This window comes from Klebsiella sp. K47 (genome assembly GCF_051858335.1).
In the GTDB taxonomy this organism is placed as follows: Bacteria; Pseudomonadota; Gammaproteobacteria; order Enterobacterales; family Enterobacteriaceae; genus Klebsiella; species Klebsiella pneumoniae.
Genome location: NZ_JBPYUI010000008.1, coordinates 153,377 through 211,047, shown reverse-complemented (window position 1 = coordinate 211,047; position 57,671 = coordinate 153,377). Strand labels below are relative to the sequence as shown.

Sequence of the window (57,671 nt, the reverse complement as noted above, 5' to 3'; positions counted from 1 at the left end):
CCGGCATCGCCGCCTATGACGTGGTGTGGTCGGATATCAATAATGAAGAGGGCTTCCTGGCGGAAGCGAATCTGGCCAAAAACCTCGGCTTTAACGGCAAATCGTTGGTTAACCCACGACAAATTGAACTCCTGCATCAGGTCTATGCCCCGACGCGCAAAGAGGTCGATCACGCGCTGGAAGTGATTGCCGCGGCGGAAGAAGCCGAAACGCGAGGTCTGGGTGTGGTATCGCTGAACGGCAAGATGATCGATGGACCGATTATCGACCATGCTCGCAAAGTGGTGGCGCTCTCGGCTTCCGGTATTCGTGATTAAGGGGAATAAGATGAAAGAGACAGTAGCAATGCTTAATCAGCAGTACGTGATGCCGAATGGACTGACACCTTATGCCGGCGTAACGGCGAAAAGTCCCTGGCTGGCGAGTGAGAGCGAAAAGCGCCAGCGCAAAATCTGCGATTCGCTGGAAACGGCAATCCGTCGCTCCGGCCTGCAAAACGGCATGACCATCTCGTTTCACCACGCGTTTCGCGGCGGTGACAAAGTCGTCAATATGGTAGTGGCGAAGCTGGCGGAAATGGGTTTTCGCGATCTCACCCTGGCGTCCAGTTCGCTGATCGACGCCCACTGGCCGCTGATCGAGCATATTAAAAATGGCGTGATCCGCCAGATCTACACCTCCGGCCTGCGCGGCAAGTTGGGCGAGGAGATCTCCGCCGGTTTAATGGAAAACCCGGTGCAGATCCACTCCCACGGCGGTCGCGTACAGCTGATTCAAAGCGGCGAGCTGTCGATTGATGTCGCGTTTCTCGGCGTTCCTTGCTGCGATGAGTTTGGCAACGCCAACGGCTTTAGCGGTAAATCACGCTGCGGTTCTCTGGGCTACGCGCGCGTCGATGCCGAGCACGCTAAATGCGTGGTGCTGCTGACCGAAGAGTGGGTGGATTATCCTAACTATCCGGCCAGTATTGCCCAGGATCAAGTGGATCTGATAGTCCAGGTAGATGAAGTCGGCGATCCGCAAAAAATTACCGCGGGTGCCATCCGTCTGACCAGCAACCCGCGCGAGCTGCTGATCGCCCGCCAGGCGGCGAAAGTCGTTGAGCACTCCGGTTACTTTAAAGAGGGTTTCTCGCTGCAGACCGGTACCGGCGGCGCCTCGCTGGCAGTAACTCGCTTCCTTGAAGATAAAATGCGCCGTAACGGCATTACCGCCAGCTTCGGCCTCGGCGGTATCACCGGGACGATGGTCGATTTGCACGAAAAAGGGTTGATCAAAACGCTGCTCGATACCCAGTCCTTCGATGGCGACGCGGCGCGTTCGCTGGCGCAGAACCCGAACCATGTCGAGATCTCCACCAATCAGTATGCCAGCCCGGGCTCCAAAGGCGCCTCCTGCGAGCGCTGAAACGTGGTGATGCTCAGCGCGCTGGAAATTGATATCGACTTTAACGTTAACGTGATGACCGGTTCTAACGGTGTGCTGCGCGGGGCGTCCGGTGGCCATAGCGATACCGCCGCCGGTGCGGATTTGACCATTATTACCGCGCCGTTAGTTCGCGGCCGTATTCCCTGCGTCGTGGAAAAGGTGCTGACCCGCGTCACGCCGGGGGCCAGCGTGGATGTGCTGGTCACTGACCACGGCATTGCGGTCAACCCGGCACGTCAGGACCTGATCGACAATTTGCGCAGCGCAGGCATTCCGCTGATGACCATTGAGGAACTGCAGCAGCGTGCTGAGCTGTTGACTGGCAAGCCGCAGCCGATCGAATTCACCGATCGGGTGGTGGCGGTGGTGCGCTATCGCGACGGTTCGGTCATCGATGTGATTCGTCAGGTGAAAAACAGCGACTAAACGCAGAGGGGAAAGGCCATGAGCGACGTGTTAATTAATCCTGCGCGTGTGCGGCGCGTGAAGCCACTGAGTGCCGAAGAGGTGGTCAGCGCGGTAGAGCGCGCGCTGTTGACCGAAGTTCGCCTGACCCCAAAGCCCGGGTTGGTGGATATTCGTAACGCTGGCGCGCACTGGGATATGGATCTGGCCTCGTTTGAGGCCAGCACCGCGGTGGTGGCTCCGTGGATGGAGAAATTTTTCATCATGGGCCACGATACTGCGGCGGTCGCGCCGGAGCAGGTATTGATGATGCTGCGCCCGGTAGGGATGGCCTGTGAGAACGATATGCTGGAGGCCACCGGCGGGGTGAATACCCATCGCGGGGCGATCTTCGCTTTTGGCCTGCTCAGCGCGGCGGCGGGCAGGCTGGTGTCGAAAGGTGAGCCGATAGAGCAGCACCGGCTTTGCGACCAGGTGGCGCGCTTCTGTCGCGGCATGGTTATGCAGGAGTTGTCTTCTGCTGGCGGGGAACGGCTCAGTAAAGGCGAGGCTCATTTTCTGCGCTATGGTCTCTCCGGGGCCCGCGGCGAGGCGGAGAGCGGTTTCCTGACGGTGCGTACCCAGGCCATGCCAGTCTTTACCCGCATGATGGAAGAGACCGGCGACAGTAATCTGGCGCTACTGCAAACCCTGCTGCATCTGATGGCGTGGAATGATGACACCAACCTGGTCTCGCGCGGCGGGCTTGCCGGGCTGAACTTTGTCCAGCAGGAGGCGCAGCGACTGCTGTGGCAGGGCGGCGTGCTGGCGGACGGCGGGCTGGAGGCGCTGCGACAGTTTGACGATGAGCTGATTGCCCGCCATCTCAGCCCCGGCGGCAGCGCCGATCTGCTGGCGGTGACCTGGTTTTTATCCGCGTTTCCCGCCGGCGCGCTTTTCCCGCTGTAACCCACTGCAATACCGCCTTCGCCCGCACTGTACGGGCGAAGGCGCCATCATTAGCCTTCCCGGTTGTCATCAGGTAAACACGGAATCGCGGCACAATCGTATAGTTTTTACTGATATCGTCCGCCGTTTGTCATAAATTTCTAATTATCGGCGTTTTTGAGTAGCGGCCCGCTGACGGGCTGGTTACTCTGAAAACAATTTACGTAATGTTAACAAAAGAGAATAGCTATGCATGATGCACAAATCCGCGTGGCCATCGCCGGCGCGGGCGGCCGGATGGGACGCCAGTTAATTCAGGCTGCATTGCAGATGGAAGGCGTGGCGCTGGGCGCGGCGCTGGAGCGCGAAGGGTCAAGCCTGGTGGGCAGCGACGCCGGCGAGCTGGCGGGCGCCGGCAAAGCGGGCGTCGCGGTGCAGAGCAGCCTGGCGGCGGTAAAAGATGATTTCGACGTGTTGATCGATTTTACCCGCCCGGAAGGCACGCTGAACCATCTGGCGTTTTGCCGCGAGCACGGCAAAGGGATGGTCATCGGCACCACCGGTTTTGACGACGCTGGCAAACAGGCGATTCGCGATGCCGCGCAGGACATTGCCATTGTCTTCGCCGCTAACTTTAGCGTTGGCGTCAACGTCCTGTTGAAGCTGCTGGAGAAGGCGGCAAAGGTGATGGGCGACTATACCGACATCGAAATTATCGAAGCGCACCACCGGCATAAAGTGGATGCGCCGTCAGGCACCGCGCTGGCGATGGGCGAAGCGATCGCCGGGGCATTGAACAAAGATCTCAAGGACTGCGCGGTCTACAGTCGTGAAGGCTACACTGGCGAACGCGTCCCGGGCACCATCGGCTTCGCGACCGTTCGCGCGGGGGATATCGTCGGGGAGCATACGGCAATGTTTGCTGACATCGGTGAGCGTATTGAAATCACCCATAAAGCGTCCAGCCGCATGACCTTTGCAAATGGCGCTGTTCGTTCAGCATTATGGCTGAAAGGCAAGAAAAATGGCCTGTTTGATATGCGTGATGTGCTGGATCTGAATAGTTTATAACGATTATTACCCATCGTGATGTGGTTATTGCTATCAATAAGTTATTGATGCAGAGGGCAATATTTTGTTGCCCTTTTTTATTTTTGCGAATTATGGCGTATGTTTTAAGTGTAATGCGTAAAAAATACAGTATTAGCGTGTTTTTTAGTGAATGAAATGTAAATTTTGACCATCTGGTCCACTTTTTTGTCGATCATCCCTCTGTTTTACACTCTTCCACATCCGCAAGCGTTTTCTCAGCCAGGTTTGTTGATCTTTTTGGCGTAAAAATCACGTGTTACGCACCAGTGGCGTAAAATGACATTAAAAATCTCCGCTTTAAGTTGACTTTTATCCGACATCTCTCCAGAATGCCGCCGTTTGCCAAAAATCTGCGGGCAACAGATTTGCATTGATTCAGATCGCGTTTATGAATTAATATGCAAATAAAGTGAGTGGATATTCTCTGGAGGATGTTTTGATTAAGTCAGCGCTATTGGTTCTGGAAGACGGAACCCAGTTTCACGGTCGGGCCATCGGGGCAACCGGCACGGCGGTTGGGGAAGTCGTTTTCAATACTTCAATGACCGGTTATCAAGAAATCCTCACTGATCCTTCCTATTCCCGCCAAATCGTCACTCTTACTTATCCTCATATTGGTAATGTCGGCACCAACGCCGCCGATGAAGAATCTTCTCAGGTACATGCGCAGGGTCTGGTTATTCGCGACCTGCCGCTGATTGCCAGCAACTTCCGCAGTACTGAAGACCTCTCTTCTTATCTGAAGCGCCATAACATCGTGGCGATTGCCGATATCGATACCCGCAAGCTGACGCGTCTGCTGCGTGAGAAAGGGGCGCAAAACGGCTGCATCATCGCGGGCGACAGCCCGGATGCCCAGCTGGCGCTGGAAAAAGCGAAAGCGTTCCCGGGCCTGAACGGCATGGACTTGGCGAAGGAAGTGACCACCGCAGAAACCTATAGCTGGACGCAAGGCAGCTGGACCCTGGCGGGCGACCTGCCGGAAGCGAAAGCGGAAAGCGAGCTGCCGTTCCACGTTGTGGCATATGACTTCGGCGCGAAACGCAACATCCTGCGCATGCTGGTTGACCGCGGCTGCCGCCTGACGGTGGTGCCGGCGAAGACCTCCGCCGCGGACGTGCTGGCGCTCAATCCGGACGGTATCTTCCTCTCCAACGGCCCTGGCGACCCGGCGCCGTGCGATTACGCTATCGAGGCGATTGAAAAATTCCTTGAGACCGATATTCCGGTATTCGGCATCTGCCTTGGCCATCAGCTACTGGCGCTGGCGAGCGGTGCCAAGACCATTAAGATGAAGTTCGGCCACCACGGCGGCAACCACCCGGTGAAAGATATTGATAACAACGTGGTGATGATCACTGCCCAGAACCACGGTTTCGCCGTAGATGAGGCGACGCTGCCGGCCAACCTGCGCGTGACCCATAAGTCGCTGTTCGACGGCACCCTGCAGGGGATCCATCGTACCGACAAACCGGCGTTCAGCTTCCAGGGGCACCCTGAAGCGAGCCCGGGGCCGCACGATGCCGCGCCGCTGTTCGACCACTTTATCGAGTTAATTGAGCTCTACCGTCAGTCCGCGAAATAATCAGAACCTGTTTATGTTCTGCTGTGCTCGGGAATACGGCGTTAAAAATTTGTTCAAAATGCTCATTTACGTTTTGTAAACTGCGCTTTCTCACAAATTTTTTCCTTGTCTACCCATCGCTCGCGACGACCATAAACAGGTTCTTCGGAGAAGAAAGCAATGCCAAAACGTACAGACATAAAAAGTATCCTGATTCTGGGCGCGGGCCCGATTGTTATCGGTCAGGCGTGTGAGTTTGACTACTCCGGCGCCCAGGCGTGTAAAGCGCTGCGCGAAGAGGGCTACCGCGTTATCCTGGTGAACTCTAACCCGGCGACCATCATGACCGACCCGGAAATGGCCGATGCCACCTACATCGAGCCGATTCACTGGGAAGTGGTGCGTAAAATCATCGAAAAAGAGCGCCCGGATGCGGTGCTGCCGACCATGGGCGGCCAGACGGCGCTGAACTGCGCGCTCGAGCTGGAGCGTCAGGGGGTACTGGCTGAATTCGGCGTGACCATGATTGGTGCCACCGCCGATGCGATTGATAAAGCCGAAGACCGTCGCCGTTTCGATATCGCAATGAAAAAAATCGGCCTCGACACCGCGCGCTCTGGTATCGCCCACACGATGGAAGAGGCGCTGGCGGTTGCCGCCGACGTTGGTTTCCCGTGCATCATCCGTCCGTCCTTCACCATGGGCGGCACCGGCGGCGGTATCGCCTATAACCGCGAAGAGTTCGAAGAAATTTGCGAACGCGGCCTGGATCTCTCTCCGACCAACGAACTGCTGATCGATGAATCGCTGATCGGCTGGAAAGAGTACGAGATGGAAGTGGTGCGCGATAAGAACGATAACTGCATCATCGTCTGCTCCATCGAAAACTTCGACGCCATGGGGATCCACACCGGTGACTCCATCACCGTTGCCCCGGCGCAGACCCTGACCGACAAAGAGTACCAGATCATGCGTAACGCCTCGATGGCGGTGCTGCGTGAAATCGGCGTCGAAACCGGCGGCTCTAACGTGCAGTTCGCGGTTAACCCGAAAAACGGTCGCCTGATCGTTATCGAAATGAACCCGCGCGTCTCCCGCTCCTCGGCGCTGGCCTCTAAGGCCACCGGCTTCCCGATTGCTAAAGTGGCAGCCAAGCTGGCGGTAGGTTATACCCTTGACGAGCTGATGAACGACATCACCGGCGGCCGCACCCCGGCTTCCTTTGAACCGTCCATCGACTACGTGGTCACTAAAATCCCACGCTTTAACTTTGAAAAATTCGCCGGCGCCAACGACCGTCTGACCACCCAGATGAAGTCTGTCGGCGAAGTGATGGCGATTGGCCGTACCCAGCAGGAATCCTTGCAGAAAGCGCTGCGCGGTCTGGAAGTGGGCGCTACCGGCTTCGACCCGAAAGTGAGCCTCGACGATCCGGAAGCGCTGACCAAAATCCGCCGCGAGCTGAAAGATGCCGGCGCTGAGCGTATCTGGTATATCGCTGACGCGTTCCGCGCGGGCCTCTCGGTTGACGGCGTCTTCAACCTGACCAACATCGACCGCTGGTTCCTGGTACAGATTGAAGAGCTGGTCCGTCTGGAAGAGAAAGTGGCGGAAGTGGGCATCAACGGCCTCGACGCTGACTTCCTGCGCACCCTGAAGCGTAAAGGCTTTGCCGATGCGCGTCTGGCGAAGCTGGCGGGCGTGCGGGAAGCGGAAATCCGCAAGCTGCGCGACCAGTATGACCTGCACCCGGTCTACAAGCGCGTGGACACCTGCGCTGCGGAATTTGCTACCGATACCGCCTACATGTACTCCACTTATGAAGAAGAGTGTGAGTCCAACCCGTCCGTTGACCGCGATAAAATTATGGTCCTCGGCGGCGGCCCGAACCGTATCGGGCAGGGTATCGAATTCGACTACTGCTGCGTACACGCCTCGCTGGCGCTGCGCGAGGACGGTTACGAGACCATCATGGTCAACTGTAACCCGGAAACCGTCTCTACCGACTACGACACCTCCGACCGTCTGTATTTTGAGCCGGTGACCCTGGAAGACGTGCTGGAAATCGTGCGCATCGAGAAGCCAAAAGGCGTTATCGTCCAGTACGGCGGCCAGACCCCGCTGAAGCTGGCTCGTGCCCTGGAAGCTGCCGGCGTGCCGGTTATCGGTACCAGTCCGGACGCTATCGACCGGGCGGAAGACCGTGAGCGCTTCCAGCACGCGGTTGACCGTCTGAAGCTGAAGCAGCCGGCGAACGCCACCGTCACCGCCATTGAGCAGGCGGTAGAGAAAGCGAAAGAGATTGGCTACCCGCTGGTGGTGCGTCCGTCTTATGTGCTCGGCGGCCGGGCGATGGAGATCGTCTATGACGAGCAGGATCTGCGCCGCTACTTCCAGACCGCGGTCAGCGTCTCCAACGACGCGCCGGTGCTGCTGGATCGCTTCCTCGACGATGCGATTGAAGTGGATGTCGATGCCATCTGCGATGGCGAAATGGTGCTGATTGGCGGCATCATGGAGCATATCGAGCAGGCAGGCGTCCACTCCGGCGACTCCGCCTGTTCCCTGCCGGCCTACACCCTGAGCAAAGAGATTCAGGATGTGATGCGCGAGCAGGTGCAGAAGCTGGCCTTCGAGCTGCAGGTTCGCGGCCTGATGAACGTCCAGTTCGCGGTGAAAGATAACGAAGTTTATCTGATTGAGGTCAACCCGCGTGCGGCGCGTACCGTACCGTTCGTCTCCAAAGCCACCGGCGTACCGCTGGCGAAAGTGGCGGCGCGCGTGATGGCCGGTAAGACACTGGCGCAGCAGGGCGTGACCAAAGAGATCATCCCGCCGTACTACTCGGTGAAAGAGGTGGTCCTGCCGTTCAATAAATTCCCGGGCGTTGACCCGCTGTTAGGGCCAGAAATGCGCTCCACCGGGGAAGTGATGGGCGTCGGCCGCACCTTTGCCGAAGCGTTCGCCAAAGCGCAGCTGGGCAGCAACTCGACCATGAAGAAACAGGGTCGCGCGCTGCTCTCCGTCCGCGAAGGCGATAAAGAGCGCGTGGTTGACCTGGCGGCGAAGCTGCTGAAGTTTGGCTTCGAACTGGATGCGACTCACGGTACGGCGATTGTGCTGGGTGAAGCGGGCATTAACCCGCGTCTGGTGAACAAGGTGCATGAAGGTCGTCCGCACATTCAGGACCGCATCAAGAATGGCGAATATACCTACATCATCAACACCACCGCAGGTCGCCAGGCGATTGAAGACTCCAAGCTGATTCGCCGCAGCGCGCTGCAGTACAAAGTGCATTACGACACCACCCTGAACGGCGGCTTTGCCACCGCGATGGCGCTGAACGCTGACGCCACCGAGAAGGTGATTTCGGTTCAGGAAATGCACGCGCAAATCACTAAATAAGCTTCCCGGCCTGGCCGGATAGCAACAATCCTGGGCTGACGACATCGTCAGCCTATTTTTTTTGGCCGCAGCCATCTTCAGAGAGTTCTGCTTTTAACCCCCTGTCGGGTCAGGCTAACTATAGTTAGCACCATAACGATACCTATTGATGAAAAGACAGGAGGATACAATGCGGAACAATATTCTGGTGGCATCCGCACTGGCAGCGACGGCAATCATGTTCGTGGCCGGCTGCTCATCGAATCAGTCAATCAAAACCACCGACGGCAAGACCATTGTCACCAGCGGCAAACCGCAGGTGGATGATGACACCGGCCTTGTCTCATACAAAAATGCCGAAACCGGCCGCGTGGAGCAGATTAACCGCGACCAGGTGAAGTCCATGGACGAGCTGGATAACTAAGGCCTGACGTTTACCCTCAGGGCGCGCGTTGCGTAAGCCATCGCGACATAAATCACAGTTATCATTGTAAGCGGTTCGCTTAACTGTCTACACTCTTGCTGATTACGACAAGAGCAAACGCAGGCCAATCAATGATTCTGATAATTTATGCGCATCCTTATCCGCAGCATTCTCATGCGAATAAGCGAATGCTTGAACAGGCAGGGACGCTTGAAGGCGTAGAGATACGCTCCCTCTATCAACTCTATCCCGACTTTAATATCGATGTCGCCGCCGAGCAGGCGGCGCTGGCCCGTGCCGATCTGGTTATCTGGCAGCACCCTATGCAATGGTATAGCGTACCGCCGCTGCTCAAGCTGTGGATGGACAAGGTGCTGTCGCACGGTTGGGCCTATGGCCATAACGGTATTGCGCTGCGCGGTAAATCGCTGATGTGGGCGGTCACTACCGGCGGCGGTGAAAGCCACTTTGATATCGGTTCGTTTCCCGGTTTCCCGGTGCTGGCGCAGCCTCTGCAGGCAACCGCGCTTTACTGCGGGATGAAATGGTTGCCGCCGTTCGCTATGCACTGCACCTTTATCTGCGATGATGAAACGCTGCAGGCGCAGGCCCGCCGCTATCGTCAACGCTTAATCGACTGGCAGGAGGCACACCAGAATGGATAGCCATACGCTGATACAGGCGTTGATTTACCTCGGCGCCGCGGCGCTGATTGTGCCCATCGCCGTCCGTCTGGGGCTTGGGTCAGTGCTGGGCTATCTCATCGCCGGCTGTATTATCGGCCCGTGGGCGCTGCGGCTGGTGACCGATGCCGAGGCGATTCTGCACTTTGCCGAGATTGGCGTGGTGCTGATGCTGTTCGTCATTGGTCTGGAGCTCGATCCGCAGCGCTTATGGAAGCTGCGCGCCTCGGTGTTTGGCGGCGGCGCACTGCAGATGGTGGCCTGCGGGGTGTTGATCGGCCTGTTCTGCATGCTGCTGGGCCTGCGCTGGCAGGTGGCCGAGCTGATTGGTATGACTCTGGCGCTTTCCTCAACCGCGATCGCTATGCAGGCGATGAATGAGCGCAATCTGACGGTGTCGCAGATGGGGCGCAGCGCCTTCGCAGTGCTGCTGTTCCAGGATATCGCCGCGATCCCGCTGGTGGCGATGATCCCGCTGCTGGCGGCCAGCGGCGGCGCCACTTCGCTGATGGCTTTTGCCCTCTCCGCGCTGAAAGTGGCCGCAGCGCTGGCGCTGGTGGTGGTCCTTGGGCGCTATCTGACCCGCCCGCTGCTGCGCTTTGTCGCCCGTTCCGGCCTGCGCGAAGTGTTCAGCGCCGTGGCCCTGTTCCTGGTCTTCGGCTTTGGCTTATTGCTGGAAGAGGTGGGGCTGTCGATGGCGATGGGGGCGTTTCTCGCCGGGGTGCTGCTGGCCAGCTCCGAATATCGTCATGCGCTGGAGAGTGATATTGAGCCGTTTAAAGGACTGCTGTTGGGGCTGTTCTTTATCGGCGTCGGCATGTCGATTGATTTCGGCACCCTGGTCACCCATCCGCTGCGTATTGTGATTTTGCTGGTCGGTTTCCTGGCGATAAAAATGCTGATGCTGTGGCTTATCGCCAGGCCGCTTGGCGTACCGCGCGCCCAGCGCCGCTGGTTTGCGGTGCTGCTGGGGCAGGGGAGTGAGTTCGCGTTTGTGGTGTTTGGCGCCGCGCGGATGGCGGATGTACTGGACGGCGAATGGGCAAAAGCGTTGACCCTGGCGGTGGCCCTGTCAATGGCGGCAACCCCCATTCTGCTGGTGCTGCTGACCCGTCTGGAGAAATCGTCCAGCGGCCAGGCGCGTGATGCTGACGAGATTGATGAAGAGCAGCCGCGGGTGATTGTCGCCGGCTTTGGCCGCTTCGGGCAGATAGCCGGCCGTTTGCTGCTCTCGAGCGGGGTGAAGATGGTGATCCTCGATCACGATCCGGACCATGTCGATACCCTGCGCAAATTTGATATGAAGGTTTTCTACGGCGATGCCACCCGGGTCGATCTGCTGGAGTCGGCCGGCGCCGAAAAGGCGGAAGTGCTGATCAATGCCATTGACGATCCGCACGTCAGCCTGGAGCTGGTGGCGAGGGTAAAAGAGCATTTTCCGCATCTGCAGATCATCTCCCGCGCCCGCGATGTCGATCATTACATTCAGCTGCGCCAGGCTGGCGTCGAGGCCCCGGAGCGTGAAACCTTCGAGGCGGCGCTGAAGTCCGGCCGAATGACGCTGGAGGCGCTGGGGCTCGGCGCCTATGAAGCGCGCGAGCGGGCCGATCTGTTCCGTCGATTCAACCTGCAGATGGTCGAAGAGATGGTGGCGATGGCGGAAAACGATGCCGCGTCGCGGGTGGCGGTCTTCAAGCGGACCAGCGATATGCTGACCGGCATCATCAACGAAGATCGTCATCATCTGTCGCTGGTGCAGCGTCATGGCTGGCAGGGTACGGAAGAGGGCAGGCACACCGGGGATATCGCCGATGAGCCGGAAAATAAGCCCTCAGCCTGAGGCTGACCAGTAACATTTTGTTTTCGTTTGGATCCTCTTCTGGCGGCCCACGGTGTGAACGTGGGCTTGCCAGCAAATCAGAAAATTTTCTTATTCTTTACCCTCCGGCCAGTCGACGAAGTTGTACGCTTTCCGTATAGTGGCGACAATTTTTTGCACTCGGGAATGAATGAATGATCAGTCTGATTGCGGCGTTAGCGGTAGATCGCGTCATTGGTATGGAAAACGCCATGCCATGGAACCTGCCTGCCGATCTCGCCTGGTTCAAACGCAACACGTTAAATAAGCCGGTGGTGATGGGGCGTCTGACCTGGGAATCCATTGGGCGCCCATTGCCGGGGCGTAAAAATATCGTGATCAGCAGCAAACCCGGCAGCGACGATCGCGTGCAGTGGGTCTCCTCCGTAGAAGAAGCAATTGCCGCCTGCGGCGATGTGGAAGAGATTATGGTGATCGGCGGCGGCCGGGTGTATGAGCAGTTCCTGCCGAAAGCGCAGAAGCTCTACTTGACCCATATTGATGCGGAAGTGGAAGGCGATACCCATTTCCCGGATTACGATCCGGACGAATGGGAGTCGGTGTTCAGCGAGTTTCATGACGCCGACGCGCAGAACTCCCATAGCTACTGCTTTGAGATCCTCGAACGCCGTTAAGCGGGCAGGATAGCGATAAAAAAACCCCGGTCGAGTCTGGCGTGACCGGGGTTTTCTTTTGCATGAATTGCGCGACGATGGCGCACTCAGTATCTCGTCATGTTCCCCGTCGCAGGCTTCGTCTTTCGGGAGCGCTGTCCGGGCGACAAATCGCAAGGCAATGTAGCCCGGATAAGGCGCAACGCGCCGCTATCCGGGAAGAGTCAGGACGCGACGGCTTCGCCTTCGTCGAGGCTTTTCTGCCGGTTTGACGGCTGGGTGAAGTACTGCTTATCTTCCCAGCGCAGGCAGGTGAGTTCCCCGCCCCAGCAGCAGCCGGTATCCAGGGCGTAAATCCCCTCCGGCGTGCCGCGTCCCTCCAGCGAAGCCCAGTGGCCAAAGGCAATGCTGTAGGCATTGCTGACCGGGCCGGGAATGGCAAACCACGGCTTCAGCGGCGCCGGGGCGTCCTCGGGCGCTTCCTTCGAATACATATCCAGCTGGCCGTTCGGGAAACAGTAGCGCATGCGGGTAAAGGCGTTAGAGATAAAGCGCAGGCGCGCCAGGCCGCTCAGCTCGTTGCTCCAGTGGTTCGGCATGTCGCCGTACATGGCATCGAGGAAGAAAGGATAGGAGTCGCTGGAGAGCACTGCTTCAACATCGCGCGCGCACTGCTGGGCGGTCTCCAGATCCCACTGCGGCGTAATTCCGGCATGGGCCATCACCAGCTTTTTCTCTTCATCCACCTGCAGCAGCGGCTGGCGACGCAGCCAGTTGAGCAGCTCATCGGCATCCGGCGCTTCCAGCAGTGATTTCAGACGATCCTTCGGCTTGTTGCGGCTGATACCGGCAAAGACCGCCAGCAGGTGTAAGTCATGGTTGCCCAGCACCAGTCGTACGCTGTCGCCCAGAGATTTGACATAGCGCAGGACCTCCAGCGATCCCGGGCCTCGGGCCACCAGATCGCCGGTCAGCCACAGCGTATCTCTCCGCGGATCGAATTCAACCTGCGCTAATAATGCGATCAGTTCATCGTAGCAACCGTGAACGTCGCCAATAAGGTATGTTGACATTGTTTTAATGAATGAGCGTTGGAACTGCGAGACGGAAAACAGGGATCTCAATACGGAACGGCGCGCCGTCGATATCGATCATCTCATAATGACCCTGCATGGTTCCCAGCGGCGTTTCAATCACTGCGCCGCTGGTATATTGATATTCACCGCCGGCGGGAATATGCGGTTGCTCGCCGACCACCCCTTCACCCTGAACTTCAGTCTCACGACCGTGGCCGTTAGTGATGAGCCAGTAGCGGCCAAGCAGCTGAACCTGACTCCGCCCCAGGTTGCGAATGGTGACGGTGTAAGCGAAGACGTAGCGCTCTTCTTCCGGGGAAGACTGCGATTCGATATAGACGCTCTGTACCTGGACACACACCCGGGGCGAATGAATCATGGTTAGCTCTCCTTCGTTGGCAGATTGTCAGACAGCCAGTTGGCCATCAGGCAGTACTGCGCCACGGAAATATTTTCGGCGCGCATGGCCGGGTCGATGCCCAGCTCGGTCAGCACTTCCACGCTGAACAGATTGCCGAGACTGTTTCGGATAGTCTTGCGGCGCTGGTTGAACGCTTCGGTGGTGATGCGGCTCAGCACCCGGATCTCTTTGACCGGATACGGCATGGTGCTGTGCGGCACCAGGCGTACCACCGCGGAGTCGACCTTAGGCGGCGGGGTAAACGCGCTCGGCGGCACTTCGAGTACCGGGATCACCTGGCAATAATATTGCGCCATCACGCTTAACCGACCATACGCCTTACTGTTCGGTCCGGCAACCAGACGATTCACTACTTCCTTCTGCAGCATAAAGTGCATATCGGCAATGGCATCAGTATAGCTGAACAGATGGAACATCAGCGGGGTCGAGATATTGTACGGCAGGTTGCCGAAGACGCGCAGCGGCTGGCCCATTTTCTCCGCCAGTTCGCCAAAGTTCATGGTCATCGCATCCTGCTGATAGATGGTCAGCTTTGGACCGAGGAACGGATGCGTCTGCAGGCGAGCCGCCAGATCGCGGTCCAGTTCGATGACGGTCAGCTGGTCAAGGCGTTCGCCGACCGGCTCGGTCAGGGCCGCCAGGCCGGGGCCGATTTCAACCATCGCCTGGCCTTTCTGCGGGTTAATCGCCGAGACGATGCTGTCGATCACAAACTGATCGTTGAGGAAGTTCTGCCCGAAGCGTTTACGGGCTAAATGGCCCTGATGGACTCGATTATTCATTGGGTATTAACAATCATTTTGATGGCGAGATTAAGCGCCGTGATAAAACTGCCGACGTCCGCTTTTCCCTGGCCCGCTAATTCCAGTGCGGTGCCGTGGTCGACGGAGGTACGAATAAAAGGTAAACCGAGCGTAATGTTCACGCCGCGGCCAAAGCCCTGGTATTTTAGCACGGGCAGGCCCTGATCGTGGTACATCGCGAGAACCGCATCGGCATGATCAAGATATTTCGGCTGAAAGAGGGTGTCTGCCGGCAGCGGACCGCTGAGGTTCATCCCCTTTGCGCGCATCTCTTCCAGCACCGGAATGATGGTGTCTATCTCTTCTGTTCCCATATGGCCGCCTTCGCCAGCGTGCGGGTTAAGCCCGCAAACCAGCACATGCGGCTGGGCAATGCCAAATTTCGTGCGCAGGTCGTGATCGAGAATGGTGATGATCTCGCGCAGTAGCTCGGGGGTAATCGCTTCGCTGATGGCTTTCAACGGCAGATGGGTGGTGACCAGCGCCACCCGCAGCTCCTCGGTCGCCAACATCATCACCACTTTGCTGGCCTTCGCGCGCTCTTCAAAGAACTCGGTATGACCGGTAAAGGCGATACCGGCGTCGTTGATGTTGCCTTTATGCACCGGGCCGGTCACTAACGCCGCAAACTCGCCGCTAAGGCAGCCGTCGCAGGCGCGCGCCAGCGTCTCCACTACGTAGGCGCCGTTTTGCACATTCAGCACGCCGGGCTCCGCCGGGACGTTTAGCGGCACGTTCAGCAGCGTCAGGGTACCGGCGCGCTGAGGAACAGGAGGTTGCGCGGGATCGTAAGGGAGGAGAGATAAAGGAAGACCGAGCCGCTTGGCTCGGTCAGTTAACAGGGCGCCATCGGCGCAAATCACCAGCTCAGCTGGCCAGTCGCGCTGGGCAAGCTGCACGACCAGGTCAGGGCCAATCCCGGCGGGTTCGCCGGGAGTGATAACAACTTTACGGGTTTCAGGCATCGATATTAGTTGCTCAGAATTTTAACATACGCACTGGCGCGCTGTTCCTGCATCCAGGTTGCCGCTTCTTCAGAGAATTTGCGGTTCATCAGCATGCGGTAAGCACGATCTTTCTGCGCGGCGTCGGTTCTGTCGACCTGACGGCTATCCAGCAGTTCGATCAGGTGCCAGCCAAAGGAAGAGTGCACCGGTCCGCTGGTCTGCCCTTTGTTCAGACGCATCAGCGCATCGCGGAACGCCGGGTCAAAAATGTCCGGCGTGGCCCAGCCTAAATCACCGCCCTGGTTTGCCGAGCCCGGATCTTCCGAATAGGTTTTCGCCGCTTGAGCAAACGTGATTTTCCCGCTCTTAATCTCGGCTGCGATCTGTTCCAGCTTAGCCTGAGCCTGGGCGTCGTTCATGATCGGCGACGGTTTCAGCAGAATATGACGGGCGTGAACCTCGGTAACGGAGATATTCTGGGTACCACCGCGCAGGTCGTTGACTTTCAGAATGTGGAAACCAACGCCGGAACGAATCGGACCGACGATATCCCCTTTCTTCGCCGTGCTTAACGCCTGAGCGAAAATGCCCGGCAGCTCCTGGATACGGCCCCAGCCCATCTGGCCACCCTTCAGCGCCTGTTGGTCAGCGGAGTAGGTGATCGCCAGTTTGCCGAAGTTGGCGCCGTTGCGCGCCTGCTCAACGATGGAGTTTGCTTGCTCCTGGGCCGCGGCGACTTCATCAGAGGTCGGGTTCTCCGGCAGCGGGATCAGGATGTGGCTCAGGTTGAGCTCGGTGCTGGCGTCGTTCTGGTCGCCGATCTGTTTCGCCAGCGCTTCCACTTCCTGCGGCAGCACGGTGATGCGACGACGCACTTCATTGTTACGCACTTCCGAAATCAGCATCTCTTTACGGATCTGGTTACGGTAGGTGTTGTAGTTGATGCCTTCATAGGCCAGACGGCTGCGCATCTGATCCAAGGTCATATTATTTTGTTTGGCGATGTTGGCGATAGCCTGATCGAGCTGGTCGTCAGAGATCTTCACGCCCATCTTCTGCCCCATCTGTAACACGATCTGGTCCATGATCAGTCTTTCGAGGATTTGATGGCGCAGGGTGGCGTCATCCGGCAGCTGTTGGCCAGCCTGACCAGCATTGAGCTTAACCGATTGCATCAAACCATCGACGTCGCTTTCCAGCACGACGCCATTATTGACGACGGCCGCTACTTTATCGACCACCTGGGGGGCAGCGAAACTGGTATTCGCGATCATGGCGATACCGAGAAGCAGCGTTTTCCAGTTCTTCATACTTTTTCCATTTCGATTAACCGCAAATGCGGATGATGTTGTAAACCAGCCGCATCACAGGGAGCTCTGGTACGGTAAAATGTTCGAGCGCAGCATCTGCTGGGTGCCGAGGCCGTAGTTAGAGCTCAGACCGCGCAATTCGATATTGATTCCGAAGGTGTTATCGTATTTGCTCTCGCCGCCGTTGTCGTTGCTGTTCCAGCCGTTGACTTTACGTTCGTAGCCAAGACGGATAGCGTAGCAGCAGGAGTTATACTGCACACCCAACATCTGGTTTGCTGCTTTCCGGGTATTAGTATCGTAGTAGTAGGCCCCGACCACGGACCAGCGATCGACAATCGGCCAACTGGCGGTCATCCCCACCTGCGAAATACCCTGTTTATATTGTGCCGCGGTGGAATATGACGGCAGCGTGGCCTGAATATATTCCGGGCTGGCGTAACGATAGTTAAGCTGGACTAAGCGGTTCTCATCGCGACGGTATTCAATGGTGCCGTTACCAGTGGCAACGTTATCCAGACGCGTATCGTACTGGATCCCCCCGCGCAGACCCCATTCATCGGCAATGCGCCAGTAGGTATCGCCGGCCCAGACCAGTGAACCCGTGGTATCGTTGTTCTCCCAGTTGATGTTGTCATCACCGGTGCGTGACTCGGTGAAATAGTAGATTTGACCAACGGAAATATTAAAACGTTCCACCGCGGCGGCATCGTACACGCGCGAGGTGAGGCCGGTGGTGACCTGATTAGCCGACGCGATGCGGTCCAGACCGCTATAGGTACGGTCGCGGAACAGACCGGTGTAATCCGACTGCAACAGCGTGGAGTCGTAGTTGCCGATTTCACTCTGATCGCGGTACGGCACGTACAGATACTGCACGCGCGGTTCCAGCGTTTGGGTGAATCCCTCCTGCAGGTCGCGTTCAAAGACCATTTTGCCGTCGACTTTAAACTGCGGCATTACGCGGCTGACGGACTCTTTATAGTCAGTGCCGTTGGCGGCATTGTACTTATCGAGGTTGCTCTGCTGGTAGTGAGTCGCCAGCAGCTTGGCTTCGGTATTCAGACTGCCCCAACCGTTGGACAGCGGCAGGTTGATCGTCGGTTCGAAGTGAACGCGGGTCGCTTCCGGCATGTTGTTATTCGAGTTAACAAAATGGGCAACCTGTCCATAGAGATGGGTATCGAACGGACCGACATCATTCTGGTAGTAGTTGACGTCGAGCTGCGGCTCAGCCGAATAGGAGTTGCTCGATTCGCGGTCAAAGACCTGGAATTGTTTGGTCGATACCGTGGCGTCAAAGTTCTGGTTGACGTAACCGGCGCTGAATTTCTGCGTCGCATAGCCGTCGGTACTGGAACCATATTTCGAGCTGAAGTCGTTGAAGTAGTCAGGATCGCTGACCTTGGTGTAGTCAGCGTTCAGACGCCATACCTGATCGATAACCCCTGAGTGGTTCCAGTAGAACAGCCAGCGGCGGCTGTTGCTGTCGCTCGAGTGGTCGTCTTCGTAGACTTTATCCGACGGCAGGTAGTCGAATTCAGTTAAGCCGCTGCCGAGCTGGGTCAGATAGCGGAACTCGTTTTCCCACATCACGCCGCCGCGTTTGTTCATATAGTGCGGAGTAATAGTGGCATCGAAGTTTGGCGCGATGTTCCAGTAGTACGGCAGGGAGAATTCCACGCCGTTTTTGGTGCTGTATTTCGCGTTCGGGATCAGGAAGCCTGAACGACGCTTATCGCCCACCGGCAGCTGCAGGTAGGGGCTATAGAAAATCGGCACAGAGCCAAGCTTGAAGCGGGCGTTCCAGATCTCGGCAACCTGCTCTTCGCGATCGTGGATAACTTCGCTGCCGACGACGCTCCAGGTGTCGGAGCCCGGCAGACAGGAGGTAAAGCTGCCGTTTTCGAGAATGGTATAGCGGTTTTCACCGCGCTGTTTCATCAGGTCGGCGGTGCCGCGTCCCTGGCGTCCGACCATTTGATAATCGCCCTGCCAGACGTTGGTATCTTTGGTATTCAGATTCGACCAGGCTTTTGGCCCTTTGAGGATCACCTGGTTATCGTCGTAATGCACGTTGCCCAGCGCGTCCACCGTGCGCACCGGCTGCGCCTGGCCCGCGGCCTGCTGCTGGTGCAGCTGAACTTCGTCGGCGCGGAGGCGACTATTCCCCTGGTTAATATCGACGTTGCCGGTAAAGACGGCGTTGTCCGGGTAGTTGCCCTTCGCATGATCGGCGTTAATCGTCACCGGCAGATCGCCAGGACGACCTTCCACGAGCGGACGATCATAGCTTGGCACGCCAAGCATACATTGCGTTGCGAGATCGGCAGCGAGGCCTTGTTGGCTATACAAGGCGCTGGCAATCATCGTAGCCAGGAGGCTGGGAATACGTTTTTTCATACGTTGTATTTATTGTTCCATCATCTTGTGACAGCGGCTTGCAAACGGTCAGAGCCTAACTTACTCAACATTATCACGCTAGTGTTAATCCTGCCCGTTTCGAGCCCGAGCGTTAGGCACCCTGTTGAATGACGAGTATGATAAAGCAAATTATAGGCTATGTCCCACAATTGACCGAGGCGCGAGTGCCGGGTAACGTGCGGTCATATTCGAGCTTAACGGCGATAAACAGTTGGGGAGTCTATGCAGTATTTGGGTAAAGTGATTGGCGTGGCAGTGGCTTTGCTGATGGGTGGTGGGTTCTGGGGCGTGGTGCTTGGCTTTCTGGTCGGCCATATGTTTGACCGGGCGCGCAGCCGCCGGTTAAATCTCTTCGCCAATCAGCAGGAGCGTCAGTCGCTCTTCTTTTCCACCACCTTCGAAGTGATGGGGCACCTGACCAAATCCAAGGGCCGCGTTACCGAAGCGGATATTCATGTCGCCAATGTGCTAATGGATCGCATGAACCTGCATGGCGCCTCGCGCACCGCGGCGCAGCAGGCGTTTCGCGACGGTAAGGCCGACAACTATCCCCTGCGCGAGAAAATGCGTCAGCTGCGCAGCGTCTGCTTTGGCCGTTTCGATCTGATTCGGATGTTTCTGGAAATTCAGCTGCAGGCGGCGTTCGCTGATGGCGAACTGCATCCTAACGAACGGGAAGTGCTGTTCGTCATTGCCGACGAGCTCGGCATCTCCCGCGCCCAGTTCGATCAATTCCTGCGGATGATGCAGGGCGGCGCCCAGTTTGGCGGCGGTTCGCAGCAGCGCTCTTATGGCCAGCATGGCGGCAACGCCGGCTGGCAGCAGGCGCAGCGTGGGCCGACCCTCGAAGATGCCTGCAATGTGCTGGGAGTAAAACCGACCGACGACGCGGCGACGGTGAAGCGCGCCTATCGCAAGCTGATGAACGAACATCATCCGGACAAGCTGGTAGCGAAAGGTCTGCCGCCGGAGATGATGGAGATGGCCAAACAGAAGGCCCAGGAGATCCAGAAGGCCTGGGAGCTGATCAAAGAGCAGCGCGGCTTCTGACGTTTCCAGCCCCTCCCGTCCGGCGAGGGGTTTTAACTTTTGACCTTAGCGCGGCGATACAGCCGCCGCGGATGGCCAATTTTTCCGTACAGCATCTCCACTTCCAGAAAACCGGTCTCAACGCCGTGCTCCAGATAGCGACGGGCGGTGGTTTTGCTGAGCCCGGCGGCGCTGACCACTTCATCAACGGAAAAACAGTGCGCTTCCCGGCCGCTAAACAGTCCCTGCACCAGCGCCAGCGTTTTCTCTTCAATCCCCTTGCTGCCGCTATCCACGCGATAGTTCTTCGCCTGCAGTTGATAGAGGGAATCGACGTTTTGCTGATCGACGATTTTCCACTCCCGTTGCTGATCGTAGAACTGGATAAAGCGCTCCAGCGACTGGCTCAGCCGCTTCCATGATACCGGCTTAAGGATATAGTCGAAGGCGCCGTTGCGGATGGCCTGGCTGCAGGTTTCCATATCGCTGGCGGCGGTGATAAAGATCACCGAGCATTGGCTGGTCGCCAGCGCCGGGTCGGTCATCAGCGTGACGCCTTTGCCGTCCGGTAAATAGTTATCCAGCAGCACCAGCTGCGGCGGCGTGGCGTGAAGCAGCTGCCGCGCCTGGGCGAGGGAGGCCGCCATGCCTGCCAGCCGCAGTCGCGGGTGTTTTTGCACAAGCTCGGCGTGCAGGCGCGCCAGTTCGCTCTCATCTTCAATGATTAGCACATCGACCAGGTCATGATGCATCGTGGGCCTCCGGTTGCGGACAGGCGTGCGCGTCGGCCGGGATAAATAGGGTGAAGATCGTTCCCCGCGGCGCGTTATCGGCGACTTCGATGGTGCCGCCCGCCTGAGTGACATAATGTTCAATAAGATACAGACCAATGCCGTGATCGCCACGGGTTTTGGTGGTGACGCCGCGTTCAAAAATGCGCTCGCGGATATCGGGGCGGATGCCGACGCCGCGGTCGGCCACTTCGATAATCAACTCCCGGGCGTTGAGCTGGATCAGGACTTCAACCGGCTCATGCGGCAGCTCGGCACGCTGCGTGGCTTCGATGGCGTTATCCAGCAGGTTGCCGATGATGGAGATCAGCTCGGATTCCATTAGCGACGGCAGGGGGCGGTCGATGCGGCAGGCCGGGTCGAAGCTCAGCGCCACGCCTTTTTCGCGGGCGCGGGTGGCTTTGCCGAGCAGCAGACCGCATAGCGTCGGCGAGTGGAAGTGCGAGGAGATAAAATCCAGTAGCTCCTGAGCATGTTCCGACTGGGCCTGAATATAGCGGATCGCTTCGTCATAATGGCCCATATGCAGCAGGCCGGAGAGGGTAGTCATCCGGTTGAGCTGCTCGTGGCGCATGATGCGCAGATTGTCGACATAGCGCTTCACCTGGCTCAGCTGGGCGGTGAGGGCATTGATTTCATTGCGGTCACGGAATGTGATCACCCAGCCCTGCAGGGTATTCTCCAGCATAATGCGCACCCGACTGGCGAGCACGGTCAACTGGTTGAAGCGGCATAGCTCATCGTGGGTATCGCGTTCGAGCATGTCGCCGCTGGCGAAAAAGGGCTGCGGCGAAATGACGCTGTCGATCGACTGACCGCGCAGCTGGCGGGCGGGCTGGCTGAGCCCCAGCAGGCTGCGGGCGGCATGGTTTATCACCTCAATACGCCGCTGGCGATCGATGACGATCACCCCCTCAAAGATCGACTCCATCATCGCCTTTTGCTGGCGAACCAGCAGGCCAATTTCCCGCGGCTCGAGCGAAAAAATCTGCTTCTTGATACTGCGGGTAAAGTACCAGGAGAAGATAAACAGGGCGATGAGCAGCAGGACGGCGGCGATAAAAATATTGATCACTTTAGTCAGAGTAATGCTGTCGAGATAGCTGGTGAGGTAGCCGACGGAGACAATACCGATCACTCGCCCTGCGTCATCAACGATGGGCGTTTTGCTGCGCAGCGAGACCCCGAGGCCGCCTTTGCGAATGGTGGTGATGGATTTCCCTTCCAGTACCGCCTGGTTGTCGCCGCCGACCAGTCGGGTGCCAACCCACTCCGGATGGACGGAATGAAACAGATGAACTCCCTGACGGTCGCCGATGACGATAAAGCTGGCGTCGCTATGGGCGGCGATTTGCTGCATAAACGCCTGAATCGCCTGTGGGTCGTGCCGGCTGACCTGTTGACGTAAATTCGGCATCAGGGCTATCTCTTCGGCCTGTATTTTGGCCCGGGCGCTCATCTCCTGATAAAGCTGGCGGCTGGCGTCAAAATAATAATAAATGCCCAGCGCGATAAAAAGGACCGAGAAAAAAGCGACCAGAGAAATAAACAGCTTATATTGAAAAGATAATTTCATAGGCCCCGGACGACGTATTAACCATAGCGGCACTCTATCATTTTTCTGTCACGTGACGTAAATGTTAAGGGAAAGTTGTGATCAGCGGCGCAGGCGCGGGCTGCCGCCAGCGGTCGCGGCGGAAATAGGCGGCCGGCGGGAAATAAAAACCATAAAAACCACAGTCATAAATCAGAGATATATCACTCCCGGGCAGTTCAGCGAATAAAAACCATAAAAACCATAGTGACCATTAAAACTTCTTTTTTAATCTGGGAAGCTTCACATTAACGACGCCGCTGTCCCTTTACGCTGAAAATGAATAATAACGACAGGGCTGAATTTATGAGCACCACAGACAATGCATTCTCTGCAACCCTTGAACCGATCGATACGCCGAAAACCACGCTCAAGCAGCGCTGGTGGCATATTATGGATAACTGGAAGGTGGGGATCGTCCCGCTGCCGCTGTTTCTGCTGGCCGGAGGACTGATTGCCCTCGACTGCCTTGGCGGCAAACTGCCGAGCGATATCGTGGTGATGGTGGCCACCCTGGCTTTCTTTGGCTTCGCCTGCGGCGAGTTTGGTAAACGCCTCCCGGTGCTGGGGAAACTCGGTGCGGCGGCGATCTGCGCCACCTTTATTCCTTCCGCGCTGGTCCACTATGGTCTGCTGCCTGACGTGGTTATTGAATCCACGACCAAATTCTATAAATCCACTAACATCCTCTATCTCTATATCTGCTGCATCATTGTCGGCAGCATCATGAGTATGAATCGCACCACGCTGATTCAGGGCTTTCTGAAGATCTTCTTCCCGATGCTGTGCGGCGAAGTGGTCGGCATGCTGGTGGGCATCGGCGTCGGCACGCTGCTGGGTATGGAGCCGTTCCAGGTGTTCTTCTTTATCGTGCTGCCGATTATGGCCGGCGGCGTGGGAGAGGGGGCGATCCCGCTGTCAATGGGTTATGCCGCGCTGATGCATATGGAGCAGGGCGTGGCCCTGGGCCGGGTATTGCCGATGGTGATGCTTGGCAGCCTGACGGCGATCGTCATCTCCGGCTGCCTCAACCAGCTCGGCAAGCGCTTCCCGCATCTGACCGGCGAAGGGCAACTGATGCCGAACCGCAGCCATGAAACCCGCAGCCTCAGCGAGAGCGAAGGCGTGAGCGGTAAGACCGACGTTGGGACCCTCGCCTCCGGCGCGTTGCTGGCGGTACTGCTGTATATGATGGGGATGCTCGGCCACAAACTGATTGGTCTGCCGGCGCCGGTAGGCATGCTGTTCCTCGCGGTACTGTTAAAGCTGGCTAACGTGGTGTCTCCGCGTCTGCAGGAGGGGTCGCAGATGGTGTATAAATTCTTCCGCACCGCAGTCACCTACCCGATCCTCTTTGCCGTCGGCGTGGCGATCACTCCGTGGCAGGAACTGGTAAACGCCTTCACTTTAACCAACCTGCTGGTGATCGTCAGTACCGTCTCCGCGCTGGTGGCGACCGGTTTCCTGGTTGGTAAAAAGATAGGGATGCACCCGATCGATGTGGCGATTGTTTCCTGTTGCCAGAGCGGGCAGGGTGGCACCGGCGATGTGGCGATCCTGACCGCCGGCAACCGCATGAGCCTGATGCCGTTCGCGCAGATCGCTACCCGCATCGGCGGGGCGATAAATGTCTCGCTGGGGTTGCTGTTCCTCAGCCACTATCTGGCGTGATATAACGCTACGCTCAGCGATAAATCTGCTATTTTCCGCTACAGAACGCCGAAAATATCTGCGTTCTGTATCCTAAATGCTCCGCATTTAGCGTTACAATCAGCGCGCGATCGGCTATCGCAACCATCATCATGACAGTCCAGGCGCTGTCGTATTTATCATATGTAGGAGAGGAATTAATGTCAGTGGATACTCCCGCCCAGGCGGGCGTCAGCATCGACGCATTGCTGGCGGCGAAAGAGCAGCGTGCAGCCCGCCAGGCCGACTGGTTGGCCCATTATCAGCAGCCTGTTATTTCCCTGACCCTGGTGACCCCGGGGGCGGTGAAGGACAGCATTCGCTATCGCAATATGATGGGCGTTGCCCTCCAGGCCTGCGATCAGCTGCTGTGGAAGCACCGCTGGCAAACGCTGGATCGTCAGGTGCTATGGCTGCCGACCGGGCCAGAAGCGCTGTGGTGCGTAGCGCATCCGGCCAGCGAAATCAAAGCGATGTGCAGTACGCTGGAGCAGAGCCATCCGCTGGGACGCCTGTGGGATATCGATGTAATCTGTCCGCAGAACGGGCTGGTGGGACGCCAGTCGCTGGGCGAATCGCAGCGCCGCTGCCTGCTGTGCGATGAGCCGGCGCACGCCTGCGCGCGCAGCCGTCGTCACGACACCGATCTCGTCGTCGCCCGCGTTGAGCAGATGATTGACGCGTGGTTCGCCCGCGATTAATCGGGATTGTTTTCTGTATCCTCACTAATCCGAGTTGCACGCAGCCAACCCGCATGCAACTCGAAGTATGAGCGTTAAAAGTCGATCGGCGCGCGAAAGGTCATCGCGTTGCCGTAGGCAGGATGGGTGATGGTGAGCGTCTCGGCGTGCAGCAGCAGGCGCGGGGCCATCGCCAGCGCCTCCGGCGTGGCATAGAAGCGGTCGCCAAGGATCGGATGCCCCAGCGCCAGCATATGCACGCGCAGCTGGTGCGACCGCCCGGTAATCGGCTTCAGGCGCACGCGGGCGGTGTTATCCTCTGCGTACTCCAGCACCTCATATTCGGTTTGCGCCGCTTTGCCGGTTTCATAGCACACCTTCTGCATTGGCCGGTTCGGCCAGTCGCAAATCAGCGGTAAATCCACGAGGCCTTCCGCCGGCTGCGGATGGCCCCAGACGCGGGCGACGTACTGCTTCTTCGGCTCGCGCTCGCGGAACTGACGCTTCAGTTCACGCTCGGCGGCTTTATTCAGCGCCACCACAATCACGCCGCTGGTGGCCATATCCAGGCGATGCACCGATTCGGCCTGCGGGAAGTCGCGCTGAATGCGCGTCATCACGCTGTCTTTATGCTCCTCAAGACGACCGGGGACGGACAACAAGCCGCTCGGCTTGTTGACCACCATGATGTGCTCATCCTGATACAGGATCACCAGCCAGGGATCCTGCGGCGGATTGTAGTTTTCCATCGCCATGTTCGCGTTCCGTTACTGGTGAGTGACGACGATCAGACGCAGCGCGTCCAGACGCCATCCGGCCTGCGCCAGCGCATCCATCACCTGCTGACGGTTGCTTTCGATCGCCGCCAGTTCGTCGTCACGGATGTTCGGGTTCACCGCCTTCAGCGCTTCCAGACGCGACAGCTCCGCCGTCAGCTTTTCATCGGCTTCGTTACGCGCCGCGTCGATCAGCCCCTGCGCCGCTTTGGCGATCTGCGCTTCACCCTGCTGCAGAATCGCGTGAACGTCCTGCTGCACCGCATTGACCAGCTTGCTACCGGTATGGCGGTTGATCGCGCTCAGCTGGCGGTTGAAGCTTTCGAACTCCACCTGCGCGGCGAGGTTGTTGCCGTTTTTATCCAGCAGCATGCGAACCGGGGTCGCCGGCAGGAAGCGGTTGAGCTGCAGCTGCTTCGGCGCCTGCGCTTCGACGACATAGATCAGCTCCAGCAGCAGGGTGCCGACCGGCAGCGCCTTGTTCTTCAGCAGCGAAATGGTGCTGCTGCCGGTATCGCCGGAAAGGATCAGGTCCAGACCGTTGCGTATCAGCGGGTGTTCCCAGGTAATAAATTGCGCATCTTCACGCGACAGCGCCACGTCACGTTCGAAGGTGATGGTGCAACCGTCTTCCGGCAGGCCCGGGAAATCCGGCACCAGCATATGGTCGGAAGGGGTGAGGACGATCAGGTTTTCACCGCGGTCGTCCTGGTTGATGCCGACGATATCGAACAGGTTCATCGAGAAAGCGATCAGGCTGGTGTCGTCATCCTGCTCTTCGATGCTCTCCGCCAGGGCCTGGGCTTTCTCGCCGCCGTTGGAGTGGATCTCCAGCAGACGGTCGCGGCCCTGCTCCAGCTGCGCCTTCAGGGCATCATGCTGTTGGCGGCAGGATTTGATCAGATCGTCAAAGCCGTCGGTGGATTCCGGCGCCGCAAGATAGTTGATCAGTTCATCGTGCACGCTGTCGTAGACGGTGCGACCGGTCGGGCAGGTATGTTCGAAGGCGTCGAGCCCTTCGTGATACCAGCGCACCAGCACCGACTGCGCGGTTTTTTCCAGGTACGGAACGTGGATCTGGATATCGTGCGCCTGGCCGATACGGTCGAGACGACCGATACGCTGCTCCAGCAGATCCGGGTTAAACGGCAGGTCGAACATCACCAGGTTGCTGGCGAACTGGAAGTTGCGTCCTTCGGAGCCGATCTCGGAGCACAGCAGCACCTGGGCGCCGGTGTCTTCTTCAGCAAACCACGCCGCGGCGCGGTCGCGTTCGATAATCGACATCCCTTCATGGAACACCGCGGCGCGGATGCCTTCGCGCTCGCGCAGCACCTGTTCCAGCTGCAGGGCGGTGGCGGCCTTAGCGCAGATTACCAGCACCTTCTGCGAGCGATGGCTGGTCAGGTAACCCATCAGCCACTCGACGCGCGGGTCGAAGTTCCACCAGGTACCGGTATCACCTTCAAATTCCTGATAGATCTGCTCCGGATAGAGCATGTCGCGCGCGCGCTCTTCCGCGGTTTTGCGCGCGCCCATAATGCCGGACACTTTGATGGCCGTCTGGTACTGGGTCGGCAGCGGCAGACGAATGGTGTGCAGCTCGCGTTTCGGGAAACCTTTGACGCCGTTACGGGTATTACGGAACAGCACGCGGCTGGTGCCGTGGCGGTCCATCAGCATCGAGATCAGCTCCTGGCGCGCGGCCTGGGCATCTTCGCGATCGCTGTTGGCGGCCTGCAGCAGCGGCTCGATATCCTGCTCGCCGATCAGATCGCCCAGGGTATTGAGTTCGCTATCGCTCAGCTTGTTGCCCGCCAGCAGCAGCGCGACGGCGTCGGCCACCGGACGGTAGTTCTGCTGTTCTTCGACAAACTGTTCAAAATCGTGGAAGCGGTTCGGATCCAACAGACGCAGGCGCGCAAAATGGCTCTCCATTCCCAGCTGTTCCGGCGTCGCGGTCAGCAGCAGGATACCCGGCACGCGCTCAGCCAGCTGTTCAATAGCCTGATATTCACGGCTCGGCGCCTCTTCGCTCCACACCAGGTGGTGCGCTTCGTCGACCACCATCAGGTCCCACTCGGCGTCGCACAGGTGCTCCAGGCGCTGCTTGCTGCGACGCACGAAGTCTAAAGAGCAGATCACCAGCTGTTCGGTTTCGAACGGATTGTAGGCATCGTGCTGCGCTTCGGCGTAGCGCTCGTCATCGAACAGCGAGAAACGCAGGTTGAAACGGCGCAGCATCTCCACCAGCCACTGGTGCTGGAGGGTTTCCGGGACCACGATCAGCACGCGCTCTGCGGCGCCGGAGAGCAGCTGCTGGTGCAGGATCATCCCGGCTTCAATGGTTTTACCTAAGCCCACTTCATCGGCCAGCAGGACGCGCGGCGCGTGACGACGGCCCACATCGTGGGCAATATGCAGCTGGTGCGGGATCAGGCTGGTGCGCTGGCCGCGCAGGCCGCTCCACGGCATGCGGTACTGTTCGCTCTGGAACTTGCGCGCGCGGTAGCGCAGGGCAAAGCGATCCATACGGTCGATTTGGCCGGCGAACAGGCGGTCCTGCGGTTTGCTGAATACCAGTTTGCTGTCGAGCAGCACTTCACGCAGGGTGACGTTCGCTTCCTGGGTGTCCAGGCGGGTGCCAGTGTAGGACAGCAGCCCGTTCTCTTCATTCACTTTGTCAACGTGGAGCTGCCAGCCTTCATGGCTGGTGATGGTGTCGCCCGGGTTAAACATTACGCGGGTGATCGGGGAATCGTTGCGAGAGTACAGACGGTTTTCGCCGATGGCGGGGAAAAGGAGAGTGACCATGCGCGCATCCAGCGCTACCACCGTCCCTAATCCTAATTCGCTCTCTGTGTCGCTAATCCAGCGTTGACCAAGTGTAAAAGGCATATATGTTCGGCTCTTTAGTTCTTTAATTGCAGGCAATAGTTGATCATCTCCATGAACAATCGGAGATGCGTCAAAATTGGGGCCAGGAATGGAAAGGGCGCTATATTACTGGATGGCAGAACGTTCGTCACGTTCTCCTCACGCTTCATTTTTAGGCTTTCGTGCCCGTGGAATGGGTGACAAAAAATCAAAATAGCCCCAACTGTCCTGTCACTATTGTAGCAAAGTCATCGTTGACGAAGGGCAGGATCCCTTCCGCCACCGGCTGCAACTGCTTTGTTAAATAGTGATCGTAATCGAGCGGCGACTGCTGGTAATCCACCGGCTCCGGGCCGCTGGTGGTCCAGACGTATTTGATGGTGCCGCGCTGCTGATACTGCTGCGCCCGCCCAAGCTTCAGGTTGTGTTCATCGGCAAGCCGGGCGGCGCGCACGTGCGGCGGTACGTTGCGCTGATACTCCGCCAGCGGCCGGCGCAGGCGTTTGCGATAAACCAGCTGTTCGTCGAGCTCGCCGTTCATCAGCCTGGCGATAGTCTCCCGCACATAATCCTGATACGGCTGGTTGCGGAAGATGCGCAGGTATAACTCTTGTTGAAACTGCTGGGCCAGCGGCGTCCAGTCGGTACGCACCGTTTCCAGCCCCTTAAACACCATGCGCTGGGCATCGCCCTCCTGAATCATCCCGGCATAGCGCTTCTTGCTGCCGGTATCGGCGCCGCGGATCGTCGGCATTAAAAAGCGGCAGAAGTGGGTTTCATACTCCAGCTCCAGGGCGCTGGTAAGCTGGCTTTTGCTAAGCTCCTGCGCCCACCAGGCGTTGACATCGCTGACCAGCTCGCGGCCGATCTTCGCCGCCTGGGCTTCGCTGTGCGGGCGCTTAAGCCAGACGAAGGTGGAGTCGGTATCGCCGTAGATAACGTCATAGCCTTTGGCTTCAATTAACGCTTTAGTCTGGCGCATGATCGCATGGCCGCGCATGGTGATCGACGAGGCGAGACGCGGGTCGAAGAAGCGGCAGGCGCTGGTCCCCAGCACGCCGTAAAAGGCGTTCATAATGATCTTCAGCGCCTGGGAGAGCGGCTTATTGTGCTGGCGTTTGGCTTCATCCCGGCCGTGCCAGATCTGGCTGACAATCCCCGGCAGGCAGTGCTTATCTCGCGAGAAGCGGGCGCCGAGGAAGCCCTCGATACTGTGCTGATCATCGGGTTGCGCCAGCCCTTCAACCAGGCCGACCGGATCGATTAGAAAGGTACGAATAATCGACGGATACAGGCTTTTATAGTCCAGCACCAGCACCGAGTCATACAGGCCGGGGCGGGAGTCCATCACGTAGCCGCCGGGGCTCGCCTGCGGCGGTACGTCGCCGAGATTCGGCGCCACGTAGCCCAGGCGGTGCATGCGCGGGAAATAGAGATGGCTGAAGGCGGCGACCGAGCCGCCGTGGCGGTCGGCGGGCAGACCGTTGACCGTCGCTCGTTCGAGCAAAAACGGCATGATCTCCGTTTTGTGGAAGATCCGCGTCACCAGCTCGCAATCCTGCAGGTTATAGATGGCCAGCGCCGGTTTGTCTTCATGAAACCGGCGATCGATCTCATCCATCCGATCCCATGGGTTGTCGATGGCTTTGCCTTCTCCCAGCAGCTCGCGGGCCACCGCCTCCAGCGAAAAGGAGGAGAAATTCCAGAACGCCGATTTTAGCGCGTCGATGCCGTCGATAATCAGCCGCCCGTTGGCCTGGGCGAAAAAGACGCCGTTCTTAAAGCCGTGCTCACGCCACTCCAGCTCGCTGTTGCCGCGGCCGAGTCGCAGCGGGATACGATAGCGTTCGGCGTGCTTTTGCAGAACGCGCAGATCGAACTGCACTACGTTCCAGCCGATCAGCACGTCGGGGTCGTGTTCGGCAAACCAGGCGTTGAGCTTTTCCAGCAGCAGGGGACGGCTGGCGATGAAGACCAGCTCGAAGTCGACGTCTGGCGGCGTTTCCGGTTCGGGGCCCAGCATGTAGACCACCCGCTGGCCGCAGCCTTCCAGACCGATGCAGTACAGCTCGCCGTGGCGGCTGGTTTCGATATCCAGCGACACCCATTTCAGCGGCGGACGATAGTCAGGGTTCGGCTTCATGCGCGCGTTGACCAGCTGCGAGCCGCGCGTTTCGCCTTCCACCCACACCGGGGCGGTGATAAAGCGCTCCATCAGATAGCGCTCCGGCGGGCGGATATCGCCTTCGTAAACGGTGACGCCGCTGTCGCGGAGCATCTTCTCCAGACGCATCAACTGGCGATGGGCGCGGCAGTAGAGTCCAACAATCGGCTGACGGTGGAAATCTTTCAGGGCCAGCGGGGCGAAGCGGAGCCCTTTCTCCCCCTGCAGCAGCCGTTCAGCCTGCGCCCGCTGCGCTTCGGGAATAAAGGCGACGGACTCCTGCGGCGGGAGGGTGACCTGCAGCGGACCGTCGTCGGTGGCCAGCCAGAAGGAGAGCTCGGTGCCCTGCGGAGTGTCCCGCCAGTGACGGGTGAGTAAAAATCCTGCTCGTGGCTGGGTCACGGGTATTCTCGCCGATAAAAAACCAGGCCTGATTATAGCCTGGTTTCATGAGGGGCGCTGGGGTTTTATACAGGTGTTCGGCGCTAATGTTGCCCCGGATTGCGGCTTGCGCCTTATCCAGGCTACCAGATGGCGCAGAGCCCTGGCCCTGCTAAGCGCAGCGCGAGCAGGGTGATTATTGGCCGTAGTAGGCTTTGGCCCCATGCTTACGCAGATAGTGCTTATCCAGCAGGGTCTGCTGCATAGCCGGCAGCTGCGGCGCCAGCTGGCGGCAGAAAATCCCCATATAGGCGATCTCTTCCAGCACGATGGCGTTATGCACCGCGTCTTCGGCGTTCTTGCCCCAGGCGAACGGGCCGTGGGAATGGACCAGCACGCCGGGCATCTGCGCCGGGTCGATTCCCTGCTGGCGGAAGGTTTCGACAATCACGTTGCCGGTTTCCCACTCATAGTCGCCGTTGATCTCCGCATCAGTCATTAACCGGGTGCAGGGCACCGGGCCATAAAAGTAGTCGGCATGGGTAGTGCCGGTCGCGGGAATAGATTGCCCGGCCTGCGCCCAGATGGTGGCGTGGCGCGAATGGGTATGCACAATGCCGCCCAGCGTCGGGAAAGCCTGATACAGCAGGCGATGGGTCGGGGTATCCGACGAGGGCTTTTTATTACCCTCTACCACTTCGCCGCTCTCCAGACTGACCACCACCATATCGTCGGCGGTCATCACGCGGTAATCCACACCGGAGGGTTTGATCACGAACACCCCTTTCTCGCGGTCGACGGCGCTGACGTTGCCCCAGGTTAAGGTCACCAGATTATGCTTTGGCAGGGCCAGGTTAGCTTCCAGCACCTGGCGTTTAAGATCTTCTAACATAGTGTGCTCCGAATAGCAGGCGAGTCGGGTATCCCTCACCCCGACCCTCTCCCGGCGGGAGAGGGAGAAAGGCGGCATGGCGCCCGGTCGGTCCCCTCTCCCCAACGGGGAGAGGGGAAGGGTGAGGGGACGGCCTCTTAGCGTTTTGAACCGTAATACACTTCATTCCAGCGCAGCGCGTCCTTGAAGGACGGCAGACGGGTATCGTTGTCGATGACGGTCAGCTCGATATCATGCAGCTCGGCGAACTGGCGCATATCGTCGAGGTTCAGCGCATGGCTGAAGACGGTATGGTGCGCGCCGCCGGCGATGATCCAGGCTTCCGACGCGGTACGCAGATCCGGCTGCGCTTTCCACAGGGCGTTGGCCACCGGCAGCTTCGGCAGATCGTGCGGCGTTGGGACGGTTTCGATGGTATTGACCAGCAGACGGAAGCGGTCTCCCAGGTCGATCAGGCTGGCGACGATCGCCGGGCCGGTTTGAGTATTGAAGATCAGGCGCGCTGGATCCGCTTTGCCGCCGATGCCCAGCGGCTGAACGTCGAGGATCGGTTTCTCGGCGGTGGCGATCGTCGGGCACACTTCCAGCATGTGCGAGCCGAGCACCAGATCGTTACCATTGTCGAAGTGGTAGGTGTAATCCTCCATAAAGGAGGTGCCGCCCTGCAGACCAGTTGACATCACCTTCATGATGCGAAGCAGAGCGGCGGTTTTCCAGTCGCCCTCGCCGGCAAAGCCGTAGCCCTGCTGCATCAGGCGCTGTACGGCGAGACCCGGGAGCTGTTTCAGGCCGTGGAGATCTTCAAAGGTGGTGGTAAAGGCGTGGAAACCGCCCTGTTCGAGGAAGCGTTTCATCCCCAGCTCAATGCGCGCGGCGTCCAGCACGTTCTGGCGCTTGTCGCCGTGAACCTGCGCTGCCGGGGTCAGACGGTAGCTGCTCTCATATTCATCGACCAGGGCGCTGATATCGCCGTCGCTGATGCTGTTCACCACCTGCACCAGATCGCCGACCGCCCAGGTGTTCACCGAGAAGCCAAACTTAATCTGCGCGGCGACTTTATCGCCGTCGGTCACCGCCACTTCGCGCATGTTATCGCCGAAACGGCACACTTTCAGATGACGGGTATCCTGTTTGGAGACCGCCTGACGCATCCAGCCGCCGATACGCTGGTGGGCCTCTTTATCCTGCCAGTGGCCGGTGACCACGCTGTGCTGTTGGCGCATACGGGCGCCGATGAAGCCGAACTCGCGGCCGCCGTGCGCGGTCTGGTTCAGGTTCATAAAGTCCATATCGATGCTGTCCCACGGCAGCGCGGCGTTGTACTGAGTATGGAACTGCAGCAGCGGTTTGTTGAGGATGGTCAGGCCATTGATCCACATTTTTGCCGGCGAGAAGGTATGCAGCCAGACCACTAACCCGGCGCATTTGTCATCGTAGTTGGCGTCGCGGCAGATATGGGTGATCTCGTCCGGGGTGGTGCCCAGCGGCTTAAGGACCAGTTTGCACGGCAGTTTGGCTTCCGCATTCAGGCTGTTCACCACATGTTCGGCATGCTTCGTCACCTGGCGCAGGGCTTCCGGGCCGTACAGATGTTGGCTGCCAATAACGAACCATACTTCATAGTTATCAAAAATCGTCATTTTCGTATCCTTAATGGGTGAGCGCTGCCTGAGATTGCGGGGCTTTTTCCGCCTTTGCAGCCGAAGGGAGATAGTGTTGTTCCGCGCTGACCGACCATTGCTGGTAGCGCTGATAGAGTTGTTCGAAACGCTGTGCCTGCGCCGGACGCGGCTGCAGGGTAGTTTCCACCTGGCTTGCCATCCGCTGTTGGGCGGCAGGAATATCGTCATAGACGCCGGCGGCGACGGCGGCGAAGATAGCCGCCCCCAGCGCGCAGCACTGATCGGAGGCGACAATCTGCAGCGGACGGTTCAGCACGTCGCAGCAGGCCTGCATGATGACCTGGTTTTTCCGCGCGATACCGCCAAGCGCCATGACGTTGTTAACCGGGATCCCCTGCTCGGTGAAGCACTCCATAATGGCGCGAGCGCCGAAGGCGGTGGCGGCGATCAGACCGCCGAACAGCGCCGGCGCGTCGGTGGCCAGGTTAAGGTCGGTGATCACCCCTTTCAGGCGCTGGTTGGCATTCGGCGTGCGGCGGCCGTTGAACCAGTCGAGCACCACCGGCAGATGCTCCAGCGATGGATTGTTGGCCCAGGCTTCGGTGAGCGCCGGCAGTAACTGTTTTTGGCTGGCTTTGATTTGCTCGCGCAACGCCGGCTGCTGCTGAGCCAGCTGCTCCAGCGGCCAGCCGAGAATGCGGCCAAACCAGGCGTAAATATCGCCGAAGGCGGACTGGCCTGCCTCCATGCCGATAAAGTGCGGAACCACGCTGCCGTCGACCTGGCCGCAGATGCCTTTGACCGTGCGCTCGCCGACGCTCTCTTTATCGGCGATCAGAATGTCGCAGGTGGAGGTGCCGATGACTTTCACCAGCGCGTTAGGCTGCGCGCCGGCGCCAACGGCGCCCATGTGGCAGTCGAAGGCGCCGCCAGAGATGGCCACACTCTGCGACAGACCCAGGCGCTGGGCCCACTCTGCGCTCAGCGTGCCGACCGGCACATCGGCCGTCCAGGTATCGGTGAACAGCGGCCAGGCCAGATGCTGGTTGATGATGGGATCAAGCTCATCGAAGAAGCTGGCCGGCGGCAGACCGCCCCAGCTCTCATGCCACAGCGATTTATGTCCGGCGCTGCAGCGGCCGCGGCGCAGATCCTGCGGACGCGTAGTACCGGAGAGCAGGGCGGGCACCCAGTCGCAAAGCTCTACCCACGAGGCGGCTGCCTGGGCGACGGCGCTATCTTCGCGGGTGACGTGAAGGATTTTGGCCCAGAACCATTCGCTGGAGTAGATCCCGCCGATATAGCGCGAGTAATCCTCTTTGCCCGGCTGGTGACACAGGCGGGTGATCGCCTCGGCTTCCTCGACCGCGGTGTGATCCTTCCACAGGACAAACATGGCGTTAGGGTTGTCAGCGAATTCTTCGCGCAGCGCCAGCACGTTGCCCTCGGCATCGACGGGAGCCGGAGTTGAGCCGGTGCTGTCGACGCCAATGCCCACGACGTCGGCGCGCTGTTCGGCGCTCAGCGAAGCGAGCACGCTTTTCAGCGCCGCTTCCATGGACTCGATGTAATCTCGCGGGTGATGGCGGAAGCGGTTGTTAGCGCCATCGCAATACTGTCCTTCCCGCCAGCGCGGATACCACTCCACGCTGGTCGCCAGCTCTGCGCCGGACGCGCATTCCACCGCCAGAGCGCGGACTGAGTCACTACCAAAGTCGAGGCCAATCGCAATTGCCATCTTGTTACTCCATGCAGAAATCATTCATGCAGCAACAGTAGATATCCCCGGCAAAATCCGTCAGGCCGGATTCGCTAATCTTATGGATTATTTTGCTGTTACCTTGCAAAGTGTGACGCCGTGCAAATATTCGATGTGGACTTTTCTGCCGTATTTATAGACACTTTTGTTACCCGGCATATCACGGTGGAATGCACGCTACTGGCGCTTTTTTCGCTTGCTGTGCGGGTTTTTCGCCAAATTCCCACCGCCGTCGCAGTCGCGACAGGGCCGAGAGCGATAAAATGATGAATATGGACAATTGGTGCCACTGATACCTTCGGGGAGAACCACGCGTATGGCCGAAACGCAAAACGATCCGCTGCTGCCGGGCTACTCTTTTAACGCTCATCTGGTTACCGGCCTGACGCCGATTGAGGCGCAGGGATACCTGGATTTCTTTATCGACCGCCCGCTGGGTATGAAAGGCTATATTCTCAATCTGACGATCCGCGGCGAGGGGGTGATCAACAACCACGGCGAACAGTTTGTCTGCCGGCCGGGCGATATGCTGCTGTTCCCGCCCGGGGAAATTCATCACTATGGCCGCCATCCCGACGCCAGCGAGTGGTATCACCAGTGGGTCTACTTCCGCCCGCGCGCCTACTGGCACGAGTGGCTCAACTGGCCAACGATTTTTGCCCAGACCGGCTTTTTCCGTCCGGATGAACAGTGGCAGGCGCGCTTTGGCGAGCTGTTCGGCCAGATCGTCGATGCCGGGCAGGGGGCGGGGCGCTATTCCGAACTGCTGGCGATAAACCTGCTGGAACAGCTGCTGCTGCGGCGGATGGAGGCGATCAACGAATCGCTGCATCCCCCGCTGGACAACCGGGTGCGCGACGCCTGCCAGTACATCAGCGACCATCTGGCGGACAGCCATTTTGATATCGCCAGCGTCGCCCAACACGTTTGCCTGTCGCCCTCGCGTCTGTCGCACCTGTTCCGCCAGCAGCTGGGGGTCAGCGTCCTCGGCTGGCGGGAGGATCAGCGCATCAGCCAGGCCAAACTGTTGCTCAGCACCACGCGGATGCCGATCGCCACCGTTGGGCGCAACGTCGGCTTCGAAGATCAGCTCTATTTTTCCCGCGTGTTTAAAAAATGCACCGGGGCCAGCCCGAGCGAATTCCGCGCGGGTTGTGAATAAAAAGTAAAGAAAGTGAAATGATGACCCGCTTAAATGTCACAGCCAGTAAACTATTAAGACAATTGATGGCTTGACGACGGCGCGATGGCTTCGGAGAATCCGGGCTTCGTTTTTTAACCGGGTACATTATGCAAGCATTGCTCGAACACTTTATTACCCAATCCACGGTCTACTCATTGTTAGCCGTGATGCTGGTGGCCTTTCTCGAGTCGCTGGCGCTGGTGGGGCTTATCTTACCCGGCACGGTGATGATGGCTGGCCTTGGGGCGCTCATCGGCGGCGGCGAAGTTAACTTCTGGCAGGCGTGGCTGGCGGGGATTGTCGGCTGCCTGCTGGGCGACTGGATCTCATTCTGGCTCGGCTGGCGCTTTAAGAAGCCGTTGCACCGCTGGTCGTTTATGAAGAAAAACCGCGCCCTGCTGGAGAAAACCGAGCATGCGCTGCATCAGCACAGCATGATCACCATTCTGATTGGCCGCTTTGTCGGACCGACGCGTCCGCTGGTGCCAATGGTCGCCGGGATGCTCGACCTGCCGGTGGCCAAGTTCGTGCTACCGAATATTATCGGCTGCCTGCTCTGGCCGCCGCTCTATTTCCTTCCGGGCATCCTCGCCGGGGCGGCGATTGATATTCCGGCTGATGAAAACAGCGCCAGCTTTAAATGGCTGCTATTGGGGGCGGCGCTGCTGGCCTGGCTGGCGGGATGGCTGTGCTGGCGGCTGTGGCGGAGCGCGAAAACCTCAGGCGATCGGCTGACCCGCTGGCTGCCGCGCGGCCGACTGCTGTGGCTGTCGCCGCTGATGGTCGCGCTGGCGGCTACAGCGTTAACATTTGTCTTCCGCCATCCGCTGATGCCGGTCTATCTGGCGATCCTGCATAAAGTCATCGCGCGCTGATCCCCATCAAATGCGAGGCGCTGCTGTGGCCGCTTAACAGCTCGGCGGTGGCGCCATCCCAGACAATGCGCCCTTCGGCGACCACCATCGAGCGCGGCGCGATGCGCGCGGCGTCCTCTACGCTGTGGGAGACCATCAGCAGGGTGAGCTGCTGCTGCTCGCAGACATCGGCGACCAGGGACAGCATCTCCTGGCGCAGCGCCGGATCGAGCGCCGAGAAGGGTTCATCCAGCAGCAGCACCGGCTGCTGGCGCACCAGACAGCGGGCCAGCGCCGCGCGCTGCCGCTGACCGCCGGAGAGCTCGCCGGGCAGACGTTCCAGCAGCGCATCAATTCCCATCTGTCCAGCTATCGCCGTGACCTGCGCCTGCTGCTCGCGGTTCAGTTTAAGGCCTGGGTGGATGCCGAGGCTGATATTTTGTCGAATGGTCAGATGGTTAAACAGGTTATTCTCCTGAAACAACATCGAGACCGGACGCTGCGCCGGCGGCGTCGCGTTATGCGCCTCGCCGTTAATCAGCAGGCTGCCGCTGGCGGGCGGCAGAAACCCGGCGATCAGATTCAGCAGGGTGCTCTTTCCGGCGCCGCTGGGGCCGAGCACCGCGATGCGCTCCCCGCGCGCGACGTCGAGGGTGAAGCGCATCGGCAGATGCTGGTATAGCCAGGTCACATCATTGAGTTTTAGCATCACGCCCCGGAAGTTTTTCAATCAGCGTAAACAACAAGAAACAGAGCAGCAGCAGGAGCAGGGCGGTGACGGCCCCGTCCTGGCTGCGGTAGGCGCCTATCTGCTGGTACAGATAGAAAGGCAGGGTGCGGAACGCCTCGTTGCCGAACAGCGCCACCACGCCGAAATCGCCAATCGACAGTACGCAGGCGAAGGCGAGCGCCTGGGCCAGCGGGCGCCGGAGAGCGCGAAGCTCGACCACCCGCAGCCGGGCAAAGCCTTCAATACCCAGCGACTGGCACAGCATGCTGTAGCGGGCGGCAATGTCGCGCATCGGGTTTTCCAGTACTTTCAGCGCATAGGGGATCGCCATCAGGGCATTAGTGAAGATGACGATGCCGTCGGCGGACTCCGGCAGGCCGATAGTGTTATTGAGCAGCAGGAAGAAGCCGGTCGCCAGCACAATTCCCGGCATCGCAAGGATCAGCATGCCGCTCAGCTCCATTGCCTGCCCGGCCAACGGCCGCTGGCGAGCGCGCAGCTCCCGGCTGCTCCATAACAGCATCATCGTCAGGGTCACGCTCAATAGCCCGGCGGCGATGGCGATGCGTAGAGAGGTGCTCAATGCCTGCCAGAGCGCTGGCTGCGCCAGCACGTCCAGCATATTACGGTTGATCCCGTCGACGATGACCGCCAGCAGCGGCGGGAGCAGCAGCAGCAGGGCGGCGCCGATCAGCAACCCGTCGCTCAGGCGGCTATGCAGGCGATCGTCAGGGTCGCGCCAGCCGCGCACATGGCTGACGCCGATGGCGACGGCTTTACTCAGACGCTGGCTAAGCAGCACCAGCCCAAGGCAGCAGAGCATCTGGATCAGCGCCAGCATTGCCGCTCGCGCCGGATCGTAGTCAAAGCTCAGCGCCTGGTAGATAGCCAACTCGATCGTGGTGGCTTTCGGGCCGCCGCCCAGCGAGAGCACGGTGGCGAAGCTGGCGAAGCAGAGCATAAAAATCAGCGCGGCGACGGCGGGAATGTGCCGGCGCAGCCACGGCCATTCGACGAGGCGGAAGAAGGCATAGCCGCGCATGCCAAGCTGGGCGGCAATTTGCCGCTGCTCGCCGGGAATGTTCTCCAGCGCCTGCAGCAGCAGGCGGGTCGCCATCGGCATATTGAAAAAGACGTGCGCCAGCAGGATGCCCTGCAGACCGTAGGGCGAGAACTCCCATTGCCAGCCGAGCGCGTTAAATAGTGAGGCCAGCCAGCCCTGGCGGCCATAGACGCTGAGGATACCGAACACCGCCACCAGCACCGGCAGGATCAGGGTCATCGCGCACAGGCGCAGCAGCAGCGTACGGCCCGGGAAGCGACGCCGGTAAAGCGCGCGGGCGAGAAAGATGGCTGGTCCCACCGAGATCAGCGCTGACAGCGACGCCTGCCAGAAGGAGAAGCGGACCACATGCCACAGGTAGCTATCGCTGAAGACCGATTGCCAGCCCGCGCCGGGGGCGCTAAACCACAGCGCCAGAAACGCCGCCAGCGCGACAGCGCACAGCAGCGTAGCGGCGAACAGGCCCGGCATCAGCCCGCGAAGGTTTAGCGGCTGACGGCGCGTTGCCATGCGCTAATCCAGGTTTGACGCTCGCTGGCGACCTGCTGCGGGGTAAAGGACAGGGTGGTCTGCGGCTTCACCAGGGTATCAAACCCGGCCGGCAGGGTGACCTTGGTCACCGGATACATCCAGTTGCCGGTAGGGATGGCGTTCTGGAAGCCAGGAGATACCATAAATTTGAGGAATTTTTCCGCCAGTTCCGGCTGCTTGCTGGCGGCGGTACGCGCGGCAACTTCGACCTGCAGATAGTGGCCCTCGGCGAAGTTCGCCGCCGCATAGTTGTCTTTCTTCTCTTCAATCATGTGGTAGGCCGGCGAGGTGGTATAGCTCAACACCAGGTCGCTTTCCCCTTTCAGGAACAGGCCATAGGCTTCGCTCCAGCCTTTGGTGACGGTAACGGTTTTCGCGGCCAGCTTCTGCCAGGCCTCGGGCGCTTGATCGCCATAGACCTTTTGCATCCACAGCAGCAGGCCCAGTCCCGGGGTGCTGGTACGCGGATCTTCATAGATGACCCGCCATTTTTGCGGCCCCTCGACCAGCTCTTTCAGGCTCTTCGGTGGATTAGCCAGTTTGTTTTTGTCATAGACGAAGGCGAAATAGCCATAGTCGTAGGGAACAAAGGTGTCATTATCCCAGCCGCCCGGCACGCTGACCGCGCTGGCGGGTACGTTGCTTTTGGCAAACAGCTTACTCTGCGCCGCGGCTTCCAGCAGGTTGTTATCAAGGCCAAGCACGACGTCGGCCTTGCTGTTTTTGCCTTCCATGCGCAGGCGATTCAGTAGCGAAACGCCATCTTCCAGCGCGACGAACTTCAGCTCGCAGCCGCACTCCGCTTCAAAGGCTTTTTTGACCGCCGGGCCGGGGCCCCAGTCGGCAGAGAAGGAGTCATAGGTATAGACGGTAAGAACAGGCTTAGCCAAAGCGGGCATGGCGACAAGCGCCAGCAGCGGGAGTAATTTTTTCAACACTTTGCACCTCAGAAAAAAGGGGTGGCAAAGGATTTTGAGTGAGCCTCAAATCCCTTCGCCGGCGTTATCCGGATCAGGTTCGACGGGTATTTTCTCAGCCCATACGCTTCATCCTTCAAGCCGCATCTGCGTTAGCTTCGCGCGTTCACCCCAGTCACATAGTTATCTATGCTCCAGGGGATTCACCCGCTTGCTGCCTTGATGCAACTTGAATGATATTGCGTATGTTTATTAGCACCCCGTTGAGAACGGCCTTAGTGTAATGATTTTGTCAGATGACGGAAAGCGCTTACGGATCCGGCGGCGCAAACCATGCGGATTTAAAATCGAACCAGCCGAGGGTATTCATCCTCACGCCGCGCATACTGCGCTGACCCTGAATCATCAGCCAGTGGTGGATCAGCGGCACGATATGTTGCCCGGCCAGCAGCCGCTGGCTCCAGGTGGCCGGATTAAACTCTCCTGCTCGCCAGCGGCAGGCGTCTGCCTGCCAGTCAATGGGAATGCAGCGCTGAATCAGCGGGACTTCGTACAGATAGGCGAAGAGCGAAAATTCGATCGGTAAGGTGAAGTTCACGCTGTTGAGCCAGATATCGCTGACCACCTCGCCGCGATGCCAGGCATCGTACTCCAGCTCCTGGATCTCCAGCTTTACCTGATGCGCCGCCAGCAGGTCGCGCATGATCCCGCCGATCACCCGATGTTCGACGTGATCGCGGTAGTAGGTAAGGGTGACTGTCTCCAACCCCGCCGGCTTCTCGCAGGCGTGGTTGCTGGCGTGATGCCAGCGCGGCAGCAGGCCGTAGGCGGGAAACCAGTTGCCCTGGTAGTGTTCGCCCGCATGGTAGAGCAGGTTGGCGGGCTGAAACAGATAACTTAGCCAGCGGCGCACCGCGTCGTTGGCCCCCAGCGGGCTTCGCGAGTCGAACAGCAGGTAATAGCAGCCCTCTTCCAGGCGACTCTCTACCGCTTTTTCGCTTTCGGTATTGCCCTGCAGCGTCAGGCCGCCGTTGGGCTCTTCGCTAATCTCCGGCAGCACCCAGACGTTCACCTCATCGATCAGCGCCCGGTAGCCAAAATAGTCCTCAAAGGCATGGATCTTGAGCTGATTCTGGTTGTTACGCACCACGGCATAGGGGCCGGTGCCGACCGGCATGGAGGAAAAGTGGTTCATGGTCTGCCACTCCTGCGGCAGCACCATCGCCGGCACCTGCCCCAGCAGCCAGGGCAGCCAGCGGTCGGGCTGGCGCAGATGAATATCCAGGGTCCAGGCGGTGGGCGATTCGATGCGTTCGATATGTGAATAGAGCGGCAGGGCATTGCTGCGCTGCAGAGAGGCGATCACATCGGCCATCTCCAGCTCACGGCCATGGTGAAAATGGATGCCGGGACGGAGGAAAAAGCGCCAGTGGGTGGGGGTCAGCTGCTGCCAGTGGTGGGCAATATCGGCTTCCAGTTCCCCATTTTCCTCATTTACCCGCGTCAGGGCGCTGAAAATCTGCCGGGCAATATGCGTTTCCGAACGCCGCAGCGCGCTACCGGGCAGCAAATTCTTCATTGGTCGGTAGTAGAGCACGCGCAGGATGTGCCGCCCCTGGCGGAAGCTGCGGCCGAGATGCGAGACCAGCATCTGGCGGACGGCAGCCTTATCGCCGACCAACTGCACCAGCTGATCGATGCGATCCTGCTCAAGGAGATCTTCGGCACGTTGCTGCTGCAGGGCGAGGCCGGTATAGAGAAAGGTTAGCCGCGAACGCTTGCCGCGGCCTGCCTCCGCTTCCCAGGTCAGCCAGCCGCGGGACTCCATCATATTGAGCAGGGTGCGCATATGGCGGCGCGAGCAGCTCAGCATTTCCGCCAGCTCGTTAAGGGTGGTCTCCTGCGACTTGCCGTCGCAGCACTGCCATAGGCGAATGAACTGTTGTTGCAGACGGCCGGAAGACATAAAAGGGGAACTCCTGCGCAAAACTCAGCAATTTATTACTTCCTATATTAAGCCAATAATGAATCCCGATGAAGCGAGGAGGTGAATATGATGAGGTCTACCGCAAAATCGTTCTACCAACGCTACTTTTCTGCGACGCAGGAAGCGTCCTGGCTGGCCCGCCTGATGGCAGGACGACAGCAGGAAATTCTGGGGGAACTGATGCAGTGGGGAGTGACGTCAACGACCTCTGATCATTGACTTGCAGACATCATGTGTGACTGAGTATTGGTGTTATACTCGTCGTTTTTCAAACTGCAGGTGCGCTGTCGATGCTTCCTGGGCCGTATGTTCGGGCTGCGTGATTCGCCTCTACGGGACTCACCTTTTCAGGGCCAGCGCGAGCGCGGCGCAAAATGGTTAACCGTTTTGTCCTGCAGCATGAAATCCATAGAGTATAGAATCACCCGCCAGCAGAAAGCCTCTGCTGGCTTTTTTCGTTTTCTTCGCGTGTGTTAAGGACATTCCATGCTGTGGTTGATGACGATGGGACGACGGCTTAACGGCGTCTATGCCGCCTTTATGCTGGTTGCTTTTATGATGGGCGTGGCGGGCGCGTTGCAGGCGCCGACGTTGAGTTTGTTTCTCAGCCGCGAAGTGGAGGCGCAACCGTTCTGGGTGGGCCTGTTCTATACCGTAAACGCCATCGCCGGGATCCTGGTTAGCCTGTGGCTGGCCAAGCGCTCCGATAGCCGCGGCGACCGGCGGCGGTTGATTATGTTCTGCTGTCTGATGGCGGTTGGTAATGCGCTGCTGTTTGCCTTCAACCGCCACTATCTGACGCTGATCACCTGCGGCGTGATGCTGGCATCCATTGCCAACGCGGCCATGCCGCAGCTCTTCGCGCTGGCGCGGGAGTACGCCGACAGCTCGGCGCGGGAAGTGGTGATGTTCAGCTCGGTCATGCGCGCCCAGCTGTCGCTGGCTTGGGTGATTGGCCCGCCGCTGGCCTTTATGCTGGCGCTCAACTATGGCTTCACCACCATGTTCTCCATTGCGGCGGGCATTTTTGTCATTAGCCTCGCTCTGATTGCCATCAAACTGCCTTCGGTTCCGCGTGTGGAACAGCCCTCGGAGGAGGCGGCGGCGCTAGCGCAGGCCGGCGGCTGGCAGGACAAGAACGTGCGTATGCTGTTTATCGCCTCCACCCTGATGTGGACCTGCAACACCATGTACATCATTGATATGCCGCTGTGGATCAGCAGCGATCTCGGGCTTCCCGACAGCCTGGCCGGGATCCTGATGGGCACTGCCGCCGGGCTGGAGATACCGGCGATGATCCTCGCCGGCTACTACGTAAAGCGCTTTGGCAAACGTAAAATGATGGTGGCGGCGGTGGCCGCCGGCGTGCTGTTTTATGCCGGACTGATCCTGTTTCATGGTCGCACGGCGCTGCTGGCTCTGCAGCTGTTCAATGCCATCTTTATCGGCATTATCGCCGGGATAGGCATGCTGTGGTTCCAGGATTTAATGCCGGGACGGGCGGGAGCGGCGACCACCCTGTTCACCAACAGTATTTCCACCGGCGTGATCCTTGCCGGCGTGATGCAGGGGGCGCTGTCCCAGAGCTATGGTCACGCCAGCGTCTACTGGACGATCGCGGCCATTTCGCTGGTGACGCTGTTTTTGACCAGCAAGGTGAAGGATATCTGACTACTCGCCCCGGCATCGCCGGGGCGACCAGGCCTACTTGAGTTCGATACGCTTAATGTCGCCGATGATAAAAATGTAGGCAATCACCCCAATCAGCGCCGTCAGGCCGACGTAGATCAGCGCGTAAAAGAAATTACCCGTGGCGGAAATAATCACACCAATTATCAGTGGTGCGATAATCGAGGCCATATTGGCACAGAAATTAAATATGCCGCCGGTGAGGCCTGCCATATTTTCCGGGGCAATATCCGAAATTAAGGTCCAGCCCAGACCGACCATCCCCTGGCCAAAAAAAGCCACCGACATGATAATAATTACGGTGCTATTGGCGCTTACCCAATTCGCCGCGATAATACAGCTGGACAGCAATAAACCGGAAATTATTGGTAACTTTCGACTGATGTTGACGGAGCCGGTTCGCTTCAACAACCGGTCGGAGATCCAGCCGCCGAAGAGGATGCCAATCGCGGCGGCAAGGAAGGGCCAGGTGGCGAAGAAGCCGACGTGCAGCCATGGAAGATGGCGCTCGTTGGCGAGGTAGCTGGGAAACCACGTCAGGAAAAAGACCAGTGTGGTGTTGCCGGCGAACTGACCCAGGCTGGCGCCGAGGATCTGGCGACAGCCCAGCAGGCGTCTGGCGTCACGCCAGTTAAATGGAACGTTCTGGATTTTATTGTTAATGCCGTTTGCGCCGATATACTCCAGCTCCGCTTGATTAGCCGTGCGCGATTCATGCGGTTCATGATAAAAACGCCACCACACTAAAGTAAATAAAATACCTAATCCGCCGGTGAGGAAAAAAAGCGTTCTCCAGCCATGATGTTCGAGAATTAAAAATAACAGCGGCGAGAAAGCGGCCAGCCCTATATATTCACCAACTGTATACGTTGCCGTTGCCCGCGCGCGCTCATGCTGAGGGAACCAGGTGCTGACGATGCGGCTGTTGGCCGGAAAGCAGGGCGCTTCGCTGACGCCGAGTCCCAGGCGCAGAAGCAGCAGGGATTTTAGGCCGAGGGTGAAACTTTGCAGCAGGGTAAACAGCGACCAGAAGAAAATTGACAGGGCATAGGTCACTTTGTTGCCAAAGCGGTCTAAAAACATCCCGCCGGGGATCTGCGCCAGCGCATAAGTCCAGGCGAAGGCGGAGAAGATGATGCCCATCATCGCCGGATCGATATGGATTTCTTTGCTTAACTGTGGCGCTACAATACCCAGGATGGTACGGTCGAGATAATTGATCATCGTTCCGACGGAGAGTAGCAGCAGAATAACTATCCGTACGCGGCTTCTTTTTTTCGCCCCCAATGTGGAAGTGAGGACTTCCTGAGAGTTTGACATACTCATAGCGAGTTCCTTTAAAGTTTAAAATATTTTTGCATATATTCTAATATGCAAAAATATCTCAAGGAGCTATAGGTAGTATCTATGAATGGCAATGCCTTGTGGCACATTCATGCCCTTCGTCAAATAATATTTGATGTAACGCCGATATTTACCCGTTCATGCGCATTATTGGTGGCTTGCATGGTATATTAGCGTCAGTGCATTTATTCTTATATTATACGGGTAAAAATAATGAACCTAAAGCAACTTTATTATTTTAAACGTCTGTCTGAAACTGAGCATTACACCGAAGCCGCCTCCAGTCTGTGCATCACCCAGCCCTCGCTAAGCCACGCGATATCGGAGCTGGAGAAGGAGTTAGGGGTCGCGCTATTCGCCAGACAGGGGCGGAACGTAAAAATTACCCAAAACGGCAAGCGTTTTTTGCCGTATGTTGAAGATGCGCTGGCCTCGCTGGAGAACGGACGCATGATATTGCAAAAAAATGGCGCTGAGAATAAAGAGAATATTCGCATCGCCTTTATTTACACGATGGGGGAGTATGTTGTTCCACAGTTAATTAATAAATATTCTCTTTCACCTGAATGTCACAATGTGACTTTTTCTTTTACTCAAGGGACATCGCTGACGCTGTTGCAGGAGCTGAAGGCCGGAAAAGTCGATCTGGCGATCTGCTCTTATATTGCCGATGAACCCGATATCGATTTTATTCCGGTGATCCAGCAGGAACTGGTGGTGGTCACGGCAAAGGATCATCCGCTGGCCCGGCTATATGAACATGAAGTCGATCTGGTGGAGACGATTCATTATCCGTATATCTATTTTTCAGAAAATAGCGGCTTACGTCCGTTTATCGATAATGTATTTATGCAGCAAAAGCTGGTGCCGGAGATCGCCTGCTATGTGGATGAGGATACGGCGATGGCCGGGCTGGTGAGTATTGACTACGGGATCGCGATTATGCCGCGCATCACCGCGCTCTCCTATTACAATGTCCATATCCTGAAGATTAAAAACACCATCCCCCCCCGCTATATCTATCTGGCGACCATGAAAGACAAGGGGCTCTCTCCGGCGCTGGAGTCATTTAAAAATGTGGTTATCCACGACAGCCAGAAGATCTGTTAACGGATGGCCCGGATGTGACCTCCGGGCCATCCGGATATCAGGAGAGAATATCCATCACTTCACGCAGCTTAGCGATGGCGATCTGCCCCGGCGCGGAGGCCTGACCAACGGTACCGAAGGTCATCGCCGAACCGAACAAGCGCCCGGTGACCCGGCTAACGCCACCGGATTTGCCCATCGACATGGTGATCAGCGGACGCGTCGCATACTTCTCTTTCATGGTCAGCGTGGCGGCGAGCAAGGTGAGTACGTCCTGCGGCGACTGCGGCATCACCGCGATCTTCGGCAGATCGGCCCCCAGATCCTGCATGCGGCGCAGGCGATAGATAATATCTTCCTGAGCGGGGGTCTTATGGAAATCATGATTACTCATGATCACCTTGACGCCCGCGGCATGCGCATCGTCAACCAGCGCGCGGATCTGCGCTTCATCATTGAACAGTTCGATATCGATAACATCAACCAGTCCACTGCGTGCGGCCTCGCGGTTGAGCGCAAAATAGGCTTCGTCGCTGAGCTCGGTTTCGCCACCTTCTTTCTTACTGCGGAAGGTAAACAGCAGCGGAAGCGCTTTCAGCGCGCCACGGATTTCCGCCAGCGCGGCCATCACCTGGGCCATCTCTCTGACCTGGGTAAAGTGGTCAACGCGCCATTCGATAATATCAGCGCCGGCATCGACCAGGCCGTGGGCGTTACCCAGTATCTCATCCAGGGTTTTACCGATCAGCGGTACACAAATGAGGGTTTCCCCTTCCTGAAAGGTGATGTTCTTTACGGTTACTGCATTTGTCATGTAGGTATCCATTATTTTTCGCGTTGTACTTCAGGCGGTGACTGCGGTGCGTGACACTTTTTGCGCCGCCCGAGCCTGCAGTTGACGATAGCCGATGTACAGGGCGATCACAAAGCCGATAACGGCGATCAGAAAATCAAACCACATAATGCTGGCAATACTGATCTGCGAAAGCTTTGCGGTGATCAACGGGATCGTGAAGCTGGCGATACTGCCGGCGGTGTAGAAGATGCCGGTTGCTTTGCCTTTTCCATTCGGGAAGCTCATCGCCATGATTGTCGCACCCAGCTGCAGCACTCCGCCAGCGGCGGCAAAGCCGATGACAAAAGCAAAGCCGGTCACCATCATCGGCGTCGGGAACAGGCACACCAACAGCAGCGAAATCATCGACAGGCCAGTATAAATAATCATCGCAATGGCCGAGCTAAACACCTCTTTGACGAAGGCGGCAGTTACAAAGACGCAGACCAGCGAGCCGACGGTATAGATGCTAAGCAGTTTAATCGCCGAGGCATAGGGCAGGCCGACGACGAACTGGCCGTACTGCGCCAGCCATTGGCTGACCAGATAGAAGGTCGCCATGCCGATATAACCGTACAGGGTGAAGATCACCATATCCAGCTTATTAGCCTGTGGCCGGACGGCTGTTTCCGCCTGTGCCGTAGGGGCTTCCTCTTTTTTCGCCGCCTGGCTGTCAGGGAACGGCATTTTAAGCAGATAAATCCCGCTCAGTACAAAGAGTGCTGCCGCAATCACGAACGACCAGCCGAACCACAGATTTGCCCATATCAGGAAGCTGATAATGAACGGCAACAGGAACTGCCCTGCAGAGACGAAGGCTTTGATCAGCACGTTGGCCCGGCTGGCAGAGTGCGGGAAAGATTCCATCAGCGCCGGATAGGTACCGGAGTCGAGGAAGCTGTTCGCCAGGCCCGCCATAATGCCGAACACGTAAGCCAGATAGATATTTTTGGTCAGCAGGATGCCGACGAAAAAGATCAGATAGCTCAGGATCCCAAGATAGATAAAGGGCTTGCGACCGAAGCGATCCGAGAGAAATCCGGTCACGATGGTCGCTAACTTACCAATACCTAACGAAGATATAACGATCGATACGCCGGCTTTGTCTGTTCCCCACTGTTCCTGAAGATGGGCCATGTTGAGGGTGATTAACAGCACCCCCATACCGTGGATCAGGTAGTTGAGATACAGCCCTGCCGCAGTAGGGATGTATTTATTTTTCATCATTCGCCTCTTAGAACAGAATGCTCTTGATGTAATCAACCGGCATCTGTTTGCCCGTCCAGATTTCGAACGCGCGCGCGCCTTGCCACAGCATCATCCCCAGGCCGTTCAGCGTGCGGCAGCCTTTTTTCTCGGCCACTTCCAGCAGGTGGGTTTTGCGCGGGTTGTAGACGACGTCGGAGACGATCAGGTCCGGACGCAGGAAGCTGTCGTCAGGTAGCAGCATCTGGCCTTCGAACGGCTTCATGCCGACCCCGGTGGCATTGGTCAGGATCACGCTGCTGTCAATTTCGGCGCGCAGTTTGTCATGATCGTCGAGATCGAACAGATGGATCTCGCAGTCGGTGTTGTGGCGGATCTTGGCCACGGTTTCTTCTGCGTTGGCGAAGAATTTATCGCGGCGGTTGAAGATGGAGATCGCCTTCACGCCATTCAGTGCTGCCTGGACGCAGAGCGCCGTTGCCGCGCCGCCGGCGCCGAGTACGGTCATCTTCTTGCCGATGATATCGATACCGGCTTCGCTAAGGGCGCGCATGTAGCCGGTGCCATCGGTGATATGTCCGGTCAGTACGCCGTCGTCGTTGACCACGGTATTGACCGCCCCGACCAGCTGTGCCGCCGGCGACAGTTTATCGAGATACTGGCAAATCTCGGTTTTGTTCGGCATAGAGACGTTAAAGCCGCGCAGCTTCATCGCCCGGAAGCCCTGCACCACGTCTTTTAGCTCCTGGTTACCGACTTCAAAAGCGAGATAGACGTAGTCCAGCCCGAGATGGGCGAAAGCCTCGTTGTGCATGGTGGGCGACATGCTGTGACGAATCGGGGTGGCGATCAGGCCAATCAGCTCAGTGTGTCCAGTAATACGTTCTGCCATGACAAAAATCCTCAATAAGTTAGAAAGGGAATTCGTTGTGCTTCGCGGCTGCCCAGCGCACCCATGTCTTCCAGTGCATCCAGTACGTTGCGGCCTTCGCGGACGCCATCGATAATGCGTCGCGCCATCACGCTGTCGCCGATGTTCATGATTTTGACGTTATTGGCATTGGCCCAGCGCTCGATCTCGTCGAGACCCGTCCGGTTGGCGCGCATCCCCAGACAGACAAAGCCGTAGTCGAAGGGAATATCGAAGGTTTGCTGTGTATTTTTCACCTGGAAATGGTCGGCAGCGACCGCCATCAGTTGGGTATTCATGTGCTGTTCGACCTGGTGCTCGTCGAGCATGGTCAACATGGCATTTTTGGTAATGATGTCGAGATCGCGACCGGCGGCGTCCTGCATCTCGATTAGCACCGCCTGTGCGCCGCGAGCGGTAAAGTATTCGATAACGTCAAGGCCAACGGCGCCGGCGCCGACTACGGCGATGCGTTTGCCCTTGATATCGGTAAATTTCGCCAGATTGTCGATCATGCCGGTAATGGAAAAGATCTTGCCGTTCTCGACGTCAATGTTTTCCCGCAAGCCTTCAATGGGCGGCAGCAGCGGCGTTGAGCCGGTGGCGTTGACAATCAGATGCGGACGCAGGGCGGAAACTGAAGCCACGTCGGCCCGCTTGCCGATCTGCAGCATCAGGTTGTCCAGCGAGGCGATACGATTTTTCATAAACTGCGGGAAATCAGCGATGCGTTTTTTCTCCGGCAGGCGGGAGATTTCGCTGGCGAGGCCGCCGACGTGGTTTTTCGCTTCCAGCAGCCAGGTATGGCAACCAACTTCCGCCGCGGTGCAGGCGGCTTCCATCCCGGCGGTGCCGGCGCCGATGACCACCACGTTAGTGTCGCGATTCACGCGCCGCATTTTATAGGCGTCACCGTGAATAATATCCGGGTTAATCGAACAGCGCAGCGGGCGCGAGCGGGCAATGCGATGGTCGGCGCAGCCGATGTTGCAGGAGATACATTTGCGCATCAGACGCTCTTTTCCGCCTTGCACTTTCTGCACCCACTCCGGCTCGGCAATCAGACCGCGGCCAATGGCGATAAGATCGGCATCGCCGCTGGCGAGGATATCTTCGGCTACCTGTGGAGTGCGAATATTGCCGGCGATGACCGTGGGTTTATGGAATTTATCGCGCACCGCGCGGGAGAGATAGCGCTTCCAGCCATCCTCCAGCGACATCTGATCGATTTGCAGATTCAGGTTGTCGTTCTGCGCCGCAGAGACGTTGATGATATCGACCTTCTCCTGGCAGAGCTCAAGAATACGCAGGGAATCTTCGAGGGTATTGCCGCCCTTGAGGAAGTCGTCGGCGCTGATGCGCAGACTGACCGGAAAACGCGGCCCCACGCAGGCGCGAACCTTATCGACAATCAGACTCAGTATCCGAGTGCGATTTTCGACGCTGCCGCCAAATTCATCAGTGCGCTTATTAAACAGCGGCGATAAAAACTGGCTAATTAAATAGGAGTGACCGGCATGAATTTCGACGCAGTCAAAACCTGCGCGCCGAACGCGCTCCGCGGCGTCACCAAATTTCTCTACCGCATGATAAATTTCCTCATGGGTCATCGGACGCGGAATATTACCGTGCTTCTTCGACGGCGTTGTAGAAGAGGAGAGCGGCGTCTGGCCTTCCAGTCGGTAGGCATAAGCGGAAGCGCCGGCATGATTTAACTGAATGGATACGCAGGCGCCATGTTTATGCAGGGTCTCGGTTAATTTAAACAGCCGTGGAATATATTGATCGTTATCGATGCGCAGTTGGGTGGTGCCGTTGGAGGCGAAGGGGAAATCAATACAAATATTTTCGATGGTGATAAGCCCAGTGCCGCCTTTGGCCCGCAGTTCGTAGTATTCCAGCTGTTCCTGCGACACCTCGCCATTGAGCGTGGCCATATTGGTGCCCATAGGGGGCATAATAATGCGGTTTTTTAACGTCATACCGTTGATGGTCAACGGACTGAAAAGGTGCGGATAGTGGCTCATCTCTTCTCTCCACAGGAGGCCGGGAGGCCGATATGCGGGGCCCAGGCGTGTCCTTAGTTAATATTTCTCTGTGGCAAAAGATAACGAGGGGAAAAATCGAAAAATAATGCTTTTTTTTGTGCATAGCCATAGGGGTTTTCTATGAGATTAACGCTTTCTTCACATTCTTATATTTTTATATTAAACACTCGTGCCTTATTTTTACTTGCAGTGCAGGGAAAATACATAAACAGTGCTGGAGAAGGGGAGGAAAGCGGAATAATTCTTCTTTAGGCGGTAGGGCAGGGTGGCGGTAAGGTCTGACAATCAGCAAATTAAAATTGGTTTTTGTGCGTGAGATCGCAATTTTCTCCGCAATAAAATAAAAAGCCCGATCAAATGACCGGGCCCAAAGGTTAATTCATAAATGCCGGCAGCTTGCGTTCATAGTCGGAGATCGCCGCTTCATGCTGCAGCGTCAGGCCGATGCTATCCAGGCCGTTGAGCATGCAGTGGCGGCGGAAATCGTCGATCTTAAAGCTGTAGGTTTTATCCCCGGCTTTAACCACTTGCGCTTCCAGATCCACTTCAAACGTAATGCCCGGGTTGGCCTGCACCAGCTTGAACAGCTCGTCGACCTGCTCGTCGCTCAGGGTCACCGGCAGCAGCTGGTTATTGAAGCTGTTGCCGTAAAAGATATCGGCAAAGCTCGGGGCGATAACGACCTTAAAGCCGTAATCGGTCAGCGCCCACGGCGCGTGCTCGCGCGAGGAGCCGCAGCCGAAGTTTTCCCGCGCCAGCAGTATCGATGCCCCCTGGTACTCAGGAAAATTCAGCACGAACTCCGGGTTCGGCTGTTGACCTTTATCGTCGAGAAAGCGCCAGTCGTTAAACAGGTGCGCGCCAAAGCCGGTGCGGGTGACCTTCTGCAAAAATTGCTTAGGGATGATCGCGTCGGTATCGACGTTTGCAGCATCCAGCGGAACCACCAGGCCGGTATGTTGGGTAAATTTCTCTGCCATGATGGTCTCCTTACTTCAGATTACGGATATCGGCGAAATGGCCGGTAACGGCTGCCGCCGCGGCCATTGCCGGGCTCACCAGGTGCGTGCGTCCGCCGCGGCCCTGACGGCCTTCAAAGTTACGGTTGCTGGTTGAGGCACAGCGTTCGCCCGGATTCAGGCGGTCATTATTCATTGCCAGACACATAGAGCAACCAGGTAAGCGCCACTCAAAGCCGGCTTCGATAAAGATCTTATCCAGACCTTCCGCTTCCGCCTGCGCTTTCACCGGACCAGAACCCGGCACCACCAGCGCCTGGACGCCCGGCGCCACTTTACGCCCTTTAGCGATTTCCGCCGCGGCGCGTAAATCTTCGATGCGCGAGTTGGTGCAGGAGCCGATAAACACTTTATCGATAGCGACTTCCGTCAGCGGGATCCCGGATTTCAGCCCCATATAGGCCAGCGCTTTTTCGGCGCTGGCGCGTTCCACCGGATCGCTGAACGACGCTGGATCGGGGATGTTATCCGTCACCGAGATCACCTGGCCCGGGTTGGTGCCCCAGGTCACCTGCGGGGCAATTTCCGCCGCCTGCAGCGTCACCACGGTATCAAACGTCGCGCCGTCGTCGGTTTTCAGGGTTTTCCAGTACGCTACGGCATCGTCAAAATCTTTGCCTTTCGGCGCATGCAGACGGCCGCGTACGTAATTGAAGGTGGTTTCGTCCGGCGCGACCAGGCCCGCTTTGGCGCCCATCTCGATCGCCATGTTGCACAGGGTCATACGCCCTTCCATGCTCAGATCGCGGATCGCTTCGCCGCAGAACTCAACCACATGGCCGGTGCCGCCGGCGCTACCGGTTTTACCAATGATGGCCAGCACGATATCTTTGGCGGTAATGCCCGGCGCCGCTTTGCCCTGGACTTCGATTTTCATGGTCTTCGCGCGGCCCTGTTTCAGGGTCTGGGTCGCCAGCACATGCTCCACTTCGGAGGTGCCGATACCGAACGCCAGCGCACCGAACGCGCCGTGGGTGGCGGTATGGGAGTCACCGCACACGATCGTCATCCCCGGCAGGGTAACCCCTTGTTCCGGGCCCATGACGTGGACGATGCCCTGATACGGGTGGTTCAGGTCGTACAGTTCAACGCCGAACTCTTTACAGTTCTTAATCAGCTCCTGCATCTGAATGCGGGCCATCTCACCGGACGCGTTAATGTCTTTGGTCTGCGTCGAGACGTTATGATCCATGGTAGCGAAGGTTTTACCCGGCTGGCGCACCTGGCGGCCATGGGCGCGCAGGCCGTCAAACGCCTGCGGAGAGGTGACTTCGTGCACCAGATGGCGGTCGATATACAGCAGCGGGGTTTCGTTCTGCGCCTCATACACTACGTGCGCATCAAATAATTTTTCGTATAACGTCTTCGCCATGATTACACCCCTTCTGCGACATAGCGGGCAATAATATCGCCCATTTCATCAGTGCTGACCGCCGCCGTGCCGCGCGCTAAGTCGCCGGTTCGAACCCCTTCTTCTAAGGCGCGGTTGATCGCGTTTTCAATGGCGGTCGCCGCTTCGTCAGCGTCGAGGCTGTAGCGCAGCAGCAGAGCCAGGGAGAGGATCTGCGCGATCGGGTTGGCGATATTTTTGCCGGCGATATCCGGTGCGGAACCGCCCGCCGGCTCGTACAGGCCAAAACCTTGTTCATTGAGGCTGGCGGACGGCAGCATACCCATCGAGCCGGTGATCATCGCGCACTCGTCGGAGAGGATGTCGCCAAACAGGTTGGAGCACAGCAGCACGTCGAACTGGGACGGATCTTTAATCAGCTGCATGGTGGCGTTATCGATATACATATGCGCCAGCTCAACGTCCGGATACTCCTTGCCGATCTCGCTGACGATTTCGCGCCACAGGATGGAGGACTGCAGAACGTTGGCCTTATCGATGGAAGTCACTTTGTGACGACGCTTGCGGGCGGATTCAAAAGCGATGCGCGCGATACGCTCGATCTCAAAGCGGTGATACACCTCGGTATCAAAGGCTTTCTCATGCTGACCGCTGCCTTCGCGGCCTTTCGGCTGGCCGAAGTAGATGCCGCCGGTCAGTTCGCGTACGCAGAGAATGTCGAAGCCGTTAGCAGCGATGTCGGCGCGCAGCGGGCAGAACTCTTCCAGCCCCTGATACAGTTTGGCCGGGCGCAGGTTGCTGAACAGTTTAAAGTGTTTACGCAGCGGCAGCAGCGCGCCACGCTCTGGTTGTTCCGCCGGCGGCAGGTGCTCCCATTTCGGACCGCCAACGGAGCCGAACAGGATCGCATCCGCCTGCTCGCATCCGGCGACGGTCGCCTGCGGCAGGGGAGTTCCCTGACGGTCGATGGCCGCCCCGCCAACGTCATACTGGCTGGTGGTAATGTGCATGGCAAAACGTTGGCGCACGGCTTCCAGTACTTTCATCGCCTGGTTCATCACTTCCGGGCCAATGCCATCACCCGGCAAAACGGCAATATGGTAATTCTTCGACATTACACGGTTTCCTTATTGTTCTCTTTATTCTGAGCTTTGCGTTGCAATTCTTTTTCGACTTCGGCGGCGCGCCAGATGTTGTTCAGCACGTGAACCATCGCTTTGGCTGACGACTCTACGATATCCGTTGCCAGACCAACGCCATGGAAGCGGCGGCCATTGTAGTCAACGACGATATCCACCTGGCCCAGGGCGTCTTTGCCGTGGCCTTTCGCGCTTAAGCCATACTTCACTAATTCAATGTTGTAGTCGGTGACGCGATTAATCGCCTGGTAGATAGCATCGACCGGACCGTTGCCGTTGGCGGCTTCGGTTTTGATCTCATCCCCGCAGACCAGTTTGATCGAGGCGGTGGCGATATCGCTGGATCCGGATTGGACGTTGAAGTAATCCAGGCGGAAATGCTCTGGCTCTTCCTGCTGCTTGTTGATAAAGGCCAGCGCTTCCAGATCGTAATCGAAGACCTGGCCTTTTTTGTCCGCCAGCTTCAGGAATGCGTCGTACAGATGATCCAGGTTGTAATCGCTCTCCTGGTAGCCCATCTCTTCCATCCGGTGTTTCACCGCCGCGCGGCCGGAGCGGGAAGTCAGGTTCAGTTGCACCTGGTTCAGGCCGATAGATTCCGGGGTCATGATCTCGTAGTTTTCGCGGTTCTTCAGCACGCCGTCCTGGTGAATGCCGGAGGAGTGGGCGAAGGCGCCGGTGCCGACGATGGCCTTATTCGCCGGGATCGGCATATTGCAGATCTGGCTGACGGTCTGGCTGGTGCGCCAGATTTCATGATGATTAATGTTGGTGTGCACGTTCATGATGTCTTTGCGCACTTTGATCGCCATGATCACTTCTTCCAGCGCGCAGTTGCCGGCGCGTTCGCCGATACCGTTCATCGCACCTTCTACCTGGCGCGCACCGGCGTGGACCGCGGCGAGGGCGTTACCGACAGCGATGCCCAGATCATCATGGGTGTGGACGGAAATAATTGCTTTGTCGATATTCGGCACGCGATCATACAGGCCGCTGATGATGTTGGCATATTCGAACGGCATGGTATAGCCGACGGTATCCGGGATATTAATGGTGGTGGCGCCGGCGTTGATCGCCGCTTCCACGACGCGAGCCAGATCGGCAATCGGCGTACGGCCGGCATCTTCACAGGAGAACTCAACGTCGTCAGTGTAGTTGCGTGCCCGCTTCACCATATAGATCGCGCGCTCAATAACCTCATCCAGCGTACTGCGCAGTTTGGTGGCGATATGCATCGGCGAGGTGGCAATAAAGGTATGAATACGGAAAGCCTCGGCCACTTTTAACGATTCCGCCGCCACGTCGATATCTTTCTCAACGCAGCGCGCCAGGGCGCACACGCGGCTGTTTTTAATGGTGCGCGCGATGGTTTGCACCGATTCAAAATCGCCCGGCGAGGATACCGGGAAACCGACTTCCATTACGTCGACCCCCATTCGCTCAAGGGCCAGTGCGATCTGCAGCTTCTCTTTGACACTCAGGCTTGCCTGTAACGCTTGTTCGCCATCACGTAAGGTCGTATCGAAAATAATGACTTGCTGGCTCATGGTTTGGATCCTTAGTCTGTGTCCTGGCGCCTTGTTGACGAGCATAAAAAAACCCGCGCCAAGGCGCGGGTTTTATAGTCTTGCTGGAAGATGACTTAACGCTGAACGTCGCCCAACAGCCTACCGCGCAAATGGCATGCGTTTAGTAGTAGTAGGCTGGTGATACGAGCGGTGCGAATCATTGCGTCAAACTCCAGATGAAATCGTTATGCTTTTAGAGTTACTGGATAGCTGTTTTAAAGTCAACCCCTGGCATGGAAAAAGCGTTTTGGGCTGACTAAATGAATTAGCAAAATGTGCTGATGTAAGCCCCATTTTGCCGAAGATCCTATTTTGGACCGAAGGCGGTTTATCCCCATTTGTTTCATTTGAAAAAGTGCTTTGCATTCAAGGCATCGTCGAAGAGGTGTCGCCAATGAAGGGACAAAAAACGGTATCTGGATGAAAATATTAAATTTATTTTTCCTGTGAATGTATTCGAACGCTAGCGGATTATTTTTCAATGATAAGGATTTGTTAATTTTATGGAGGGAAAAATAAAATACTTTATTATTGCTTAAGTTACAGTTAACTCGTGGTGCTGTTTTTATTTTTATGGATTATGGTTACACTTGT

45 protein-coding genes and 1 pseudogene (1 of these 46 cut by a window edge) are annotated in these 57,671 nt (G+C 57.9%); 18 read left to right on the top strand and 28 right to left on the bottom strand.

The genetic code is table 11. The features are described 5' to 3' along the window. The 10 genes and pseudogenes from citE to folA form a co-directional block, all read left to right on the top strand. On the top strand, window positions 1–317 hold the final stretch of the coding sequence (citE, locus tag RRF55_RS10485) for a citrate (pro-3S)-lyase subunit beta (protein WP_004151372.1). 553 nt of this gene lie to the left of the window's left edge; the window shows 317 of its 870 coding nt (coding positions 554–870); its start codon lies off the left edge, out of view; its stop codon occupies window positions 315–317. 10 nt (window positions 318–327) lie between these two features. Beyond that, window positions 328–1,854, top strand: a pseudogene (gene citF, locus RRF55_RS10480) (citrate lyase subunit alpha). Between the two features lie 18 nt (window positions 1,855–1,872). Further along, entirely contained in the window at window positions 1,873–2,781 is a 909-nt protein-coding gene (gene citG, locus RRF55_RS10475; protein WP_004222628.1) for a triphosphoribosyl-dephospho-CoA synthase CitG, read from the top strand. 228 nt (window positions 2,782–3,009) lie between these two features. After that, window positions 3,010–3,831, top strand: coding sequence for a 4-hydroxy-tetrahydrodipicolinate reductase (dapB, locus tag RRF55_RS10470; protein ID WP_004151369.1), 822 nt, complete (start codon window positions 3,010–3,012; stop codon window positions 3,829–3,831). Window positions 3,832–4,288: 457 nt separating this feature from the next. After that, window positions 4,289–5,437, top strand: a complete 1,149-nt coding sequence (gene carA, locus RRF55_RS10465; protein WP_004177433.1) for a glutamine-hydrolyzing carbamoyl-phosphate synthase small subunit — start codon at window positions 4,289–4,291, stop codon at window positions 5,435–5,437. Window positions 5,438–5,596: 159 nt separating this feature from the next. Continuing rightward, entirely contained in the window at window positions 5,597–8,821 is a 3,225-nt protein-coding gene (carB, locus tag RRF55_RS10460; RefSeq protein ID WP_002888056.1) for a carbamoyl-phosphate synthase large subunit, read from the top strand. Between the two features lie 169 nt (window positions 8,822–8,990). Then, complete coding sequence (locus RRF55_RS10455) at window positions 8,991–9,224, top strand: YgdI/YgdR family lipoprotein (protein WP_002888059.1); 234 nt, start codon at window positions 8,991–8,993, stop codon at window positions 9,222–9,224. A gap of 131 nt (window positions 9,225–9,355) precedes the next feature. Further along, the gene (kefF, locus tag RRF55_RS10450) at window positions 9,356–9,889 is read left to right on the top strand and encodes a glutathione-regulated potassium-efflux system oxidoreductase KefF (RefSeq protein ID WP_002888068.1); all 534 of its coding nucleotides are present in this window, start codon (window positions 9,356–9,358) and stop codon (window positions 9,887–9,889) included. Then, window positions 9,882–11,747 carry a glutathione-regulated potassium-efflux system protein KefC gene (kefC, locus tag RRF55_RS10445; protein ID WP_004145992.1) on the top strand — a complete coding sequence of 622 codons (1,866 nt, stop codon included), beginning with the start codon at window positions 9,882–9,884 and terminating at the stop codon, window positions 11,745–11,747. The genes kefF and kefC overlap by 8 nt, the downstream gene beginning before the upstream one ends. Before the next feature lie 173 nt (window positions 11,748–11,920). Beyond that, a complete protein-coding gene (gene folA, locus RRF55_RS10440) occupies window positions 11,921–12,400 on the top strand; it encodes a type 3 dihydrofolate reductase (RefSeq protein ID WP_002888320.1) in 480 nt (159 codons plus the stop codon). A 203-nt stretch (window positions 12,401–12,603) separates the two neighbouring features. Here the strand turns inward: folA and apaH are convergent, their stop codons facing one another. The 6 genes from apaH to lptD are packed head-to-tail and all read right to left on the bottom strand — an operon-like array spanning window position 12,604 to window position 19,339. After that, on the bottom strand, window positions 12,604–13,452 hold the full coding sequence (apaH, locus tag RRF55_RS10435; RefSeq protein WP_004177431.1) for a bis(5'-nucleosyl)-tetraphosphatase (symmetrical) ApaH: 849 nt from the start codon (window positions 13,450–13,452) through the stop codon (window positions 12,604–12,606). 4 nt (window positions 13,453–13,456) lie between these two features. Then, complete coding sequence (gene apaG / locus RRF55_RS10430; protein ID WP_002888323.1) at window positions 13,457–13,834, bottom strand: Co2+/Mg2+ efflux protein ApaG; 378 nt, start codon at window positions 13,832–13,834, stop codon at window positions 13,457–13,459. Window positions 13,835–13,836: 2 nt separating this feature from the next. Further along, a complete protein-coding gene (gene rsmA / locus RRF55_RS10425) occupies window positions 13,837–14,658 on the bottom strand; it encodes a 16S rRNA (adenine(1518)-N(6)/adenine(1519)-N(6))-dimethyltransferase RsmA (RefSeq protein ID WP_002888324.1) in 822 nt (273 codons plus the stop codon). Beyond that, window positions 14,655–15,644: a 4-hydroxythreonine-4-phosphate dehydrogenase PdxA gene (pdxA, locus tag RRF55_RS10420; RefSeq protein ID WP_009485687.1), complete on the bottom strand. Its 990-nt coding sequence runs from the start codon at window positions 15,642–15,644 to the stop codon at window positions 14,655–14,657. Before pdxA ends, rsmA begins: the two co-directional genes overlap by 4 nt. A 5-nt stretch (window positions 15,645–15,649) precedes the next feature. Beyond that, entirely contained in the window at window positions 15,650–16,936 is a 1,287-nt protein-coding gene (surA, locus tag RRF55_RS10415; RefSeq protein ID WP_002888329.1) for a peptidylprolyl isomerase SurA, read from the bottom strand. Between the two features lie 54 nt (window positions 16,937–16,990). Next, window positions 16,991–19,339 carry an LPS assembly protein LptD gene (gene lptD / locus RRF55_RS10410; RefSeq protein ID WP_004147026.1) on the bottom strand — a complete coding sequence of 783 codons (2,349 nt, stop codon included), beginning with the start codon at window positions 19,337–19,339 and terminating at the stop codon, window positions 16,991–16,993. A 243-nt stretch (window positions 19,340–19,582) separates the two neighbouring features. Between lptD and djlA the strand changes: the two genes are divergently transcribed. Further along, on the top strand, window positions 19,583–20,410 hold the full coding sequence (djlA, locus tag RRF55_RS10405; RefSeq protein ID WP_002888332.1) for a co-chaperone DjlA: 828 nt from the start codon (window positions 19,583–19,585) through the stop codon (window positions 20,408–20,410). Window positions 20,411–20,442: 32 nt separating this feature from the next. On the opposite strand, the gene RRF55_RS10400 is transcribed toward djlA, so the two are convergent. Continuing rightward, the gene (locus RRF55_RS10400; RefSeq protein ID WP_004182906.1) at window positions 20,443–21,141 is read right to left on the bottom strand and encodes a response regulator; all 699 of its coding nucleotides are present in this window, start codon (window positions 21,139–21,141) and stop codon (window positions 20,443–20,445) included. Next, window positions 21,131–22,756, bottom strand: a complete 1,626-nt coding sequence (locus RRF55_RS10395; RefSeq protein ID WP_002888340.1) for an ATP-binding protein — start codon at window positions 22,754–22,756, stop codon at window positions 21,131–21,133. The genes RRF55_RS10400 and RRF55_RS10395 overlap by 11 nt, the downstream gene beginning before the upstream one ends. A 324-nt stretch (window positions 22,757–23,080) precedes the next feature. On the opposite strand from RRF55_RS10395, the gene RRF55_RS10390 reads away from it, so the two are divergent. Together RRF55_RS10390 and citX are read left to right on the top strand one after the other, a co-directional pair. Continuing rightward, complete coding sequence (locus RRF55_RS10390; RefSeq protein WP_002888345.1) at window positions 23,081–24,445, top strand: 2-hydroxycarboxylate transporter family protein; 1,365 nt, start codon at window positions 23,081–23,083, stop codon at window positions 24,443–24,445. Between the two features lie 179 nt (window positions 24,446–24,624). Next, window positions 24,625–25,164 (top strand): citrate lyase holo-[acyl-carrier protein] synthase, encoded by a 540-nt coding sequence (gene citX / locus RRF55_RS10385; RefSeq protein WP_002888347.1) that lies wholly within the window; start codon window positions 24,625–24,627, stop codon window positions 25,162–25,164. Window positions 25,165–25,238: 74 nt separating this feature from the next. Here the strand turns inward: citX and rluA are convergent, their stop codons facing one another. The 6 genes from rluA to araB all read right to left on the bottom strand — a co-directional run bounded on the left by rluA (window position 25,239) and on the right by araB (window position 35,593). Next, on the bottom strand, window positions 25,239–25,898 hold the full coding sequence (rluA, locus tag RRF55_RS10380; protein WP_004145980.1) for a bifunctional tRNA pseudouridine(32) synthase/23S rRNA pseudouridine(746) synthase RluA: 660 nt from the start codon (window positions 25,896–25,898) through the stop codon (window positions 25,239–25,241). Between the two features lie 12 nt (window positions 25,899–25,910). Then, window positions 25,911–28,817, bottom strand: a complete 2,907-nt coding sequence (rapA, locus tag RRF55_RS10375; protein ID WP_064153131.1) for an RNA polymerase-associated protein RapA — start codon at window positions 28,815–28,817, stop codon at window positions 25,911–25,913. Between the two features lie 187 nt (window positions 28,818–29,004). Then, window positions 29,005–31,362: a DNA polymerase II gene (polB, locus tag RRF55_RS10370; protein WP_011977643.1), complete on the bottom strand. Its 2,358-nt coding sequence runs from the start codon at window positions 31,360–31,362 to the stop codon at window positions 29,005–29,007. Between the two features lie 175 nt (window positions 31,363–31,537). Further along, entirely contained in the window at window positions 31,538–32,233 is a 696-nt protein-coding gene (gene araD / locus RRF55_RS10365) for an L-ribulose-5-phosphate 4-epimerase (protein WP_002888353.1), read from the bottom strand. Between the two features lie 137 nt (window positions 32,234–32,370). Continuing rightward, a complete protein-coding gene (gene araA / locus RRF55_RS10360; RefSeq protein WP_011977645.1) occupies window positions 32,371–33,873 on the bottom strand; it encodes an L-arabinose isomerase in 1,503 nt (500 codons plus the stop codon). Between the two features lie 10 nt (window positions 33,874–33,883). Next, window positions 33,884–35,593, bottom strand: a complete 1,710-nt coding sequence (gene araB / locus RRF55_RS10355; protein WP_011977646.1) for a ribulokinase — start codon at window positions 35,591–35,593, stop codon at window positions 33,884–33,886. A gap of 337 nt (window positions 35,594–35,930) precedes the next feature. On the opposite strand from araB, the gene araC reads away from it, so the two are divergent. Together araC and RRF55_RS10345 are read left to right on the top strand one after the other, a co-directional pair. After that, window positions 35,931–36,776: an arabinose operon transcriptional regulator AraC gene (gene araC, locus RRF55_RS10350; RefSeq protein ID WP_004145972.1), complete on the top strand. Its 846-nt coding sequence runs from the start codon at window positions 35,931–35,933 to the stop codon at window positions 36,774–36,776. 128 nt (window positions 36,777–36,904) lie between these two features. Next, window positions 36,905–37,672, top strand: coding sequence for a DedA family protein (locus RRF55_RS10345; RefSeq protein WP_002888373.1), 768 nt, complete (start codon window positions 36,905–36,907; stop codon window positions 37,670–37,672). Here the strand turns inward: RRF55_RS10345 and thiQ are convergent. From thiQ to sgrR, 4 genes are all read right to left on the bottom strand, one after another. After that, window positions 37,659–38,360, bottom strand: a complete 702-nt coding sequence (gene thiQ / locus RRF55_RS10340; protein ID WP_004178579.1) for a thiamine ABC transporter ATP-binding protein ThiQ — start codon at window positions 38,358–38,360, stop codon at window positions 37,659–37,661. The two genes, RRF55_RS10345 and thiQ, sit on opposite strands and share 14 nt — an antisense overlap. Then, window positions 38,344–39,954 carry a thiamine/thiamine pyrophosphate ABC transporter permease ThiP gene (gene thiP / locus RRF55_RS10335; RefSeq protein ID WP_002888430.1) on the bottom strand — a complete coding sequence of 537 codons (1,611 nt, stop codon included), beginning with the start codon at window positions 39,952–39,954 and terminating at the stop codon, window positions 38,344–38,346. Before thiP ends, thiQ begins: the two co-directional genes overlap by 17 nt. After that, complete coding sequence (gene thiB, locus RRF55_RS10330) at window positions 39,930–40,913, bottom strand: thiamine ABC transporter substrate binding subunit (protein WP_011977648.1); 984 nt, start codon at window positions 40,911–40,913, stop codon at window positions 39,930–39,932. The genes thiP and thiB overlap by 25 nt, the downstream gene beginning before the upstream one ends. Window positions 40,914–41,202: 289 nt before the next feature. Beyond that, window positions 41,203–42,858 (bottom strand): HTH-type transcriptional regulator SgrR, encoded by a 1,656-nt coding sequence (gene sgrR, locus RRF55_RS10325; protein ID WP_065812080.1) that lies wholly within the window; start codon window positions 42,856–42,858, stop codon window positions 41,203–41,205. 87 nt (window positions 42,859–42,945) lie between these two features. Between sgrR and sgrT the strand changes: the two genes are divergently transcribed. Both sgrT and RRF55_RS10315 read left to right on the top strand, forming a co-directional pair. Beyond that, window positions 42,946–43,098, top strand: coding sequence for a glucose uptake inhibitor SgrT (sgrT, locus tag RRF55_RS10320; RefSeq protein WP_002888448.1), 153 nt, complete (start codon window positions 42,946–42,948; stop codon window positions 43,096–43,098). A 267-nt stretch (window positions 43,099–43,365) separates the two neighbouring features. Continuing rightward, a complete protein-coding gene (locus RRF55_RS10315; RefSeq protein ID WP_032433837.1) occupies window positions 43,366–44,550 on the top strand; it encodes a sugar efflux transporter in 1,185 nt (394 codons plus the stop codon). Between the two features lie 33 nt (window positions 44,551–44,583). Here the strand turns inward: RRF55_RS10315 and RRF55_RS10310 are convergent, their stop codons facing one another. Next, window positions 44,584–45,894: an MFS transporter gene (locus tag RRF55_RS10310; protein WP_032433838.1), complete on the bottom strand. Its 1,311-nt coding sequence runs from the start codon at window positions 45,892–45,894 to the stop codon at window positions 44,584–44,586. A gap of 231 nt (window positions 45,895–46,125) precedes the next feature. Between RRF55_RS10310 and RRF55_RS10305 the strand changes: the two genes are divergently transcribed. Continuing rightward, window positions 46,126–47,022 carry a LysR family transcriptional regulator gene (locus RRF55_RS10305; RefSeq protein WP_002888455.1) on the top strand — a complete coding sequence of 299 codons (897 nt, stop codon included), beginning with the start codon at window positions 46,126–46,128 and terminating at the stop codon, window positions 47,020–47,022. Window positions 47,023–47,059: 37 nt separating this feature from the next. Here RRF55_RS10305 and aroD read toward each other — a convergent pair whose 3' ends face one another. From aroD to leuL, 9 genes are all read right to left on the bottom strand, one after another. Next, entirely contained in the window at window positions 47,060–47,815 is a 756-nt protein-coding gene (aroD, locus tag RRF55_RS10300; protein WP_032419403.1) for a type I 3-dehydroquinate dehydratase, read from the bottom strand. A gap of 30 nt (window positions 47,816–47,845) precedes the next feature. After that, window positions 47,846–49,060 carry an MFS transporter gene (locus tag RRF55_RS10295; RefSeq protein WP_002888458.1) on the bottom strand — a complete coding sequence of 405 codons (1,215 nt, stop codon included), beginning with the start codon at window positions 49,058–49,060 and terminating at the stop codon, window positions 47,846–47,848. A gap of 10 nt (window positions 49,061–49,070) precedes the next feature. After that, window positions 49,071–49,934: a shikimate dehydrogenase gene (locus tag RRF55_RS10290; protein WP_032424068.1), complete on the bottom strand. Its 864-nt coding sequence runs from the start codon at window positions 49,932–49,934 to the stop codon at window positions 49,071–49,073. Window positions 49,935–49,945: 11 nt separating this feature from the next. Beyond that, window positions 49,946–51,979, bottom strand: coding sequence for an oxidoreductase (locus RRF55_RS10285; RefSeq protein ID WP_004147052.1), 2,034 nt, complete (start codon window positions 51,977–51,979; stop codon window positions 49,946–49,948). Between the two features lie 395 nt (window positions 51,980–52,374). Beyond that, window positions 52,375–52,980, bottom strand: coding sequence for a 3-isopropylmalate dehydratase small subunit (gene leuD, locus RRF55_RS10280; protein ID WP_002888481.1), 606 nt, complete (start codon window positions 52,978–52,980; stop codon window positions 52,375–52,377). A 10-nt stretch (window positions 52,981–52,990) separates the two neighbouring features. After that, window positions 52,991–54,391: a 3-isopropylmalate dehydratase large subunit gene (gene leuC / locus RRF55_RS10275; RefSeq protein WP_004177417.1), complete on the bottom strand. Its 1,401-nt coding sequence runs from the start codon at window positions 54,389–54,391 to the stop codon at window positions 52,991–52,993. A 2-nt stretch (window positions 54,392–54,393) separates the two neighbouring features. Further along, a complete protein-coding gene (gene leuB, locus RRF55_RS10270; RefSeq protein ID WP_002888487.1) occupies window positions 54,394–55,485 on the bottom strand; it encodes a 3-isopropylmalate dehydrogenase in 1,092 nt (363 codons plus the stop codon). Further along, window positions 55,485–57,056, bottom strand: a complete 1,572-nt coding sequence (gene leuA / locus RRF55_RS10265) for a 2-isopropylmalate synthase (protein WP_004178594.1) — start codon at window positions 57,054–57,056, stop codon at window positions 55,485–55,487. Before leuA ends, leuB begins: the two co-directional genes overlap by 1 nt. 95 nt (window positions 57,057–57,151) lie before the next feature. Continuing rightward, a complete protein-coding gene (gene leuL / locus RRF55_RS10260) occupies window positions 57,152–57,238 on the bottom strand; it encodes a leu operon leader peptide (protein WP_004222662.1) in 87 nt (28 codons plus the stop codon). Between the last annotated feature and the right edge of the window lie 433 nt (window positions 57,239–57,671).

Coding starts and splice junctions, on each gene's coding strand:
- citG (WP_004222628.1), top strand. CDS start 1,873: ATGAGCGACGTGTTAATTAATCCTGCGCGTGTGCGGCGCGTGAAGCCA.
- dapB (WP_004151369.1), top strand. CDS start 3,010: ATGCATGATGCACAAATCCGCGTGGCCATCGCCGGCGCGGGCGGCCGG.
- carB (WP_002888056.1), top strand. CDS start 5,597: ATGCCAAAACGTACAGACATAAAAAGTATCCTGATTCTGGGCGCGGGC.
- RRF55_RS10455 (WP_002888059.1), top strand. CDS start 8,991: ATGCGGAACAATATTCTGGTGGCATCCGCACTGGCAGCGACGGCAATC.
- kefF (WP_002888068.1), top strand. CDS start 9,356: ATGATTCTGATAATTTATGCGCATCCTTATCCGCAGCATTCTCATGCG.
- kefC (WP_004145992.1), top strand. CDS start 9,882: ATGGATAGCCATACGCTGATACAGGCGTTGATTTACCTCGGCGCCGCG.
- folA (WP_002888320.1), top strand. CDS start 11,921: ATGATCAGTCTGATTGCGGCGTTAGCGGTAGATCGCGTCATTGGTATG.
- apaH (WP_004177431.1), bottom strand. CDS start 13,452: ATGTCAACATACCTTATTGGCGACGTTCACGGTTGCTACGATGAACTG.
- apaG (WP_002888323.1), bottom strand. CDS start 13,834: ATGATTCATTCGCCCCGGGTGTGTGTCCAGGTACAGAGCGTCTATATC.
- rsmA (WP_002888324.1), bottom strand. CDS start 14,658: ATGAATAATCGAGTCCATCAGGGCCATTTAGCCCGTAAACGCTTCGGG.
- pdxA (WP_009485687.1), bottom strand. CDS start 15,644: ATGCCTGAAACCCGTAAAGTTGTTATCACTCCCGGCGAACCCGCCGGG.
- surA (WP_002888329.1), bottom strand. CDS start 16,936: ATGAAGAACTGGAAAACGCTGCTTCTCGGTATCGCCATGATCGCGAAT.
- lptD (WP_004147026.1), bottom strand. CDS start 19,339: ATGAAAAAACGTATTCCCAGCCTCCTGGCTACGATGATTGCCAGCGCC.
- djlA (WP_002888332.1), top strand. CDS start 19,583: ATGCAGTATTTGGGTAAAGTGATTGGCGTGGCAGTGGCTTTGCTGATG.
- RRF55_RS10400 (WP_004182906.1), bottom strand. CDS start 21,141: ATGCATCATGACCTGGTCGATGTGCTAATCATTGAAGATGAGAGCGAA.
- RRF55_RS10395 (WP_002888340.1), bottom strand. CDS start 22,756: ATGAAATTATCTTTTCAATATAAGCTGTTTATTTCTCTGGTCGCTTTT.
- RRF55_RS10390 (WP_002888345.1), top strand. CDS start 23,081: ATGAGCACCACAGACAATGCATTCTCTGCAACCCTTGAACCGATCGAT.
- citX (WP_002888347.1), top strand. CDS start 24,625: ATGTCAGTGGATACTCCCGCCCAGGCGGGCGTCAGCATCGACGCATTG.
- rluA (WP_004145980.1), bottom strand. CDS start 25,898: ATGGCGATGGAAAACTACAATCCGCCGCAGGATCCCTGGCTGGTGATC.
- rapA (WP_064153131.1), bottom strand. CDS start 28,817: ATGCCTTTTACACTTGGTCAACGCTGGATTAGCGACACAGAGAGCGAA.
- araD (WP_002888353.1), bottom strand. CDS start 32,233: ATGTTAGAAGATCTTAAACGCCAGGTGCTGGAAGCTAACCTGGCCCTG.
- araA (WP_011977645.1), bottom strand. CDS start 33,873: ATGACGATTTTTGATAACTATGAAGTATGGTTCGTTATTGGCAGCCAA.
- araB (WP_011977646.1), bottom strand. CDS start 35,593: ATGGCAATTGCGATTGGCCTCGACTTTGGTAGTGACTCAGTCCGCGCT.
- araC (WP_004145972.1), top strand. CDS start 35,931: ATGGCCGAAACGCAAAACGATCCGCTGCTGCCGGGCTACTCTTTTAAC.
- RRF55_RS10345 (WP_002888373.1), top strand. CDS start 36,905: ATGCAAGCATTGCTCGAACACTTTATTACCCAATCCACGGTCTACTCA.
- thiQ (WP_004178579.1), bottom strand. CDS start 38,360: ATGCTAAAACTCAATGATGTGACCTGGCTATACCAGCATCTGCCGATG.
- thiP (WP_002888430.1), bottom strand. CDS start 39,954: ATGGCAACGCGCCGTCAGCCGCTAAACCTTCGCGGGCTGATGCCGGGC.
- sgrR (WP_065812080.1), bottom strand. CDS start 42,858: ATGTCTTCCGGCCGTCTGCAACAACAGTTCATTCGCCTATGGCAGTGC.
- sgrT (WP_002888448.1), top strand. CDS start 42,946: ATGATGAGGTCTACCGCAAAATCGTTCTACCAACGCTACTTTTCTGCG.
- RRF55_RS10315 (WP_032433837.1), top strand. CDS start 43,366: ATGCTGTGGTTGATGACGATGGGACGACGGCTTAACGGCGTCTATGCC.
- RRF55_RS10310 (WP_032433838.1), bottom strand. CDS start 45,894: ATGAGTATGTCAAACTCTCAGGAAGTCCTCACTTCCACATTGGGGGCG.
- RRF55_RS10305 (WP_002888455.1), top strand. CDS start 46,126: ATGAACCTAAAGCAACTTTATTATTTTAAACGTCTGTCTGAAACTGAG.
- aroD (WP_032419403.1), bottom strand. CDS start 47,815: ATGACAAATGCAGTAACCGTAAAGAACATCACCTTTCAGGAAGGGGAA.
- RRF55_RS10295 (WP_002888458.1), bottom strand. CDS start 49,060: ATGAAAAATAAATACATCCCTACTGCGGCAGGGCTGTATCTCAACTAC.
- RRF55_RS10290 (WP_032424068.1), bottom strand. CDS start 49,934: ATGGCAGAACGTATTACTGGACACACTGAGCTGATTGGCCTGATCGCC.
- RRF55_RS10285 (WP_004147052.1), bottom strand. CDS start 51,979: ATGAGCCACTATCCGCACCTTTTCAGTCCGTTGACCATCAACGGTATG.
- leuD (WP_002888481.1), bottom strand. CDS start 52,980: ATGGCAGAGAAATTTACCCAACATACCGGCCTGGTGGTTCCGCTGGAT.
- leuC (WP_004177417.1), bottom strand. CDS start 54,391: ATGGCGAAGACGTTATACGAAAAATTATTTGATGCGCACGTAGTGTAT.
- leuB (WP_002888487.1), bottom strand. CDS start 55,485: ATGTCGAAGAATTACCATATTGCCGTTTTGCCGGGTGATGGCATTGGC.
- leuA (WP_004178594.1), bottom strand. CDS start 57,056: ATGAGCCAGCAAGTCATTATTTTCGATACGACCTTACGTGATGGCGAA.
- leuL (WP_004222662.1), bottom strand. CDS start 57,238: ATGATTCGCACCGCTCGTATCACCAGCCTACTACTACTAAACGCATGC.